At 54.5% G+C, this 57671-nt stretch carries 54 protein-coding genes, 1 tRNA gene, 1 pseudogene and 1 other annotated feature (1 of these 57 cut by a window edge); of the genes and pseudogenes, 27 read left to right on the top strand and 29 right to left on the bottom strand.

All coding sequences use genetic code 11. The features are described 5' to 3' along the window. A protein-coding gene (gene mscK / locus C813_RS40435; protein ID WP_017459995.1) for a mechanosensitive channel MscK crosses the window boundary here: on the top strand, positions 1–2574 show its 3' portion. 783 nt of this gene lie to the left of the window's left edge; the window shows 2574 of its 3357 coding nt (coding positions 784–3357); the start codon falls outside the window, past its left edge; its stop codon occupies positions 2572–2574. Positions 2575–2591: 17 nt separating this feature from the next. Here the strand turns inward: mscK and rsmS are convergent, their stop codons facing one another. Together rsmS and priC are read right to left on the bottom strand one after the other, a co-directional pair. Then, positions 2592–2747, bottom strand: coding sequence for a pleiotropic regulatory protein RsmS (gene rsmS, locus C813_RS40430; protein ID WP_017459996.1), 156 nt, complete (start codon positions 2745–2747; stop codon positions 2592–2594). A gap of 13 nt (positions 2748–2760) precedes the next feature. Continuing rightward, the gene (gene priC / locus C813_RS40425; protein ID WP_017459997.1) at positions 2761–3288 is read right to left on the bottom strand and encodes a primosomal replication protein N''; all 528 of its coding nucleotides are present in this window, start codon (positions 3286–3288) and stop codon (positions 2761–2763) included. Positions 3289–3356: 68 nt separating this feature from the next. Between priC and C813_RS40420 the strand changes: the two genes are divergently transcribed. The 10 genes from C813_RS40420 (at position 3357) to tnpA (ending at position 13524) form a co-directional block, all read left to right on the top strand. Next, positions 3357–3734 carry a DUF454 family protein gene (locus C813_RS40420; RefSeq protein WP_017459998.1) on the top strand — a complete coding sequence of 126 codons (378 nt, stop codon included), beginning with the start codon at positions 3357–3359 and terminating at the stop codon, positions 3732–3734. A 153-nt stretch (positions 3735–3887) separates the two neighbouring features. Further along, positions 3888–4439 (top strand): adenine phosphoribosyltransferase, encoded by a 552-nt coding sequence (gene apt, locus C813_RS40415; RefSeq protein ID WP_017459999.1) that lies wholly within the window; start codon positions 3888–3890, stop codon positions 4437–4439. Between the two features lie 121 nt (positions 4440–4560). Then, the gene (gene dnaX, locus C813_RS40410; protein ID WP_017460000.1) at positions 4561–6498 is read left to right on the top strand and encodes a DNA polymerase III subunit gamma/tau; all 1938 of its coding nucleotides are present in this window, start codon (positions 4561–4563) and stop codon (positions 6496–6498) included. Continuing rightward, positions 5831–5895: a sequence feature (DnaX frameshifting element), on the top strand. (Overlaps the previous gene by 65 nt.) 81 nt (positions 6499–6579) lie before the next feature. After that, positions 6580–6909: a YbaB/EbfC family nucleoid-associated protein gene (locus C813_RS40405; protein WP_017460001.1), complete on the top strand. Its 330-nt coding sequence runs from the start codon at positions 6580–6582 to the stop codon at positions 6907–6909. Next, the gene (gene recR, locus C813_RS40400) at positions 6909–7514 is read left to right on the top strand and encodes a recombination mediator RecR (RefSeq protein WP_017460002.1); all 606 of its coding nucleotides are present in this window, start codon (positions 6909–6911) and stop codon (positions 7512–7514) included. The genes C813_RS40405 and recR overlap by 1 nt, the downstream gene beginning before the upstream one ends. Before the next feature lie 108 nt (positions 7515–7622). Further along, positions 7623–9497, top strand: coding sequence for a molecular chaperone HtpG (gene htpG / locus C813_RS40395; protein WP_017460003.1), 1875 nt, complete (start codon positions 7623–7625; stop codon positions 9495–9497). Positions 9498–9793: 296 nt separating this feature from the next. Continuing rightward, positions 9794–10438, top strand: coding sequence for an adenylate kinase (gene adk / locus C813_RS40390; protein ID WP_017460004.1), 645 nt, complete (start codon positions 9794–9796; stop codon positions 10436–10438). A 124-nt stretch (positions 10439–10562) separates the two neighbouring features. After that, positions 10563–11525 carry a ferrochelatase gene (gene hemH / locus C813_RS40385; protein WP_017460005.1) on the top strand — a complete coding sequence of 321 codons (963 nt, stop codon included), beginning with the start codon at positions 10563–10565 and terminating at the stop codon, positions 11523–11525. A gap of 63 nt (positions 11526–11588) precedes the next feature. Further along, positions 11589–12893 carry an inosine/guanosine kinase gene (locus tag C813_RS40380; RefSeq protein WP_017460006.1) on the top strand — a complete coding sequence of 435 codons (1305 nt, stop codon included), beginning with the start codon at positions 11589–11591 and terminating at the stop codon, positions 12891–12893. A gap of 193 nt (positions 12894–13086) precedes the next feature. After that, complete coding sequence (tnpA, locus tag C813_RS40375; RefSeq protein ID WP_025263572.1) at positions 13087–13524, top strand: IS200/IS605 family transposase; 438 nt, start codon at positions 13087–13089, stop codon at positions 13522–13524. An 80-nt stretch (positions 13525–13604) separates the two neighbouring features. Here the strand turns inward: tnpA and ybaL are convergent, their stop codons facing one another. Beyond that, positions 13605–15281 carry a YbaL family putative K(+) efflux transporter gene (ybaL, locus tag C813_RS40370; protein ID WP_017455685.1) on the bottom strand — a complete coding sequence of 559 codons (1677 nt, stop codon included), beginning with the start codon at positions 15279–15281 and terminating at the stop codon, positions 13605–13607. Between the two features lie 229 nt (positions 15282–15510). Then, positions 15511–16710, bottom strand: a complete 1200-nt coding sequence (locus tag C813_RS40365) for an MFS transporter (protein WP_017455686.1) — start codon at positions 16708–16710, stop codon at positions 15511–15513. 215 nt (positions 16711–16925) lie between these two features. Between C813_RS40365 and ushA the strand changes: the two genes are divergently transcribed. Continuing rightward, entirely contained in the window at positions 16926–18533 is a 1608-nt protein-coding gene (gene ushA, locus C813_RS40360; RefSeq protein ID WP_407656255.1) for a bifunctional UDP-sugar hydrolase/5'-nucleotidase UshA, read from the top strand. A gap of 15 nt (positions 18534–18548) precedes the next feature. Here the strand turns inward: ushA and ybaK are convergent, their stop codons facing one another. The 4 genes from ybaK to C813_RS40340 form a co-directional block, all read right to left on the bottom strand. Next, on the bottom strand, positions 18549–19028 hold the full coding sequence (gene ybaK, locus C813_RS40355) for a Cys-tRNA(Pro)/Cys-tRNA(Cys) deacylase YbaK (RefSeq protein WP_017455688.1): 480 nt from the start codon (positions 19026–19028) through the stop codon (positions 18549–18551). A 79-nt stretch (positions 19029–19107) separates the two neighbouring features. Next, the gene (locus tag C813_RS40350) at positions 19108–19917 is read right to left on the bottom strand and encodes a TraB/GumN family protein (protein ID WP_017455689.1); all 810 of its coding nucleotides are present in this window, start codon (positions 19915–19917) and stop codon (positions 19108–19110) included. 85 nt (positions 19918–20002) lie between these two features. Further along, positions 20003–22501, bottom strand: coding sequence for a copper-exporting P-type ATPase CopA (gene copA / locus C813_RS40345; RefSeq protein WP_017455690.1), 2499 nt, complete (start codon positions 22499–22501; stop codon positions 20003–20005). A 163-nt stretch (positions 22502–22664) separates the two neighbouring features. Continuing rightward, positions 22665–22961 (bottom strand): TM2 domain-containing protein, encoded by a 297-nt coding sequence (locus C813_RS40340; RefSeq protein WP_017455691.1) that lies wholly within the window; start codon positions 22959–22961, stop codon positions 22665–22667. Positions 22962–23132: 171 nt separating this feature from the next. On the opposite strand from C813_RS40340, the gene cueR reads away from it, so the two are divergent. Next, positions 23133–23540: a Cu(I)-responsive transcriptional regulator gene (cueR, locus tag C813_RS40335; RefSeq protein WP_017455692.1), complete on the top strand. Its 408-nt coding sequence runs from the start codon at positions 23133–23135 to the stop codon at positions 23538–23540. On the opposite strand, the gene C813_RS40330 is transcribed toward cueR, so the two are convergent. The 7 genes from C813_RS40330 to tesA all read right to left on the bottom strand — a co-directional run bounded on the left by C813_RS40330 (position 23497) and on the right by tesA (position 30215). Beyond that, positions 23497–24234 (bottom strand): DUF3142 domain-containing protein, encoded by a 738-nt coding sequence (locus tag C813_RS40330; RefSeq protein WP_025263709.1) that lies wholly within the window; start codon positions 24232–24234, stop codon positions 23497–23499. The genes cueR and C813_RS40330 overlap by 44 nt on opposite strands. Further along, positions 24204–26396, bottom strand: coding sequence for a hypothetical protein (locus tag C813_RS40325; protein WP_017455694.1), 2193 nt, complete (start codon positions 26394–26396; stop codon positions 24204–24206). The genes C813_RS40330 and C813_RS40325 overlap by 31 nt, the downstream gene beginning before the upstream one ends. A 22-nt stretch (positions 26397–26418) precedes the next feature. Beyond that, on the bottom strand, positions 26419–26880 hold the full coding sequence (locus C813_RS40320; RefSeq protein ID WP_017455695.1) for an NfeD family protein: 462 nt from the start codon (positions 26878–26880) through the stop codon (positions 26419–26421). Next, a complete protein-coding gene (locus tag C813_RS40315; RefSeq protein ID WP_017455696.1) occupies positions 26877–27791 on the bottom strand; it encodes an SPFH domain-containing protein in 915 nt (304 codons plus the stop codon). Before C813_RS40315 ends, C813_RS40320 begins: the two co-directional genes overlap by 4 nt. Before the next feature lie 84 nt (positions 27792–27875). After that, positions 27876–28730, bottom strand: a complete 855-nt coding sequence (locus C813_RS40310; RefSeq protein ID WP_017455697.1) for a co-chaperone YbbN — start codon at positions 28728–28730, stop codon at positions 27876–27878. A gap of 61 nt (positions 28731–28791) precedes the next feature. Further along, positions 28792–29562: an SDR family oxidoreductase gene (locus C813_RS40305; RefSeq protein ID WP_017455698.1), complete on the bottom strand. Its 771-nt coding sequence runs from the start codon at positions 29560–29562 to the stop codon at positions 28792–28794. Between the two features lie 29 nt (positions 29563–29591). Then, positions 29592–30215: a multifunctional acyl-CoA thioesterase I/protease I/lysophospholipase L1 gene (gene tesA, locus C813_RS40300; RefSeq protein ID WP_017455699.1), complete on the bottom strand. Its 624-nt coding sequence runs from the start codon at positions 30213–30215 to the stop codon at positions 29592–29594. On the opposite strand from tesA, the gene ybbA reads away from it, so the two are divergent. The 6 genes from ybbA (at position 30186) to C813_RS40270 (ending at position 37497) form a co-directional block, all read left to right on the top strand. Then, entirely contained in the window at positions 30186–30872 is a 687-nt protein-coding gene (ybbA, locus tag C813_RS40295; RefSeq protein ID WP_017455700.1) for a putative ABC transporter ATP-binding protein YbbA, read from the top strand. The genes tesA and ybbA overlap by 30 nt on opposite strands. Then, positions 30869–33283: a putative ABC transporter permease subunit YbbP gene (gene ybbP, locus C813_RS40290; protein ID WP_017455701.1), complete on the top strand. Its 2415-nt coding sequence runs from the start codon at positions 30869–30871 to the stop codon at positions 33281–33283. The genes ybbA and ybbP overlap by 4 nt, the downstream gene beginning before the upstream one ends. A gap of 198 nt (positions 33284–33481) precedes the next feature. After that, a complete protein-coding gene (locus C813_RS40285) occupies positions 33482–34627 on the top strand; it encodes a porin (RefSeq protein WP_017455702.1) in 1146 nt (381 codons plus the stop codon). 301 nt (positions 34628–34928) lie between these two features. Continuing rightward, on the top strand, positions 34929–35765 hold the full coding sequence (locus C813_RS40280; protein WP_017455703.1) for a MetQ/NlpA family ABC transporter substrate-binding protein: 837 nt from the start codon (positions 34929–34931) through the stop codon (positions 35763–35765). Between the two features lie 57 nt (positions 35766–35822). Continuing rightward, complete coding sequence (sfbB, locus tag C813_RS40275) at positions 35823–36845, top strand: virulence-associated ABC transporter ATP-binding protein SfbB (protein WP_017455704.1); 1023 nt, start codon at positions 35823–35825, stop codon at positions 36843–36845. Beyond that, a complete protein-coding gene (locus C813_RS40270) occupies positions 36838–37497 on the top strand; it encodes a methionine ABC transporter permease (protein WP_017455705.1) in 660 nt (219 codons plus the stop codon). Before sfbB ends, C813_RS40270 begins: the two co-directional genes overlap by 8 nt. On the opposite strand, the gene mnmH is transcribed toward C813_RS40270, so the two are convergent. The 5 genes from mnmH to ppiB all read right to left on the bottom strand — a co-directional run bounded on the left by mnmH (position 37494) and on the right by ppiB (position 41586). Next, complete coding sequence (gene mnmH / locus C813_RS40265; RefSeq protein WP_017455706.1) at positions 37494–38573, bottom strand: tRNA 2-selenouridine(34) synthase MnmH; 1080 nt, start codon at positions 38571–38573, stop codon at positions 37494–37496. The genes C813_RS40270 and mnmH overlap by 4 nt on opposite strands. 90 nt (positions 38574–38663) lie before the next feature. Continuing rightward, positions 38664–39731, bottom strand: a complete 1068-nt coding sequence (gene purK, locus C813_RS40260) for a 5-(carboxyamino)imidazole ribonucleotide synthase (protein ID WP_017455707.1) — start codon at positions 39729–39731, stop codon at positions 38664–38666. Further along, positions 39728–40237, bottom strand: coding sequence for a 5-(carboxyamino)imidazole ribonucleotide mutase (purE, locus tag C813_RS40255; protein WP_017455708.1), 510 nt, complete (start codon positions 40235–40237; stop codon positions 39728–39730). The genes purK and purE overlap by 4 nt, the downstream gene beginning before the upstream one ends. A 128-nt stretch (positions 40238–40365) precedes the next feature. Next, positions 40366–41088, bottom strand: coding sequence for a UDP-2,3-diacylglucosamine diphosphatase (lpxH, locus tag C813_RS40250; protein WP_025263707.1), 723 nt, complete (start codon positions 41086–41088; stop codon positions 40366–40368). Positions 41089–41091: 3 nt separating this feature from the next. Next, a complete protein-coding gene (ppiB, locus tag C813_RS40245; RefSeq protein ID WP_017455710.1) occupies positions 41092–41586 on the bottom strand; it encodes a peptidylprolyl isomerase B in 495 nt (164 codons plus the stop codon). A 173-nt stretch (positions 41587–41759) separates the two neighbouring features. Here ppiB and cysS point away from each other — a divergent pair, with 173 nt between their 5' ends. Further along, positions 41760–43160 (top strand): cysteine--tRNA ligase, encoded by a 1401-nt coding sequence (cysS, locus tag C813_RS40240; RefSeq protein ID WP_017455711.1) that lies wholly within the window; start codon positions 41760–41762, stop codon positions 43158–43160. A 69-nt stretch (positions 43161–43229) separates the two neighbouring features. Here the strand turns inward: cysS and C813_RS40235 are convergent, their stop codons facing one another. From C813_RS40235 to folD, 5 genes are all read right to left on the bottom strand, one after another. Further along, complete coding sequence (locus C813_RS40235; RefSeq protein WP_025263706.1) at positions 43230–43754, bottom strand: metal-dependent hydrolase; 525 nt, start codon at positions 43752–43754, stop codon at positions 43230–43232. A gap of 162 nt (positions 43755–43916) precedes the next feature. After that, positions 43917–44933 carry a Mal regulon transcriptional regulator MalI gene (malI, locus tag C813_RS40230; protein ID WP_017455713.1) on the bottom strand — a complete coding sequence of 339 codons (1017 nt, stop codon included), beginning with the start codon at positions 44931–44933 and terminating at the stop codon, positions 43917–43919. Positions 44934–45003: 70 nt separating this feature from the next. Next, complete coding sequence (locus tag C813_RS40225; protein WP_017455714.1) at positions 45004–46503, bottom strand: PTS transporter subunit EIIC; 1500 nt, start codon at positions 46501–46503, stop codon at positions 45004–45006. 237 nt (positions 46504–46740) lie between these two features. After that, the gene (ybcJ, locus tag C813_RS40220) at positions 46741–46953 is read right to left on the bottom strand and encodes a ribosome-associated protein YbcJ (RefSeq protein ID WP_017455715.1); all 213 of its coding nucleotides are present in this window, start codon (positions 46951–46953) and stop codon (positions 46741–46743) included. A 1-nt stretch (position 46954) separates the two neighbouring features. Beyond that, complete coding sequence (gene folD / locus C813_RS40215) at positions 46955–47821, bottom strand: bifunctional methylenetetrahydrofolate dehydrogenase/methenyltetrahydrofolate cyclohydrolase FolD (RefSeq protein WP_017455716.1); 867 nt, start codon at positions 47819–47821, stop codon at positions 46955–46957. Between the two features lie 536 nt (positions 47822–48357). On the opposite strand from folD, the gene fimA reads away from it, so the two are divergent. The 6 genes from fimA (at position 48358) to sfmF (ending at position 54395) form a co-directional block, all read left to right on the top strand. Continuing rightward, positions 48358–48903, top strand: coding sequence for a type 1 fimbrial major subunit FimA (fimA, locus tag C813_RS40210; protein ID WP_017455717.1), 546 nt, complete (start codon positions 48358–48360; stop codon positions 48901–48903). A 69-nt stretch (positions 48904–48972) separates the two neighbouring features. After that, positions 48973–49509, top strand: coding sequence for a type 1 fimbrial protein subunit FimI (fimI, locus tag C813_RS40205; protein WP_025263705.1), 537 nt, complete (start codon positions 48973–48975; stop codon positions 49507–49509). 46 nt (positions 49510–49555) lie between these two features. Beyond that, entirely contained in the window at positions 49556–50248 is a 693-nt protein-coding gene (gene fimC, locus C813_RS40200; protein ID WP_017455719.1) for a type 1 fimbria chaperone FimC, read from the top strand. Between the two features lie 24 nt (positions 50249–50272). Further along, complete coding sequence (locus tag C813_RS40195; protein WP_017455720.1) at positions 50273–52858, top strand: fimbrial biogenesis usher protein; 2586 nt, start codon at positions 50273–50275, stop codon at positions 52856–52858. Positions 52859–52862: 4 nt separating this feature from the next. Continuing rightward, positions 52863–53867 (top strand): type 1 fimbria D-mannose specific adhesin FimH, encoded by a 1005-nt coding sequence (fimH, locus tag C813_RS40190; RefSeq protein ID WP_017455721.1) that lies wholly within the window; start codon positions 52863–52865, stop codon positions 53865–53867. Positions 53868–53876: 9 nt separating this feature from the next. Further along, positions 53877–54395, top strand: a complete 519-nt coding sequence (sfmF, locus tag C813_RS40185) for a fimbria assembly protein (RefSeq protein ID WP_017455722.1) — start codon at positions 53877–53879, stop codon at positions 54393–54395. A gap of 45 nt (positions 54396–54440) precedes the next feature. Here the strand turns inward: sfmF and fimZ are convergent, their stop codons facing one another. From fimZ to C813_RS40170, 3 genes are all read right to left on the bottom strand, one after another. Then, entirely contained in the window at positions 54441–55073 is a 633-nt protein-coding gene (gene fimZ, locus C813_RS40180; RefSeq protein WP_017455723.1) for a fimbria biosynthesis transcriptional regulator FimZ, read from the bottom strand. Positions 55074–55677: 604 nt separating this feature from the next. Beyond that, on the bottom strand, positions 55678–56463 hold the full coding sequence (gene fimY / locus C813_RS40175) for a fimbria biosynthesis regulator FimY (protein WP_238593064.1): 786 nt from the start codon (positions 56461–56463) through the stop codon (positions 55678–55680). 96 nt (positions 56464–56559) lie between these two features. Then, on the bottom strand, positions 56560–57033 hold the full coding sequence (locus C813_RS40170) for a hypothetical protein (protein WP_025263703.1): 474 nt from the start codon (positions 57031–57033) through the stop codon (positions 56560–56562). Positions 57034–57308: 275 nt separating this feature from the next. Between C813_RS40170 and C813_RS40165 the strand changes: the two genes are divergently transcribed. Then, positions 57309–57385 (top strand) — tRNA-Arg (locus C813_RS40165). Positions 57386–57400: 15 nt separating this feature from the next. On the opposite strand, the pseudogene C813_RS47570 reads toward C813_RS40165, so the two are convergent. Continuing rightward, positions 57401–57640: pseudogene (locus C813_RS47570) on the bottom strand (integrase); the annotation flags it as partial. Between the last annotated feature and the right edge of the window lie 31 nt (positions 57641–57671).

The following is a 57671-nucleotide window of genomic DNA, read 5'->3' as shown; positions in this document are numbered from 1 at the left end:
ACTGAGAAAACCGCGCAAGAAGCGGTCACGCCGGACGAAACGGCGCGCATCCAGGCGAACCCGCTGGTAAAACAAGAGCTGGATATTAACCATCAGCTGAGTCAGAAATTGATTGCCGCGACAGAGAGCGGTAACGCGCTGGTGCAGCAGAATATCAAGGTGAAAAACTGGCTCGATCGTGCGTTGCAGTCTGAGCGCAATATAAAAGAACAGATTTCCGTATTGAAAGGCAGCTTGCTGTTGTCGCGTATTCTCTACCAGCAACAGCAGACCTTACCGTCGGCGGATGAACTGGAAGATATGACCAACCGCATTGCGGATCTGCGTCTTGAGCAGTTCGACATCAATCAGCAGCGCGATGCCCTGTTCCAGAGCGATAACTTTGTCGCCAAGCTGGAAGAGGGGCACCAGGCCGACGTTAACGACGAAGTCCATGACGCGCTGTTGCAAGTGGTGGATATGCGCCGCGAACTGCTTGATCAACTGAACAAGCAGCTTGGCAACCAGCTGATGATGGCTATCAACTTGCAGGTGAATCAGCAGCAATTGATGAGCGTGTCGAAAAGCTTGCAGGAGATCCTGACCCAGCAAATCTTCTGGGTGAACAGCAATAAGCCGATGGACTGGGAGTGGTTCAAAGCTTTCCCGAAAGCGCTGCGCGACCAGATTAAAAGCACCAAAATCACCGTTAACTGGGAAAAAGCCTGGCCAGCGGTGGCCATTGCTTTTCTGGCCGGTTTGCCATTATTGCTGATTGCCGGGGTGATTCGCTGGCGTTTGCGCTGGCTGAAAAGCTACCAGGCGAAACTCGCCGCCCAGGTTGGGCAATTGCGCAGTGATAGCCAGTTGCATACGCCGAAAGCGATTTTTATCGATCTGGTTCGTGCCTTGCCGGTCTGTTTGCTGATCCTGGCGGTCGGCCTGATCCTGCTAACCATGCAGCTAAACATTAGCGAGCTGTTGTGGGCATTCAGTAAAAAACTGGCGCTGTTCTGGCTGGTATTTGGCCTGTGCTGGAAAGTGCTGGAAAAAGACGGCGTGGCGGTCAGTCACTTCAATATGCCTGCCCAGCTCACCAGTCACTGGCGTCGGCAGATTGTTCGCATCAGTCTGGCATTACTGCCTTTGCATTTCTGGTCGGTGGTATCAGAACTCTCCCCGCTGCATCTAATGGATGATGTGATCGGGCAGTTTGTCATTCTGATCAACCTGTTGGTGATCACCGCGCTGGTGTGGCCGATGTTCCGCGAAAGCTGGCATGATAAAGAGTCGCACAGCATACGTCTGGTGACGGTCACCGTGCTGGCGATTGTGCCGATTGCCTTAATGGTGCTGACGGCGACGGGTTATTTCTACACCACGCTGCGCCTCTCCGGGCGCTGGATTGAAACGGTTTACCTGGTCATTATCTGGAACTTGCTTTACCAGACGGTACTTCGTGGCTTAAGCGTCGCGGCACGTCGTATTGCCTACCGACGCGCGCTGGCGCGTCGGCAGAACATGGTGAAAGAGGGCGCGGAAGGGGCTGAACCGCAAGAAGAGCCGACCATTGCGCTGGAGCAGGTTAACCAACAAACCCTGCGTATCACCATGTTAGTAATGGTGGCGCTGTTTGGCGTGGTGTTCTGGGCGATTTGGTCAGATTTGATCACCGTTTTCGCTTACCTCGACAGTATCACCTTGTGGCATTACAACGGCACTGAAGCTGGCGCGGCGGTGACGAAAAGTGTGACGCTTGGCAGCTTGCTGTTTGCGGTGATTGTCTTTGTGGTGGCATGGGCGCTGATCCGCAACTTACCGGGCTTACTGGAGGTGCTGATCCTCTCGCGGCTAAATATGCGACAGGGTTCGTCCTATGCCGTCACCACTATCCTTAATTACGTCATTATTGCCGTTGGCGCGTTAACGGTGTTTGGCTCGCTTGGCGTCTCGTGGGACAAACTCCAATGGCTCGCCGCCGCGTTGTCGGTTGGCCTGGGGTTCGGCTTACAGGAAATTTTCGGTAACTTTGTTTCCGGCCTGATTATTCTGTTTGAACGCCCGGTGCGCATAGGCGATACGGTAACCATTGGCACTTTCTCCGGTACGGTCAGTAAAATCCGTATCCGTGCCACCACCATTACCGATTTTGACCGCAAAGAGGTCATCATCCCGAACAAAGCGTTCGTCACTGAACGTCTGATTAACTGGTCATTGTCCGATACCATTACCCGCGTGGTGATCCGCATTGGCGTGGCCTATGGTTCTGACCTCGACAAGGTGAAAAAAGTGTTGCTGAAAGCGGCGATGGAGCATCCAAAAGTGATGCACGATCCGGAACCGTCCGTCTTCTTCACTACTTTTGGCGCCAGCACGCTGGATCACGAGTTGCGTCTGTATGTGCGTGAACTGCGCGATCGCAGCTATACGGTGGATGAACTCAACCGCACTATCGATAAACTGTGTCGCGAGAATAATATTGATATCGCCTTCAATCAGCTGGAAGTTCATCTGCGTAATGACAAAGGGGATGAGCTGACCGAAGTGAAGCGTGAGCTAAAAGGTGACGATCCGACACCGTCAGTTGCACAGTAAAAAGCATGGCCCCTCTCTTACGGGAGAGGGGCAGCCAGTTTTTTGTTTTCAAAGTCTTTTTTTACAATCTCTAGCGCCTTCAGCACCAGCTCAGGCGCGATATCATGCTGCTCCAGCAACATAATCAAATCCACCGCCAGCTTGACCTCATCCGGGGCATTTTCCAGTGACATTCTCTCTCCTTGGTTAACGGGTTAAGCGCGTCAGGACGCCTTCGATCTTCTCCAGCGCATGGCGGCAACGGGCGAGCCTGCCGGCAAACACTTCAACTTCCTTCTGCAACTGTTGCTGTTCAACAAGCGTAGTGACCGAACGCAAACGCTGTTCGCGTTCTTGTTTCATCGTCAGCAGTCGACGCTCATACTCCTGATGTTTCAGGCGTCTGCGCTGCCAGCGTGCGATGCCCGGCGAGGCGTGATCCCACTCGCGTAACGACCAGACGGCACTTTCACGCGTCAACGCCGCGATTTGCGCGGTCAAATGTTCCGCCAGCCAGACCACTTGTTCCACCCGCCCATGCTCAACCGCGTGGCGTAACGCCGCCATATTCGCTGTACTTTCATCAAGATAAGATTGCATCCGCGTACTGCGGGTTTGAAAAAGATGCCTGTCAAAACGGGCGCTAACCGTGGCGTGTTGCGCCAGCGGTGCGATCTGCTGGCATAGCGTCGCGAGTTGTTGTTCCAGCCTCTGTAAAAGCACGGTGCTTTTCACGCGTCTTCCCCCTGTAAATCACCCTGACTGTGCTACATTAGCCGCTCATCCTGATAACGATTCGCATTATGCAACGCACTATTTTAATCATCATAGGCTGGTTGGCGGTAGCCCTTGGTACGCTCGGCGTGGTGTTGCCGCTGCTCCCGACCACCCCTTTTATATTGCTGGCGGCATGGTGCTTCGCCCGCTCTTCGCCGCGTTTTCATCAGTGGTTGCTCTACCGTTCCTGGTTTGGCGGCTATCTGCGCCACTGGCAGCAGTACCGCGCGATGCCACCGGGCGCGAAGCCGCGCGCGATTGCGGTCATCCTGGTTACGTTCGCCATTTCATTATATTTCGTGAACATGCTATGGGTTCGAATTCTGTTACTGGTCATTCTGGCCTGTCTGCTTTTCTTTATGTGGCGCATCCCGGTGATTGACGCAAAGCAACAAAAACCATAAAGCGCAGCGAAGGCAGTTGCAATTGTGGCGGACTGCCAGTAAATTCGAGCGTTTTCGAGCACGGGTGCGGCTGATTAAATGTTAATCAGTGGTTACATCAAACCTTCAACGCGCGTACCGTGAGTAATACCGTTTCTATCAGGCAAAAAATCCATGACAGCGACTGCGCAGCAGCTTGAATTTCTTAAAAACAGCATCAAAAGCATTCAGGATTACCCGAAACCGGGCATCCTGTTCCGTGATGTCACCAGTTTGCTGGAAGACCCGAAAGCGTACGCTCTCAGCATTGAACTGCTGGTTGAGCGTTATAAAAACGCCGGGATCACCAAAGTTGTCGGTACCGAAGCGCGCGGCTTCCTGTTTGGCGCGCCGGTCGCACTGGGTCTGGGCGTCGGTTTTGTACCGGTGCGTAAACCGCGTAAACTGCCGCGCGAAACCATCGCCGAAAGCTATGAGCTGGAGTACGGCACCGATCAGTTAGAGATCCACGTTGATGCGATCCAGCCCGGCGATAAAGTGCTGGTGGTGGACGATCTGCTGGCAACTGGCGGCACCATTGAGGCGACGGTAAAACTGATTCGCCGTCTGGGTGGAGAAGTGACCGACGCCGCATTCATCATTAATTTGTTCGACCTCGGCGGCGAGCAGCGCCTGCAAAAACAGGGCATTACCAGCTACAGCCTGGTGCCGTTCCCGGGCCATTAATCGCGCTGTTTACACCAATTACCTCCATTCCTCACGCCTGAGGGATGGAGTGTATTCACAGCATGGCTGTGTTAGCATTATCCCTTCGTAAATCCACCTTCCAGCGTTTCAGAGCCTGCCAATGAGTTATCAGGTCTTAGCCCGAAAATGGCGACCACAAACTTTTGCTGACGTCGTCGGCCAGGAGCATGTGCTGACCGCACTGGCGAACGGCTTATCTTCAGGACGCATCCATCATGCGTATCTGTTTTCTGGCACCCGTGGCGTCGGAAAAACCTCTATTGCCCGCTTGTTGGCGAAGGGGCTTAACTGCGAAACCGGCATCACCGCCACGCCGTGCGGCGTCTGTGATAACTGCCGCGAAATCGAGCAGGGCCGCTTTGTTGATTTAATAGAGATTGACGCCGCCTCGCGCACCAAAGTGGAAGACACGCGCGATCTGCTGGACAACGTACAGTACGCACCGGCGCGCGGACGTTTCAAAGTTTATCTTATTGATGAAGTGCATATGCTCTCGCGTCACAGCTTTAACGCGCTGTTAAAGACGCTGGAAGAGCCGCCCGAGCATGTCAAATTCCTGCTGGCGACCACCGACCCGCAAAAACTGCCGGTGACCATCCTCTCCCGTTGCTTGCAGTTTCATCTTAAAGCGCTGGATGTCGACCAGATCCGTAATCAGCTCGAACATATTCTCGATGACGAGAAGATTGAGCACGAGCCCCGCGCGCTGCAACTGCTGGCGCGCGCCGCTGACGGCAGCCTGCGTGATGCGTTGAGTCTGACCGACCAGGCGATAGCCAGCGGCAATGGTCAGCTTTCTGCCGAAGTGGTCAGTTCAATGCTCGGCACGCTGAATGACGATCAGGCGCTTTCGCTGGTTGAAGCGGTCGTCGCCGCCAATGGCGAACGCGCAATGTCGCTGGTGAACGATGCGGCCTCGCGCGGCGTTGAGTGGGATGCGTTGCTACTGGAAATGCAAACGTTATTGCACCGTATCGCGATGGTTCAGCTTACGCCTGCGGCGCTTGGCAGCGATATGGCACCGGTTGAACACCGTCTGCGCGAACTGGCTCGCACGGTGCCGCCAGCCGATGTGCAGCTCTATTACCAAACGCTGCTGATTGGCCGCAAAGAACTGCCGTTTGCGCCGGACAGGCGTATGGGCGTCGAGATGACGCTGCTGCGCGCGCTGGCTTTCCACCCGCGTATGCCGCTGGCCGCGCCGGAAGCTCCACAACAATCTTTTGCTCCCGTGGCACCCACGGCGGTGGTCTCGCCGCAGCAGGTTGTTGCCGCACCGCAAATGCCTTCGCAGATGCCGCCGCCGCAAGATGCGCCGATGCCCGACGCAACCAGCCAGGTGCTGGCAGCGCGCAGACAACTGCAACGTGCCCAGGGAGCAGACAAAGCAAAAAAGAGTGAACCGGCAGCCGCAACCCGCGCGCGGCCGGTGAGTAACGCCGCGCTGGAACGACTGGCTTCGGTGACCGAGCGTGTACAATCGCGTCCGGCTCCGTCGGCGCTCGAACAGGCTCCGGCCAAAAAAGAAGCCTACCGCTGGAAAGCGACAACAGTCGTGGAAACGGTAAAAGAAGTTGTTGCCACACCAAAAGCGTTGAAAAAAGCGCTTGAGCATGAAAAAACGCCAGAGCTGGCGAAAAAACTGGCGGAAGAAGCGATAGAACGCGACGCCTGGGCGAAAGAAGTCAGCCAGCTTAAATTGCCGAAACTGGTCGAGCAGGTTGCGCTGAACGCCTGGAAAGAGCAGGACGGCGAACGAATATGCCTGCATTTGCGTAGCTCCCAGCGCCATCTAAACTCGCAGGGCGCGTTGAAAACGCTGGGCGAGGCGCTGAGTGAATTACACAGCGCGGCGGTTGAACTGACTATCATTGAAGATGATAATCCGGCAGTGCGTACGCCGCTGGAGTGGCGCCAGGCAATCTATGAGGAAAAACTTGCGCAGGCGCGCGAGTCGATCATTGCGGATAACAACATCCAGACGCTGCAACGCTTTTTCGATGCGGATCTGGACGAAGAGAGTATCCGCCCCCTTTGACGGGCAGCTGCGGCTACCCGTTTTCAACCCTGAATGTGACTTATCACTCTGGTCAGTCACCACAGCTAAAGAGAGAAGCCTATGTTTGGAAAAGGCGGTCTGGGTAACCTGATGAAGCAGGCCCAGCAGATGCAAGAAAAAATGCAGAAAGTGCAGGAAGAGATCGCGCAGCTGGAAGTGACCGGCGAATCGGGCGCGGGTCTGGTGAAAGTGACCATCAACGGCGCACATAACTGCCGCCGCGTGGAGATCGATCCGAGCCTGCTGGAAGACGACAAAGAGATGCTGGAAGATCTGGTTGCCGCTGCTTTTAACGATGCTGCTCGCCGCATTGACGAAACGCAGAAAGAGAAAATGGCTTCCGTCTCTTCCGGTATGTCTCTGCCGCCAGGCTTTAAGATGCCGTTCTGATGCAGACCAGCCCGCTGTTAACGCAGCTTATGGAAGCACTGCGCTGCCTGCCGGGCGTTGGCCCGAAGTCGGCGCAGCGTATGGCGTTTACGCTGTTGCAGCGCGATCGCAGCGGCGGCATGCGGCTGGCACAGGCGCTCACTCGGGCGATGTCGGAAATCGGCCACTGCGCCGATTGCCGCACGTTCACAGAGCAGGAAGTCTGCAATATTTGCAGCAACCCGCGACGCCAGGAAAACGGTCAAATCTGTGTGGTGGAAAGCCCGGCAGATATCTACGCCATTGAGCAGACCGGGCAGTTTTCCGGTCGTTACTTTGTGCTGATGGGGCATCTGTCACCGCTCGACGGCATCGGCCCGGACGACATTGGCCTTGACCGGCTGGAACAGCGTCTGGCGTCCGAGAAAATCCAGGAACTGATCCTCGCCACCAATCCGACGGTGGAAGGCGAAGCGACCGCTAACTATATTGCTGAGCTTTGCGCGCAGTATGGTGTGGAAGCCAGCCGTATCGCCCACGGCGTGCCGGTGGGCGGCGAACTGGAAATGGTTGACGGGACGACGCTGTCGCACTCGCTGGCTGGCCGCCACAAGATTCGTTTTTAACCAAACGGAGGCAGAAATTTTTGCCTCCGCTTGAAATTTCCCGCCAATATCCCCACTTCTCCCTCAACGCATTTTTACCTTGTAAATGGCATTGTTGAGGTTTTCCCAATGAAAGGACAAGAAACTCGCGGTTTTCAGTCTGAAGTGAAACAGCTTCTGCACTTGATGATCCATTCTCTTTATTCGAACAAAGAAATCTTCCTGCGTGAGCTTATCTCCAACGCCTCGGATGCGGCGGACAAACTGCGTTTTCGCGCGCTGTCCAAACCGGAACTGTACGAAGGCGATGGCGATTTGCACGTGCGCGTCTCCTTTGATAAAGAGAACCGTACGCTGACCATTGCCGATAACGGCATTGGTATGACGCGTGATGAAGTGATCGACCACCTGGGGACGATTGCAAAATCGGGCACCAAGGCGTTTCTGGAATCAATGGGTTCCGATCAGGCAAAAGACAGCCAACTGATTGGCCAGTTCGGCGTCGGTTTCTATTCGGCATTTATCGTTGCCGATAAAGTGACCGTGCGCACCCGCGCGGCGGGTGAAAGCGCTGAAAACGGCGTGTTCTGGGAATCCGAAGGCGCGGGTGAATACACCGTTGCCGATATCACCAAAGCCGATCGCGGCACCGAAATCACGCTGCACTTGCGTGAAGGGGAAGACGATTTCCTCAACGACTGGCGCGTTCGCTCAATCATCAGCAAGTATTCCGACCATATCGCCCTGCCGGTAGAGATCGAAAAACAGGAAGAGAAAGACGGCGAAACCGTGGTTTCCTGGGAGAAAATCAACAAAGCGCAGGCGCTGTGGACGCGTAACAAAGCAGAAATCAAAGACGACGAATACAACGAGTTCTACAAACATATCTCCCACGACTTTACCGATCCGCTGATCTGGAGCCACAACCGTGTGGAAGGTAAACAGGAGTACACCAGCCTGCTTTACATTCCGTCGCAGGCCCCGTGGGATATGTGGAACCGCGATCATAAACACGGCCTGAAACTCTACGTTCAACGCGTGTTTATCATGGATGAAGCCGAACAGTTCATGCCGAACTATCTGCGCTTTGTGCGCGGCCTGGTGGATTCTAACGACCTGCCGCTCAACGTTTCGCGTGAAATCCTGCAGGACAGCAGCGTCACGCGCAGCCTGCGTACCGCGCTGACCAAACGCGTGCTGCAAATGCTGGAAAAACTGGCGAAAGATGACGCGGAAAAATACCAGACCTTCTGGCAACAGTTTGGCCTGGTGCTGAAAGAGGGCGCGGGCGAAGATCACGCGAACCTGGAAACCATCGCCAAATTGCTGCGCTTTGCCTCCACGCACAACGACTCTTCCGCACAAACTGTGTCGCTGGAAGAGTATGTGTCGCGCATGAAAGAAGGGCAGGAAAAAATCTATTTCATCACTGCCGACAGCTACGCCGCGGCGAAGAGCAGCCCGCATCTGGAGCTGCTGCGTAAGAAAGGCATTGAAGTGCTGCTGCTTTCCGATCGCATCGACGAGTGGATGATGAGCTACCTGACCGAGTTCGACGGCAAGCCGTTCCAGTCAGTTGCCAAAGCCGACGCTTCGCTGGATAAACTGGCAGACGAAGTGGATGAAAGCACAAAAGAAGCTGAAAAAGCGCTGGAGCCGTTCGTTGAGCGCGTTAAAACACTGCTCGGTGAGCGCGTGAAAGAAGTCCGTCTGACCCATCGTCTGACCGATACGCCAGCCGTTGTCGTGACCGATGCTGACGAAATGAGCACCCAGATGGCGAAACTGTTTGCTGCTGCGGGTCAGAATGCGCCAGAAGTGAAATACATTTTCGAGCTCAACCCGGATCACGCCCTGGTGAAACGCGCGGCTGATACACAAGACGAAACCCAGTTTAACGAATGGGTCGAGTTACTGCTGGATCAGGCGCTGTTCGCCGAACGCGGTACGCTGGAAGATCCAAACCAGTTTATTCGCCGGATGAACCAGTTGCTGGTGTCATAAGCAGACATCATCGATCAATTAGGGAGGCCTCAGGCCTCCCTTTTTTGTCCATAGAAAACCCCAGCTAGGCTGAGGGGCTGGAAAGTTTTCAGCTTTAAGCCAGTTTTTATCTCTGTATCCCCGCATTCCCGGCTTGGCAATGTTACCGGGCACTTTCCTCTCTGACTCTCACACACCTTAAGAAAACGTATCATTAACCGTTTCAGCCGATCCCGCTTCCTTGAGCGCCGGTCGTTCTGGTGTTATCTTTTAGCGCTTTTTGAAAAATTGAACCAACATTTGAGGGGATTTTCGCAATGCGTATTATTCTGCTTGGCGCTCCGGGCGCGGGTAAAGGAACTCAGGCTCAGTTCATCATGGAGAAATACGGTATTCCGCAAATCTCTACCGGTGACATGCTGCGCGCCGCTGTTAAATCTGGCAGCGAACTGGGCAAACAGGCAAAAGACATCATGGACGCGGGCAAGCTGGTCACTGACGAGCTGGTAATTGCGCTGGTGAAAGAGCGTATTGCCCAGGAAGATTGCCGCAACGGTTTCCTGCTGGACGGTTTTCCGCGCACTATTCCGCAAGCGGACGCGATGAAAGAAGCCGGTATCAAGGTTGATTTCGTACTTGAGTTCGACGTGCCGGATGAGCTGATCGTCGATCGCATTATCGGCCGCCGCGTTCACACTGCTTCCGGTCGCGTTTACCACATCAAATTCAATCCGCCGAAAGTGGAAGGCAAAGACGACGTGACCGGCGAAGAGCTGACCACGCGTAAAGACGATCAGGAAGAGACCGTGCGTAAACGCCTGGTGGAATACCATCAGATGACCGCGCCGCTGATCGGCTACTACCAGAAAGAAGCGCAGGTGGGTAACACCCAATACGCGAAAGTTGACGGCACCAAAGCCGTTGCTGATGTACGCGCAGAGCTGGAAAACATCCTCGGCTAATCGCGCCCGCTCACCCGGACTCTCCGGGTGAGAATTTTTCTCATCTTACCTATCGCAGCAATGGGTTTCGTTTAACCGCTTTTACGCTACAATTACTAACCATTCAAAAGGTTAAGAGGCGTGAATGAGTCAGGCGAAAACCGGCATCCTGCTTGCCAATCTGGGCACTCCCGATGCCCCGACCCCCGAAGCGGTGAAACGCTATCTGCGGCAATTCTTGAGTGACAGACGCGTGGTCGATACGCCGCGTTTATTGTGGTGGCCGCTACTTCGCGGTGTGATCCTGCCCATTCGTTCTCCCCGCGTCGCCAAACTCTATCAATCTGTGTGGATGGAAGAGGGCTCGCCGTTAATGGTTTACAGCCGCAGGCAGCAGCGAGCGCTGGCGGCGCGTTTGCCGGACGTGCCGGTGGTGCTTGGCATGAGTTACGGCTCGCCGTCGCTGGAAAGCGCGGTCGATGAACTGCTGGCACAAGAGGTCGAGCATATTGTGGTGCTGTCGCTCTACCCGCAATACTCCTGTTCCACCGTTGCGGCAGTGTGGGACGAGCTGGCGCGCATCCTGGCGAAAAAACGCCATATTCCGGGCGTCTCTTTTATTCGCGACTACGCCGACAACGCGGATTACATCGCAGCGCTCGCCAACAGCGTGCGTGCCTCGTTTGCGCAGCATGGCGAGCCGGATTTGCTGCTGCTTTCTTACCACGGCATTCCGCAGCGTTATGCTGCAGAAGGGGATGATTACCCGCAGCGCTGCCGCGATACGACGCGCGAGCTGGTGTCCGCGCTCGACTTACCGCCGGAAAAAGTGATGATGACGTTCCAGTCACGCTTTGGCCGCGAGCCGTGGTTGACGCCATACACCGATGAAACGCTGAAGATGCTCGGCGAGAAAGGTGTGAAGCATATTCAGGTGATGTCACCGGGCTTTGCAGCCGACTGCCTGGAAACGCTGGAAGAGATAGCCGTGCAAAACCGCGAATTCTTCCTTGAGGCCGGTGGCGAAAAATATGAGTACATTCCGGCGCTTAATGATTCTCCTGAACATATCGAGATGATGGTCAATCTGACCGCTAAATATCGCTGATCGCAGGGCGGGCTGAGAGTGTGTTAACATTCCCAGCCCGAATGTATAGCGCTTATTACAATCATGAAATTTCCCGGTAAACGTAAATCCAAACACTATTTCCCCGTTAATGCCCGCGACCCGCTGTTACAGCAAATTCAGCCCGAGAGCGAATCTGGTACATGTTGGGTGGTCGGTATCGACCAGACGCTGGTGGATATCGAGGCGAAAGTGGACGATGCGTTTATTACCCGTTACGGCCTCAGTGCGGGTCATTCGCTGGTGATCGCCGATGATGTCGCGGAAGCGCTCTACCAGGAACTGGTCAGTAACGACCTGATCACACACCAGTTTGCGGGTGGCACCATTGGCAACACTATGCATAACTACTCGGTGCTGGCGGATGACCGCTCGGTGCTGCTTGGCGTCATGTGCGACAACGTGAAAATCGGTAGCTATGCCTACCGCTATCTGTGTAATACCTCCAGCCGCACCGATCTCAACTACCTGCAAGGGGTGGATGGCGCGATTGGCCGCTGTTTCACGCTGATTAGCGACAGCGGCGAGCGCACCTTTGCTATCAGCCCTGGCCATATGAACCAGTTGCGCCCGGAGAGCATCCCGGAAGCGGTGATCGCCGGGGCGTCCGCGCTGGTGCTCTCCTCTTATCTGGTACGCTGTAATCCCGGCGAACCGATGCCGGAAGCCACCATGCAGGCGGTGACCTACGCCAAAAAACACAACGTGCCGGTGGTGCTGACGCTGGGCACCAAATATGTGATTGCCGATAACCCGCAGTGGTGGCGCGATTTCCTCAAAGAGAACGTCTCGATTCTGGCGATGAATGAAGAGGAAGGCTACGCGCTGACCGGCGAAAGCGATCCGCTGCTGGCGGCCGATAAAGCGCTGGATTGGGTTGATCTCGTACTGTGTACCGCAGGCCCAATTGGTTTGTATATGGCCGGTTTCACCGAAGAGGAAGCGAAGCGCAAAACGCAGCATCCGTTGCTGCCGGGGGCGATTGCCGAATTCAACCAGTACGAGTTCAGTCGTGCGCTGCGCCACAAAGATTGTGAACATCCGCTGCGTATTTACTCGCATATTGCGCCGTACATGGGCGGGCCGGAAAAAATTATGAATACCAACGGCGCGGGTGATGGCGCGCTGGCGGCGTTGCTGCATGACATCACCGCCAACAACTATCACCGCACCAACGTGCCGAACTCCAGCAAGCATAAATTCAACTGGCTGACGTACTCTTCGCTGGCGCAGGTGTGCAAATATGCCAACCGTGTCAGTTACCAGGTGCTGAACCAGCACTCGCCGCGTTTAACGCGCGGTCTGCCGGAACGCGAAGACAGCCTCGAAGAGGCGTACTGGGAACGTTAAGATGATTGCCCGACGAAGCCGGGCAGACAAGAAGATGAAACAAGGCCGGAGCCGCGTAAGCACTCCGGCCTTATTTATCCTTGCATGAACACCACCTCCTATGGAGGTGGTCAGCAACAAGTTGGCTCTGCCAATAATGCTACTCATGGGAAAATCCGAATCCGTTATCCCCATAACTGATAAGGATTTAACCATGAGTAGATTCCAGAGAGCATCTCATGTGCTCTGGTGTTGTCAATATCATATCGTTTGGACACCCAAGTACCGATTTCGCATCCTGAGGAACAATGTTGGCAAAGAGGTCTATAAACAGATAAGGATCTCAAGTGAACAGCTCGGGATAGAAGTGGTGGAGCTGAATGTCCAGATAGATCATGTTCATTTGCTGGTAAAAGTGCCACCACGGCTTTCAATTTCCCATGTAATAGGTCACTTAAAGGGTAAAACAGCCCTTCGATTGTTCAGTAAATTTCCTTATCTACGGAAGAATAAGTTGTGGGGCAATCACTTCTGGGCACGGGGTTACTGCGTGGATACCGTAGGTATAAACGAAGAAATGATAAGAAAGTACGTGAAGTACCAGGAAAAGCATGAAGTTGAAGAGAGCCAACTTCCACTAAAAGAGGTGTGAAGGGAAGGCTCTCAGAGTCTGGACTTAGTACGCCCCTATGGGGCGCTATCAATGCCACCTGCTATGCAGGTGGTTTTTTACTAACCTGTTACGGCTTCTTCGACCGGCGGTTTTTCCAGCAATGTCAGCATAGTGTTGGCGATTTCACGCTCGCCCATAACCACCTGGTTCGCGCCACGTTCGGTGATGTAATCCACTTCATCGTCGTAGTGCGCGCGGGCGATAATTTCAATATTCGGGCACTTTTCACGCGCGGTGGCGACAATCTCCCCGGCTTCGTAACCGTTCGGAATAGTGAGTAACAACCAGCGGGCGCAATCGAGATGTGCCAGGTTCATGATCTCTTCGTTCGCCGCATTGCCCAGCACCACACGTATACCGCGCTCACGCAGTTCATCCACGCGAGTACGTGACGTTTCAATCACCACCAGCGGAATGCCCTGCGCCATCAGTTTTTCACCCAGCAGGCTGCCAACGCGGCCAAAACCTACCAGCAGCGCGTGGTTACAGATATCCACCGGGATCTGTTTCTCTTCTTCGATGGCCTCTTCCAGTGTTTGCTCTTCCAGCGTCTCGGTTTTATCGAGGTATTTTTCCAGCAGGGTAAACAGCACCGGGTTGAGCATAATCGACAGAATCGCGCCCGCCAGCACCAGATTTTGCCCGGCCTGCGGCAGCAGGTTCAGCGACATACCGAGGCCCGCAAGAATAAAGGCGAACTCACCGATCTGCGCAAGGCTTGCGGCAATGGTCAGCGCGGTGCGCGGCGAGTGGCCAAACATGCGCACCAGCAGGAATGCGGCAACGGATTTACCAAAGATGATGATCGCCAGCGTAGCGAGCACCGCCAGCGGTTGCTCGATGAGCACCAGCGGATCAAACAGCATACCGACGGAGACAAAGAACAGTACCGCAAACGCGTCGCGTAGCGGCAGCGTATCGTGCGCTGCACGGTGGCTCAGTTCGGATTCGTTCAGCACCATCCCGGCAAAGAACGCGCCCAGCGCGAACGAAACATCAAACAGCTCGACTGCACCGAAGGCGATACCGAGCGCCAGCGCCAGCACGGAGAGCGTAAACAGCTCGCGTGAGCCGGTCGCCGCGCTGCGCGCCATGATCCACGGCACCAGACGGCGGCCAACCAGCATCATGATGGCGATAAAGGCCACCACTTTACCGATGGTGATGCCCATATCCACCGCCAGCGATGCCAGCCCGACATTGCCTTTTTCCACCATTCCGGCGACGGCAGGCAGCAACACCAGCGTTAACACCATCACCAGATCTTCCACAATCAGCCAGCCGATGGCGATTTGCCCACGCTGGCTGTCGATAAGCTGCCGCTCCTCAAGCGCGCGCAGCAGCACCACGGTACTGGCGGTGGAGAGGCAAAGCCCAAAGACGATGCCGGTCATCAGTGACCAATCCAGCATTGCGGAAAGCGCCATACCCAGTAGCGTCGCAACAGCAATCTGCGCGATCGCACCGGGAATGGCGATGGACTTTACCGCCATCAGATCCTTCAAAGAGAAATGCAGCCCAACACCGAACATCAGCAAAATCACGCCCAGCTCCGCAAGCTCAGGTGCGAGTTGGGTATCGGCGACAAAACCCGGTGTAAACGGCCCGGACAATACACCCGCTAACAGGTAGCCCACCAGTGGCGAAATACGCAGTTTATTGGCAAGCATGCCGAGGATAAAAGCGAGCACAAGGCCGCCGACAATGGTGGTGATAAGCGGTGTGGCGTGATGCATTCCGTCTCCTTTCGTTGATGCGTGGATCCCGCGGTTAAAAACCGACAACTGCGTTACAGTTTATGACAATTTTCGCCAGTATGTTTATGAATAATTGTTGAATTATGAAGAAAACAGCAATTTAACTGAAAAAAGATAGTCAGCGGGGTATCCGTAACAGAAATCATGCGCCAGGCGCAGGCAGACAAGAGAAAGCAGCGGCCAAAGTATGACTTTGGCCGTGAGGAAATCAGTGTTGCGGGCGGTTATCAGGCAAGAATATGGTCAGAATCCCGAGTAATGGCAGGAAAGCACATATTTTATAGACCAATTCGATGCTGGTATGATCGGCAACCAGCCCTAACACTGCTGCGCCAAGGCCGCCCATCCCGAAGGCAAAGCCAAAAAACAGCCCGGAAACCATGCCGATACGACCGGGTAACAGCTCCTGCGCATAGACCAGAATGGCTGAAAAGGCGGAGGCGAGTACGAAACCAATAATCACCGTCAAAATCCCGGTCCAGAAGAGCGTGGCGTAGGGCAAAAGCAGGGTAAACGGCGCGACGCCGAGGATAGAGCCCCAAATCACATATTTTCTGCCAATCTTATCGCCCAGTGGCCCGCCAATGACCGTACCTGCAGCGACCGCGAACAGGAAGATAAACAGATGCATCTGGGCGTTTTGCACCGATAAATCAAACTTTTGCATTAAATAAAAGGTGAAATAGCTGCTAATGCTCGCCATATAGAAGTATTTCGAGAAAATCAGGATCAGTAGCACGCAAACCGCCAGTACCACTTTGTTGCGTGGCAGCGGATTGATCACTGAAACGGGTTTTTTACCTTTATTGACGCGATGCTGAGCGGCGTACCAGCGGCTTACCTGCATCAGCACAATAATTGCCAGCAGGGCAGCCAGCACAAACCAGGCAACATTGCCTTTGCCGTAAGGCGCAATGATCACCGCCGCCAGCAATGGCCCAAGCGAGGCACCAAAGTTGCCGCCGACCTGAAAGATGGATTGCGCCAGTCCGTGACGTCCGCCGGACGCCATACGCGCCACGCGCGACGATTCCGGGTGGAAAACCGATGACCCCGTTCCTACCAGCGCGGCAGCAATCAGCACGGTGGTAAAACTCCCCGCCAGTGCCAGCAGCACCAGACCGCTTAAGGTGAAACACATACCGATGGGCAGGGACCACGGCATCGGGTGTTTATCGGTTAAATAACCAACCACCGGCTGGAGCAGCGAGGAGGCGACCTGGAAGGTCAGCGTGATAAAGCCAATCTGCACAAACGACAGGGAAAAATCGGCCTGCAGTAGCGGGTAAATCGCCAGCAGCAGGGACTGAATCATATCGTTAAGCAGATGCGAGAGGCTGATAGCGCCAAGGATACCGAACGAGGTGTGCGCAGCAGGTGATGTCTGCGACGTTTCACTGATTGCCATAAATACCACGTATGTTGTCAGAAGCGGTTAAGGATAAAGCACGGTAATGATTCTCTGATTACCATACCTTTGCTGAAAGTTTGAAGGAAGTTGCGATTCTGAATACATATTTGTCTATTATTTGCAGGCGCTGTAATTTCTCAGTTTATCAATGGGTCAGGGAGGGAAGCATGAGATTGTTAAAGAAGAGCATTACGCTGGGGCTGCTGGCGGCGATGGGCGTTGCCAGCTGGCAGGTACAGGCTTACGAGCAGGATAAGACCTATAACATAACCATCCTGCATACCAACGATCACCACGGTCATTTCTGGCGCAGTGATTACGGCGAGTATGGTTTATCGGCGCAGAAAACGCTGGTTGATGGCATTCGCAAAGAGGTAGCGGCCGAAGGCGGCAGTGTGCTGCTGCTTTCCGGCGGCGATATCAACACCGGGGTACCGGAATCGGATTTACAGGACGCTGAACCCGATTTTCGTGGCATGAACCTGATTGGCTACGATGCGATGGCCGTGGGCAACCATGAGTTCGACAACCCGCTTAGCGTACTGCGCCAGCAGGAAAAATGGGCCAAGTTCCCGTTCCTTTCCGCCAACATTTACCAGAAAAGTACCGGCGAGCGCCTGTTTAAGCCGTGGATGATGTTTAATCGTCAAGGGCTGAAAATTGCCGTTATTGGGTTAACCACCGACGACACGGCGAAAATCGGCAACCCGGAATTTTTCACCGATATCGAATTCCGCAAACCGGCCGACGAAGCGAAGCTGGTGATTTCTGAGCTGAATCAAAACGAAAAACCGGATGTTATTCTGGCGACAACGCACATGGGCCATTACGACAACGGCGAGCACGGCTCGAATGCGCCGGGCGATGTCGAGATGGCGCGCAGCCTGCCAAAAGGCGCGCTGGCAATGATTGTGGGTGGTCACTCACAAGATCCGGTCTGCATGGCATCTGAAAATAAAAAACAGGTCGATTACGTTCCTGGAACTCCGTGTGCGCCGGATCAGCAAAACGGCATCTGGATTGTGCAGGCGCATGAGTGGGGCAAATATGTCGGCCGCGCGGATTTCCAGTTCCGTAATGGCGAGATGAAACTGGTACGTTACCAGTTGATTCCGGTCAACCTGAAGAAGAAAGTCACCTATGACAACGGCAAAAGTGAGCGCGTACTTTACACGCCGGAAATTGCCGAAAACCCGCAGATGCTCTCCCTGTTAACGCCGTTCCAGAACAAAGGCAAAGCGCAGTTAGAGGTGAAAATCGGTAACGCGAATGGTCATCTGGAAGGCGATCGCAGCAAAGTACGCTTTGTGCAGACCAACCTCGCACATGTGATCCTCGCCGCGCAAATGGCGCGTACCGGCGCGGATCTGGCGGTGATGAGTGGCGGCGGTGTGCGTGACTCTATCGAGGCGGGTGACATCACTTACAAAGACGTGCTGAAAGTGCAACCGTTCGGCAATACGGTGGTGTATGTGAATCTGACCGGTAAAGAGCTAACGGATTACCTCACCGCGGTGGCGCAGATGAAGCCGGATTCCGGCGCGTATCCGCAGTTTGCCAACGTCAGTTTTGTGGCAAAAGGCGGCAAGCTAAATGATCTGAAAATCAAAGGGGAACCGGTCGATCCGGCGAAAAGCTACCGTCTGGCAACGCTCAGTTTTAACGCCACCGGCGGGGATGGCTATCCGCGTCTGGATGATAAAGCAGGCTATGTGAATACCGGTTTTATTGACGCTGAAGTGCTGAAAGAGTACATCCAGAAAAACTCACCGCTGGATGTGAATGCTTACGAACCTAAAGGGGAGGTGAGCTGGCAGTAACCAGCTCCTCATCCGTCAATCGCGGCGGGCGATATCGGCAAATTTCGCATCCAGCATTTTTGCCAGATCGCTCGCCGCCAGTTCAATATCCAGCCCGCGTTTACCGCCGGAAACATAAATGGAAGCGAAGCCTTGCGCGGGGGCATCAATTAGCGTCGGCAGACGTTTTTTCTGCCCCAACGGGCTGATGCCGCCCACCAGATAGCCTGTAGTGCGCTGGGCGACCAGCGGATCGGCCATATCGACTTTTTTCGCGCCAAGCGCTTTGGCGACTTTTTTCAGATCTAACTGCCCGGCAACCGGCGTTACCGCAACGGCAAGATGTTTCATATCGCCGTTGATCGCCACCAGCAGCGTTTTATAGACCTGGTCGGCGTTCAGCCCCAGCTTGCGCACCACTTCATCACCAAAGTTGGTTTCATTGGGATCGTGATCGTAAGTGTGCACCTGAAAGGGAACCTTGTTTTTTTCGAGCAACTTCACGGCGGGTGTCATAATAATCCTTCTTACCACGGTCATCTCACGGCGCTTAGCATACGCCTGGTCGCGTGCGCGAAAATAGTACCATCTTGCGCTATTGTGCCGCTCTTTCGCGCAGCAGCGCCGGTAAATTCCCTTCGCCATACAGATGCAAGGCGCCTGCTGCCACTACATAATTCCCTGGCGGCAGCGCAAATAAACGCTCGCACCACGCCTGGTTGCGCTGGTGCATCAACACATCATGCAGCGGCTGGCTGAAGGTGGACGGCAGCGTCAGTTCATCTTCTGCGGGCGGATTTTCCAGCCACCAGCTCATCATCACCTGTAATAAACGTGCATTTTCATGCCAGTGGGTCAGGGTATCCTGCAACAGTTCATTTCCTTCGTCCGGCAACTTGCGCAGGATATCCAGCTGGCTGCTGGTACCTTCCAGTTCCATCACTTTCACCTGATATTGCTGCGCCGCCTGCAACAACTGGTAGTCGATGCCGTATTCCGGGCGTAGCCCCAGCCGCTGTGCCTGCGTGGCCTGCAACACCAGCGCGATATGCCAGGCGGGCCGCGGGTCGAATTCATCTCTGTGAAGCGACAGGGTTTGCAGCTTGTTATCGAGCTGGGCAAGAAGTTCCGGGGGAAGGCGCTGTTCAAGCGGTTCGGCCGCTGGCAGATTGTCGAAGGGTGAATCCGACCCGGCGATATCCGCTTCCACGATAAGCGCGTCGGCATCGCGCAGTTTTTGCAGCAGTTGTGCCGGGAGCGGCGACATGCCGTAGGTGCCCATGTGAATACTGCCCACCAGATGCAGATGGCGACCGCCGGGCAAATCCACATCCAGTGCTGGCCACCGGTAATGCGGCACACGAAGCGCAAGAAAAAAGGTTTTTAATCGTTGAAACAGGCTCATACGCGCTTCCTGAGTGAAAAATCTCATGCTAGCGCGCACGACCAGAAGGTGCAAACCCCGCCGGAGAAGCAGCGGGGTTTGGCATTTACTTGTGAGGCTTAAAGCGCAGTAATCGGTTGGCGTTGCTGACCACGGTAATGGACGAGAGCGCCATTGCCGCTCCTGCGACCACTGGGTTGAGCAATGTACCGGTCAGCGGCCAGAGAATGCCTGCGGCAATCGGAATACCCAGCGAATTGTAGACAAACGCGCCGAGCAGGTTCTGTTTCATGTTACGCAGTGTCGCTTTCGAAATCGCCAGTGCATCGGCCACACCCAGCAGACTGTGGCGCATCAGCGTGATAGCCGCGGTTTCAATTGCCACATCGCTGCCACCGCCCATCGCGATACCCACATCCGCCTGCGCCAGCGCGGGGGCGTCGTTAATCCCGTCCCCGACCATCGCCACCTGGCGGCCTTGCTGTTGCAGATTTTTGATCGCCTCGGCTTTGCCGTCTGGCAGTACGCCGGCGATCACCTCATCAATACCGGCCTCTCTGGCGATGGCGTTGGCGGTGGTGGGGTTATCACCGGTCAGCATCACCAGGCGGTAGCCTTCGCGGTGCAGACGTTGCAGCGCATCGATGCTGTCTTCACGTAGCGGATCGCGGATTGCCAGCAGCGCCACAGCTTGCCCGTCGACCGCCAGCAGTACCGGCGTGGCGCCCAGACTAGCCTGAGCGTTAAGCTCTTCGTCAAGCGCGCGGGTATCCACGTTTTGTTCAGCCAGCAGCGCCTGGTTGCCAAGCAGCACACTGTGCCCGTCAACCTCACCGCTCACGCCCAGCCCGCGCAGTGTGCGGAACTGACTGACCACCGGCAGCGTTTCCGCGCCTGCTTTTTCAATAATCGCTCGCGCCAGCGGATGGCTGGAACCTTGCTCCAGTGCCGCCGCCAGACGCAGTGCCGTCGCCTCGTCGAAATCCAGCGTTTTCACACTCACCACTTCAGGTTTACCGCGCGTCAGGGTGCCGGTTTTATCAAACACGATGGTATCGAGCGTGCTGGCGCGTTGCAGCGCATCGGCATCGCGAACCAGCACGCCAAACTCCGCCGCGCGACCGACGCCGGAGATAATCGACATCGGCGTTGCCAGCCCCAGAGCACAAGGGCAGGCGATGATCAGCACCGTGGTGGCGATAACCAGCGTATAGACAATTTGCGGCGCAGGGCCGAAGACGTACCAGATAGCGCCGCTGAACAAGGCGATAGCGACCACCACCGGCACAAACACGGCAGAAATACGATCGGCAAGCTGGCCGATCTCCGGCTTACTGCTTTGTGCCTGACGCACCATGCGAATAATGCGTGACAGCGTGGTGTGGCTGCCGACGGCGCTGGCGGTAAACAGCACGCTGCCGTCCTGTACTACTGTCCCGGCATGAATGCTCTCACCGGTGCTTTTTTCCTGTGGCACCGGTTCGCCGGTAAGCATGGCTTCATCAAACCAGGCTTCGCCCTGGCTGATTTCACCGTCAACCGGCACGCGATCGCCGGTTGTCAGGCGCAGCGTCATACCTGGCTGAACGTCCGCCAGCTGTACATTTTTCTCGCCGTCAGCGGTGACCACGCGTGCGGTGGGCGGGGTTAAATCTAATAACCGCTCAAGCGCTTTAGACGAGCGCTGGCGCGCGCGGGCTTCCAGCATGTGGCCGAGGTTAATCAAACCGATGATCATCGCGCTGGCTTCGTAATAAAGATGCCGGGCTTCCATCGGGAACCACTGTGGCCAGATATTGACGCTCATGGAGTAGAGCCAGGCCGCGCCTGTCCCCAGCGCCACCAGCGTATCCATGGTCGCCGTACCGTTACGCAGACTTTTCCAGGCGCTGGTATAAAAATGGCCACCCGCTACGATCATGACCGCTAGCGTGACAACACCGAGCACGAGCCACAGCGTGCGGTTGGCGTCGGTGACCATCATGTTATCGCCGAGCATGCCCCACACCATGATCGGCACGCCAACCAGCAGCGCGACAATCGCCTGCCAGCGGAAGCGTTTCATGGTGGCGAGCGCGGTTTCCTGCTGGCGCTCGCGGCGTTTGATGTCATCTTCAATGGCTTCAGCGCCGTAGCCTGCGTTCTCTACGGCGCTGACTAATTCAGCGGCGGGGGCACTGCCCATAACCAGCGCGGTGCGCTCCGCCAGATTGACCCGTGCCTGCGTAACGCCCGGTACGGCCTGTAAGGCCTTTTGCACCCGGGAGACACAACTGGCGCAGCTCATGCCGTTGATCAACAGTTGTTGGCTGTCATCAAGCTCGCTGGCTGCCGGAAGCTCAGGTATGGCCGCTGTCAGTGCTTCCGACGGGAGTGATGACTCTGCCAGCGGTTTAGCCTTTGGGTGGCTTAAGCTTGCACCGTATCCGGCTTCTTTGATGGTTTCGATCAACGCGTCAGCGCTGGCGCTGCCGGTGACTTCCGCGCGTTCAATGGTGACTTCAGCCTGTTCAACATCCGGGCGTTTTTCCAGGCTCTCTTTGACGCGTTTTACGCAATGGCCGCAGGAGAGGCCATCCAGGTCTAGCGCTATGGTATGAGACATACTTAATCTCCTTGGTTGTGGTGCTTTAATAGTGACTGTGTAGAAGCTTAAACCTTCCATCAAGGGGAAGGTCAAGGTTTATCATCACAAAGAAGCGACAGTGATTCCATAAACAACAAACCCCGCACGGGGCGGGGTTTGCTTATTACCGGCGGGGTAAAACTCAACCGTATTTACGGGCAAATTCCTGATCGGAGTTGCACAGATAAATAATAAATTCGATGAAAGAGATGATCGCCGGAATAAAGGTCCAGCAAAACAGAAGATAAAGGATCCCCTGCCATGGTTTCCCTAAATAAAATTTATGCGCGCCAAATCCACCTAAAAAGAAGGCGAACAGCGCAGCAGAAATTCGGCTTTTCTTCCCGGCGGTGTTTTGAGGCGCGCCGCACTGCGGGCAAGCCACCGCTTCTTTATGTATTTGCTTTCCGCAACCACGGCAAAACGCCATATCACTCATAACCACTCCTGTGTGTAAATCATTTATCATTCTTAGAAACATCCGGCCACATGTTATAGCGAAGCGGCAAGGTGGGTAAATAAAAAACCATTAACAATATGGATATATTTGTTTTATTACATAGCAGCCATTTATAGTGATTAACTCAGGTTCTGGCAGTAAGGGGTAAACGTGAATATCAGCGATGTGGCAAAAAGAACCGGTTTAACCAGCAAAGCGATTCGTTTCTATGAAGAGAAAGGGCTGGTGACACCGCCGCTGCGCAGCGAAAACGGCTACCGCAGCTACAACCAACAACACCTCAATGAGCTGACGTTGCTGCGCCAGGCGCGGCAGGTGGGGTTTAATCTTGAAGAGTGCGGCGAGCTGGTGAATCTATTTAATAACCCGGCCCGGCATAGCGCAGATGTCAAAGCGCGCACGTTGCAGAAAGTGGCCGAGATCGAGCGGCATATCGGCGAACTGCAACAGATGCGTGTGCAACTGCTGGCTCTGGCGGATTCCTGCCCCGGCGACGACAGCGCCGATTGCCCGATTATTGATAACCTTTCGGGCTGCTGCCACCACGCGAAGGGTTGAGCATAAATGTTACCGTGCCGCGATACCACGGGGAGGCGGCGAGTTGCTGCTCTTCGCTAATATCACGCACGCCGTTCTGCACCAGCCCCAGTTTAAACGGGATGCGCAACGCTAGAAGTGCGGGCAGGTAGGCGGTGTAATTCGCTACGGTGCTGCGTCCCTGATAGCTCTGCACCACCAGTTCATCCACCGGCAGCGCGTTAAGGGTTTGCACACTGCCGGTTTTCGCCCAGTCCAGCAATCCGGTGACGCCCAGCGCGTAGTCTGCTGGCAGCGTCTGGCGTAGACGGTGCAAAAACAGCGCGTAATCGCCAAGGCGGTGGGTGGCGGCATCGAAATCCACCTGCAACCCGACAACATGGTTTCCCGCCGCTTGCCAGCGAGCTAACAGCCGGGTGAGACGTAACAACAGCGCATCCGACACGTCCAGCGTGGTAAAACGTACCGTGAGCCAGATGCGCGGAAACATAAGCTGGTTGACCGGTAACCCTTTACGCTCAAACACAGTTTGACCGGCAATGGTGACGACATCGCCCTGATGCAGGTAGACAATATCGGCATCACGCAGCGTTTGCGTGGGTCGCACGCCAGACCATAACCAGTACGCTGCCTTCTCCTGAGCGGATAACGCCGCAGGGAAAAGCAGCGCACCTGCCAACGCCATTACCAGTAATATTTGAGCTCTTTGGCCCATACGCTTCCCGGATAACGGCTTTTCAGTTGCTGGAACCATGCTTTACGCACGGATTTATCGACGTCTTCGCCGCCGCAATCGTTATAGCCGGAGGGGGCATAACACATTACGGCGCGATACAGCGCGTAACTCTTATCTTCCGGCTCGGCTTTCGCGTCGTTAATAACCTGCTGATACCAGGCCAGACGGTGCGCGACGCCGGGCGCAGCATTAAGTTTTGTTGCGTCGTCCAGCGCGTCGTTACCCCACTGGTCGGTTTCCCGGTTAACGCGGGTTTGGGTGATGCGGAAAAACTCGCCCAGGCAGTTCAGCGCATGGCCATCCTGCGCTTTCTGGCTCAGAGTGGTGACCGTTTTTTCCAGCGCAGCGCAGAAATAAACGCTCTCTTTGTCGGTGCCTTTCCAGCCAAATGCGCTCAGGTTGACGTCATCAAACGCTTCGCCCGTGACCGGCGGTGCGATCGCGGCGATCAGTTTTTTGTCTTGTAACCAGTCGGCGTAATGCCCTTCGGTTAAATCGCGCGTCAGCAGCGTGTGCACTGCAATGGTGCGCTCTTCATTATTCGGACCGTTGCTGGCCTGCTGGCGCAGTAACTCGCGTGGCGCTTTGGTTTTCAGCACTAAGGAACGGTAACGCAGATTCGTGACCTTGCTGTCAGGCGTAAAAATCTGCGCCAGCGCGTCGCTTTCCACCAGCGTTGCCGCCAGTTTGGCCTGCAGCAACTGCTGCTGTTCGACATCTTTACTCAGATCCAAAAGATGTAGCCAGTGCGCTTTGGCCTCCGGAAACTGCTTTTGCGCCATCAGCGCTTCGCCGTACAGCACTTGCTCGCTAAAGGCGAGGATATTGCGCGGCGGCAGCGTTTGCGCCGGGATGATAGCGCTGCGCACGGTGGCGTAATCCTGTTTGCTGAAAGCCAGCTTCAGACGCAGGTAATTCCACAGTTCACTGTGTTTATTTTTGTCGAAATCGGCTTTGATACTGTCGAGCCAGGCTTGATCGATACAGGGATGCTTTTCATCGCATTGGTTATCGCGCAGGCGGCGCAGTGTCAGGATAAAGGTCATCAGCGAGGCATCCGGCGTGCTGATAAAATCATCACCGCCCCATTCGAGAAGTTTGTTGTCGCTTTCATTCACCAGCGCAATTAACGCATCACCACTGGCCGTCTGTGACAACGCCTGCTCAAAGAGCGTCGCCAGCGCGTTCCAGTCCTGCAAATACCAGTTGATGCGGCGCAACATCCCCTGCGCCGATTCTGCGTAGCGACCCTGCGGCCAGCTTTTCAGGTAATGAAGCGCTGCATCCCGCGCTTTCTGCGCCTGGGCTTTGTCCACTTTTGTAACGTCAAAATCGCCATATTCACCGTTGGCATTAGCGCTACTGGCGTTGAGCGCGGTGCGCATCAACATATAGCTGGCTGTTTCGGCAAGCCACGGCTGCGGGTTGCTGGCGAGCGAAGTAAAATCCTGCGCTGCAGCCTCATAATCACCGGCATAGAAAGCGTTAGCGCCGTGTAAATAGGTACGGAAACCAAGAGCAACTGAACCTTCCGGGAAGCTAAGCGAATCAATGATGACTTCACCGCGACCGTCCGCCGCCGTCCGCGCTTTCGCCAGCGCCAGGCGCTGTTCCGGCGTCAACGCCGTTTCGTCCAGCAGGGCCGCGAAAAAGCCAGAAAGTGTCTCGTTATTGCGCGATACAAAACGGTTTTCCATCTCATCGGATTCAAACCCTTCGCCAGTTGCTGTCTGCGTCGCGTCACCTTCGGCTATCAGGCGCAACAGCGCCGGAGGAATTTGATCATCAGGTTTGATGCCCAGCGCTTTCATTTGCTGACGCAGGGTGTCATCACTAGATACGGGTTCCGCCGTTGCCGCCGGGGCGGTAGTGTCATCGTGATGAATACCGAAATAGAAGCTTCGGCTGCGCGTGAAATCTTGCGGTACGGGCTGGCGCAGCGGCAAAAATCCTTTTTGCTCATCTACCAGGCGCAGCAGGTTATCGCGGGTATCGGTATCAATGCCCAGTACCGGCGGGCTGGCGATGAAACATCCCGTGCTCCCCCATGTGCAGCTATCGATATCAGACGACGCCAGCGCGGGTGCGCTGGCGGTAAAGGAGAGACACAAGCCAAGCGCGAGGCGACGGCGTTTTATCATTCCCTGAATCCTTGCGTTATTGTTATGCGTTTACGGCTTTGATGCGTAAGGTGATGCCTTCAACGGCCGTTACCTCAACGCGCGTTCCGGCAGCGAGATCGTCGTCGGCACTGACCGGCCATGAACTGTCGCCCACGCGCATATGGCCCCGACCATTCACCAGTGCGTTATCAAGCTGGAAGCGGCGGCCGATGAGCTGTTGCCCACGCAGGTTCAGCGACGCATCGGCGGGTTTTTGCTGTTTGACCCGCCGCGAAAGCCATTGCCACCACAGCCAGGCGGCCAGCATGGTCAGCACGGCGAACAGCACACCTTGCCACTCCCAGCCGAAAGGAATAACCCACGCCAGCAGCCCGGTGACCACCGCCGCGACGCCGCTCCACAACAGATAGCCGTTACCGCCCAGCATTTCCGCAGCCAGCAACAGACCGCCGAGCACCAGCCAGGCGAGGTGTGTATGTTCGAGCAGCAGTGCGGCAATCATTTTTTACGCTCGCCGGCGCTGTCTTTCACCAGTTCAGCGATCCCGGCGATCGAGCCCATCAGGCTGCTGGCATCCAGCGGCATCATGACTACTTTGCTGTTGTTCGCCGAACCAATTTGTTGCAGCGCATCGGTATATTTCTGCGCGACGAAGTAATTCACCGCCTGAATATCCCCGGCGGCAATCGCTTCAGACACCATTTGTGTGGCGCGGGCTTCGGCTTCTGCCGAACGTTCACGAGCTTCCGCCTGCAGGAACGCCGACTGGCGATCGCCTTCCGCTTTCAGGATCTGCGACTGTTTTTCCCCTTCGGCTTTGAGGATCTCCGCCTGGCGGATCCCTTCGGCTTCAAGGATGTAAGCGCGTTTGGTACGTTCCGCTTTCATCTGCGCATTCATTGAGGCGATCAATTCCGCCGGTGGGCGCACATCGCGAATTTCAATACGGGTGACTTTCACGCCCCACGGATTGGTGGCTTCATCCACAATATGCAACAGACGGGTGTTGATGCTGTCACGTTGTGAGAGCATTTCGTCCAGCTCCATTGAGCCGAGCACGGTACGGATATTGGTCATGGTCAGGTTGATTATCGCCAGTTCCAGATTGCTTACCTCATAGGCGGCACGTGGCGCGTCGATGACCTGAATAAAGCACACGGCGTCAATGGTGACATTGGCGTTGTCTTTGGAAATAACTTCCTGGGAGGGGATATCGAGAACCTGTTCCATCATATTGATCTTACGACCAATACGATCCATAAATGGCACCACCAGGCTTAAACCCGGTTGCAGCGTGCGGGTGAAACGACCAAAGCGTTCCACGGTCCACTGGAAGCCTTGCGGGACGATTTTCACACCGGAGATAACCACCACCAGCGCGACGAAGATAAGAACCAGAATGACGATTGGCATCAAAAAAACCTCCTGTTTAATTTGATGCCATCTTAGCCCGAATTAGCGATGAAAACAGCGCGATCGCCAAATTTAGCAGGGAAATTAATAGAGCAGGGAGTAAAGCTGGCGGCGGTATTTCGATGCCAGCGCGTCGCCGGTGCCGAGCGCGGCGAGGATCTCTTGCAGCATTTTGCGTGCTTCACCGTTTGCCGCCGCCAGATCTTTGCGCAGATGGCTAAACAGCAGTTCCAGCGCTTCTTCATTGCGGCCCACCTGGTGCAGTTGCAGCGCCAGTTGTGTAGCCAGCAGCGCATCCTGCGGGTTATCTGCAACTTGCTGTTGCAACTGCTGGATCTCCGGCGTATCTGCGGCTTTTTTCAGCAGTTCGATCTGCGCGATAAGCCCCTGATAACGGGTATCTTGATCCTGTAACGGAACCGCTTTCAGTGCCGCTTCGGCTTCATCCGCGCGGTTCAACACAATCAGCGTTTCCGCCAGCAGCAGAGTGATTTCGCTGTTTTGCGGCGCCAGTTGGCTGGCCTCTTTTAGCAGCGGCAGGGCGTCGATGTGCTTGCCTTCCTGCATTAGTTGCATGGCCTGCTGCGCTTTCAGTTCCTCTTCGCGCGGCAGCACTTTATCCAGCAGCGCGCGAATCGCTTCTTCCGGCTGTGGTCCCTGGAAACCGTCAACCGGCTGGCCATTCTGGAACAGGTAAACAGTAGGAATGGCGCGTAAGCCAAACTGCGATGCCACCATCTGCTCTGCGTCGCAATCGACTTTCGCCAGGATAAATTGCCCGTTGTACTGGGTGGCGAGGTTCTCCAGCACTGGCGTCAGTTGCTGACAGTGCTGGCTGCGTTCGGACCAGAAATAGAACAGCACCGGCGTGGCAACGGATTGCTCAAGCACCTGTTGCAGGTTCATTTCGGTAATATTGACAATATTCTGTGCAGACATACTAAGTTCTCTTTATTTCACTGTTTCGTCATACATGGGGGACAGGCTTCGCGCCTTCAACTCACCCGTGCAAAATTTTATCCATCATACGCGTCGGCAGCAGGCGTTTTAAAAAGGTCACCGCCCATGTCACCAGCGTTACCGGGTAGCGCAATTTCGGGTTGCTGCTCTCAAAAGCATGGCGCACTTTGGCGACGACCGCTTCCGGCCCCAGCGTAAAACGTGCGGCGATGCCGGGGTTTTCCACCGGTTTATCGCTTTGTGTTTGATTCACGTTGTCGGTAAAGCGCGTGCGGATCGGGCCGGGTTCAATCAGGCTCACTTTGATCCCCGTATGGCGTAGCTCCATTCGCAAAGCGTCCGACCAGGCTTCCAGCGCATACTTGCTGGCGGCATAAGCACCGCGCCCTGGCGTTGAGATCAGCCCCATCACCGAGGAGGTCATGACAATGCGCCCCTCGTCGTGCGGCAACATCGCTGGCAGCAGCAGCATGGTGAGCTGGTGGGTGCCAAAAAAGTTACTGGAAAACTGCTGTTCCAGCTGTTCGCGGCTGATGGTATCGAGCGGGCCATAAACACCGTATCCGGCGTTATTGAAGATCCCGTACAGGCGATTGTCGGTCAGTGCTATCACTTCGGCGGCGGCGCGTATCACGCTTTGCGCGTCGTCAAGATCGAGCAAAATGCCGGTAAAGCCTTCGCTTGCCATCCGGGCGACATCGTCCGGTTTACGGCAGGCCGCCAGCACGCGAAAACCCTGACGCTTCAGTTCGCGTGCGCTTTCCAGCCCGATACCGCTGGAACATCCTGTTATTAAGACTGCTTTTTGCATAACTTTACCTGGGGGGCGTGCCTGAACAATCAGGAGTCGTGGTTAACTAAAGGCGCCAGTCGCATTGCCATCCACTCTGCAATAAACGGCTGCGCATCGCGGTTGGGATGGATGCCATCATCCTGCATCCATTGTGGTTTCAGATAGACCTCTTCCATAAAAAATGGCAGCAGAGGAACATCCAACTCCTTGGCAAGCTTAGGATAAATGGCGCTAAAGGCTTCATTATAGCGGCGACCGTAGTTGGCAGGGAGCCGAATTTGCATTAACAACGGTTGCGCGTTGGCGGCTTTCACCGCCTGCACCACCTGGCGCAGTGTTTGCTCTGTTTGCTGCGGCGCGAAACCGCGCAGACCATCGTTACCGCCCAGCTCCACCAGAACCCAGCGCGGTTGATGCTCTTTGAGCAGTGCAGGCAGGCGCGCTAGCCCTTGCTGCGAGGTGTCGCCGCTGATGCTGGCATTGATGACCGTCGGTTTTTGCTGCCATTTGTCATTGAGCAGCGCAGGCCACGCGGCATTCGCCGCCATGCGATACCCGGCGCTCAGACTGTCGCCAAGAATCAGTAACGTGTCCGCCGCCGCGGCGCGAAAGGTTAACAAAAGCAAAAACAGGAAGGGCAAATGCCAGCGGAAAACATTGTTGAAGTTCATCATCTTAAGAAGTCCGTCGGTCAGGGGGAGCATGAGCTTTCCATCCTTACCGGAGTTGAGCTGGTTGTCAAACCAGCCGAGACCATTGCCCTGATTGGCGAATCCGGCTCCGGCAAGTCTACTTTATTAGCGATCCTCGCCGGGCTGGATGACGGAAGCAGCGGCGAGGTTAACCTGCTCGGCAAAACTCTGCATACGATGGATGAAGAGGCGCGCGCGCAACTGCGCGCGCAAAATGTCGGCTTTGTTTTTCAATCTTTTATGCTCATTCCCACGCTAAATGCGCTGGAAAATGTCGAACTCCCGGCCTTGCTGCGCGGCGAAAACAGCAGTGAAAGCCGCCGTAGCGCAAAAACGTTACTGGAAGAACTGGGGCTGGGGAAACGTCTGGATCATCTGCCTGCGCAGCTCTCCGGCGGTGAACAGCAGCGGGTGGCGCTGGCTCGCGCATTTAATGGCCGACCGGCGGTGCTGTTCGCCGATGAACCCACCGGCAATCTCGACAGGCAAACCGGCGACAAGATCGCTGATTTGCTTTTTTCCATGAATCAACAATATGGCACCACGCTGCTGTTAGTGACGCACGATCCGCAACTTGCCGCGCGTTGCGATCGGCGGCTGCGGCTGGTCAATGGTGAACTGCGGGAGGAAGCATGATAGCCCGTTGGTTCTGGCGCGAATGGCGCTCGCCGTCGCTGCTGATTGTCTGGATGGCGCTAAGTCTGGCGGTGGCTTGCGTGCTGGCGCTCGGCAACATCAGCGATCGTATGGAAAAAGGGCTCAGCCAGCAGAGCCGGGAATTTATGGCGGGCGACAGAGCGCTGCGCAGCTCTCGTGAAATACCGCAGGCGTGGCTGGATGAAGCGCGAAAATCAGGGCTGCGGGTCAGCGAGCAAATCAGTTTTGCCACCATGACCTTTGCCGGCGACACGCCGCAACTAGCCGATGTGAAAGCCGTTGATGACATTTATCCCCTTTATGGTGAGCTGCAAACCAGCCCGGCGGGGTTAAAACCGCAAGCGGGAACGGTGTTACTGGCACCACGCTTGATGGCGCTGCTCAATTTAAAAACTGGGGATTCTATTGATGTGGGTGATGCCACATTACGTATCGCCGGGGAAGTCGTACAGGAGCCGGATTCAGGCTTTAACCCTTTTCAGATGGCACCACGTCTGTTGATGAATATTGCCGATGTGGCGAAAACCGGCGCAGTGCAACCGGGTAGCCGCGTCAGCTGGCGGGTGAAATTTGGCGGTACGCCCGCGCAGTTAGATGCATACGAAAAATGGTTGCTACCGCAGTTGAAACCGGAACACCGCTGGTACGGGCTGGAACAGGATGAAGGTGCGCTGGGCAAATCCTTGCAGCGTTCGCAGCAGTTCCTGTTGTTATCCGCGCTTTTAACGCTGCTGCTGGCGATAGCCGCCGTCGCGGTAGCGATGGGGCACTATTGCCGCAGCCGCTATGATTTGGTTGCGGTGCTGAAAACCCTGGGCGCGGGCCGTGCGCAATTACGCAAACTGATTGTCGGTCAGTGGTTAATGGTACTGGCGCTGTCAGTGGTGACCGGGGGCGCTATCGGGCTGGTATTCGAAAGCGTATTAATGGTGCTGCTCAAGCCAGTGCTGCCCGCCGCGCTGCCACCCGCCAGTTTGTGGCCGTGGCTGTGGGCGGTCGGGGCGATGGTGGTGATTTCGCTGCTGGTGGGGCTGCGGCCCTATCGCTTGCTGCTGGCGACGCAGCCGCTGCGTGTGCTGCGACGTGATGCGGTGGCCAATGTCTGGCCTTTGAAATTCTACGTACCGGTGATCTGCGCGGTAGCCGTGCTGCTACTCGCCTGGCTGATGGGCGGCAGTATGCTGTTATGGGCCGTGCTGGCGGGCGCTGTGGTGCTGGCATTGCTGTGCGGTGTGGTGGGCTGGCTGCTGCTTAATGTGCTCAAACGCCTGACATTTAAAGCGCTGCCGCTGCGTCTTGCGGTGAACCGGCTGCTGCGTCAGCCGTGGTCAACGCTGAGCCAGCTTTCGGCGTTTTCGCTCTCCTTTATGTTGCTGGCGATGTTGCTGGTGCTGCGCGGCGATCTGCTGGACCGGTGGCAACAGCAGTTACCACCGGAAAGCCCGAACTACTTTTTAATCAATATCGCACCGGAGCAAGTGACACCGCTGAAAGCGTTTCTTTCGCAGCATCGTGTTGCTCCAGAGGCGTTCTACCCGATCGTTCGCGCAAGGATGACGCAAATTAACGGCCAGTCAACGGAGGGTAACCAGGATGAGGCGCTGAACCGCGAACTCAATCTCACCTGGCTTCAGCAGCGCCCGGATCATAACCCGGTCACCGCCGGAAGCTGGCCGCCAAAAAACGGGGAAGTCTCTGTTGAGGAGGGGCTGGCGCAGCGGTTAGGCCTGAAGCTGGGCGATTCCGTGACGTTTATGGGTGATACGCAAGAATTCAGCGCTACCATCAGCAGCCTGCGCAAAGTGGACTGGGAAAGCCTGCGGCCAAACTTCTTCTTTATCTTCCCCTCGGGTGCGCTGGACGGTCAGCCGCAGAGTTGGCTCACCAGTTTCCGCTGGCAGAACGGCAACGGCATGTTAACGCAATTGAACCGGGAGTTCCCGACCATCAGCCTGCTGGATATCGGCGCGATTTTAAAACAGGTCAGTCAGGTGCTTGAGCAGGTAAGCCGGGCGCTGGAAGTAATGGTCGTGCTGGTTACCGCCTGTGGTGTGTTGCTGCTACTCGCGCAAGTACAAGTCGGTATGCGTCAGCGTCACCAGGAGCTGGTGGTTTACCGCACGCTCGGTGCGGGCAAGCGGCTGCTGCGAACCACGTTGTGGTGTGAATTCGCGCTACTGGGGCTAGTCTCCGGGCTGGTCGCGGCGATGGGCGCGGAAACCGCGCTGGCGGTGCTGCAAACCCGCGTCTTTGACTTTCCGTGGGAGCCGGACTGGCGTTTGTGGACAACGTTACCGTTGTGCGGCGCGCTGTTGCTTTCGCTGTGCGGCGGCTGGCTTGGCGCGCGTTTGCTTAAAGGAAAAGCGCTGTTTCGTCAATTCAGTAATTAATCCCTTCGTCAATATTTGCTCAACGAAACGCATGCCGATAATTCTATCGGTGTTCTTCTGTTTCAAAGTGTAAAAGTTCCCTTTGCAATTGTTTACCAGCACAAAACAACAAAAAAACCCCACCAAATAGAAGCTTTTAGACGTTAATATTTCGCCGCTAGTAACTTACTAGTGGTGTCTATCCATCAAGGAAAAACCATGAAAATAAAAACAACCGCTCTGGCGACAGCCATCGGCGCAGCAGTGGCATTGACGTCTTTCGCAACTCAGGCGGAAATTACTGTACTTAAGCAAGATCCGCAGGCTGGTAATCCGTTAAGCCGCCTGAACTTCACCGTTGGTGGTTCTATTCGTCCGCAATTCGATAACATGATGGGCGACGGTGATAAAGGCTCCTTCAAACGCAATGGCTACGACGGTGGCACTCGTTTCCGTTTCGCGACCGATTACTACCTGTTCGATGATATTAGCTGGGTTAACTATTACGAACTGGGCGTGAACATTCCGGCACTGTTCGACTGGGATAACCACTATGCAGACGGCGCGCATAACACCACTCGCCGTATGCTCTACACCGGTCTGAAAAGTAAGACCTGGGGTACTATGACCTTCGGTCAGCAGAACAGCGTGTACTACGACGTAGTTGGCGCGAAAACCGATATCTGGGATTACGACATGAAAGCCCAGGCTTCCGGTAACGGTATTAACGGCGATTACGACGGTTCCTACCGTTCACGTAAGATGCTGAAATATAAGAACACTTTCGGTGACGCTGATATCTATGCATCCTACCTGTTCTCTGATAACGATCTGCTGCGTGGCAATGGCCTGCGTTACAAACGTAAAGGCGGCGGTTCTCTGGGCGTGGATTACCACATTGCCAAAGACCTGACATGGGGTACGGCGTGGAACTACACCCAGGCTGATATGCGTAACGTCAACACTGGCGGCACCGAGACTTACAGCCAGAATATCTATGGCACCGCGCTGAGCTGGACGCCGGATAACTGGACCTTCTCCTTCGGCGGTGGCTGGTACGAAAACTATCTGACCACTGGCAAAAAAGATATTCATAACTACTTCGCGGGCGACGCGTGGGGTATTGAATACTTTGCCGGTTATAAAATCCCGGTTGGCCAGTATGCGCTTAAATACGTACAGCCGTACGTAATGGGTGACCGTCTGCAATACACCACCGGTCGTGATTACCAGCGTATTGATAACGGCGTGGGTGTAACCTTCCAACTGGATTACGGTTTCCGTGTCGATTACGAACACGTATTCACCAGCAGCACCGACGACCTGGGCGACATGAACATCGTTCGTCTGCGTTACGACTTCTAAGAAATGTGCATCCGCCGGGTTTTACGCTTCGTTTAAATCCGGCAATGCTTAGCAATAAAAAGCATAACGAGAGGCCAGAAAACCCATTAAGGGCAGGGCTTTTCGTTATGCTTCATCGCCTTACCCCGCAAAGATCTCCCCGCCATTCAGTGACATAGTTCACAGCATGTTGAATATATTTCAATTACCGCTGCGCTGTGTTTATGCCATCTTATTCAGCAGCCTTATCAATCAGGTGAAAATGGAACGCGCCGCACTGTACGTCGCGTCACACAGCAGCTCAACTCGTTAGGGAGAATTTATGGGACGTCGTCTCAGCTTGCGCGCGACCTTTGGCGCATTACTTCTGGCCTGCGGCTTACCGTTTGCTCACGCCAGCAGCGATCCGCACACCATCGTTTTCGGTGTTGCACCCGGACCATATGGCGATATGGTGAAGCAGGCGATTGCGCCGTCGCTAAAAGAGAAAGGTTATAAAGTAGTGGTGCGTGAATTTAGCGATTACGTACAGCCAAATATGGCGCTGGCGAACGGCAGTATTGATGCCAACCTGTTCCAGCACAGCCTCTATTTTGACAAATTCACGGCCGATAAGGGCCTGAAATTAACCAAGCTGATTACGGTGCCGACGGCGGGCATGGGCTTTTATTCACGCAAAATCAAAAGCCTGGATGAGTTGAAAAAAGGCGACATTATCACGCTCTCCAATGACCCGACCAATCTGGCGCGCGGGCTGCGTTTCCTGCAATCGCTCGACCTCATCACTATCAAAGCGAATATCGACCCGACCAAAGCCTCCGAGCGTGATATCGCCAGCAACCCGAAAGGGCTGGTGTTTAAGCCGCTGGAAGCGGCGCAACTGCCGCGCACGCTGGACGGCGTGACTGCGTCGCTGGTGAATGGCAATTTTGCCATTGCCGCCGGGCTGAAACTCTCCTCTGCGCTCAAACAAGAGCACCTCGATGAGAACCTGAAAAACATCATTGCGGTGCGTACGGAAGATGCCGACACACCGTTCGCGAAGGATATTGTCGAGGTGGTGAAATCACCGGCTTATCGCGCGGTGATTGACGATCCGAATAATGTTTACGGTGCGTTCCAGAAACCAGACTGGATGCAGAGCGCGGATAAAAAGTAACACTCCGGCTGATTTGACGGGCAGGCTGCGGCCTGCCTTTTGTCGTTTGAGGTTTGCATGATTGAAATAGAAAAAGTATGCGTAGATTTCCCCGCAGCGCGCGGCAGTACGAGCACGACCCGGGCGGTAGACGATGTCTCGCTGCGTATTGCGCCGGGTGAGATCTTCGGCATTGTGGGCACCAGCGGCGCGGGTAAAAGTACGCTGCTGCGCACGCTGAATGCGCTGCAGCGCCCAAGCCAGGGCTGCGTCAAAATCAATGGTGTGGCTATTTCGGCGCTGGAAGGCATCACATTACGCAAAGCGCGTCAGCGCATTGGCATGATATTCCAGCACTTCAACCTGATGCATACCCGTACCGTGGCGCAAAATGTGGCCTTCAGCCTGAAAGCGGCGGGGTGGGAGCGCAGTAAAATCGCCCCGCGCGTGGCGGAGATCCTTCAATTGGTGGGGTTAAGCGATAAAGCCAGCCGTTACCCGGTGCAATTAAGTGGCGGGCAGAAGCAGCGGGTCGGTATTGCGCGCGCCATCGCTAATCACCCGGATGTATTGCTGTGTGATGAGCCGACCTCGGCGCTGGATCTGGAAACCTCCGCCACCATTCTCGCCCTGCTCAAGCAGATCAATGAACAACTGGGGATCACCATTGTGCTGATCACCCACGAGATGAATGTGATCAAATCGATCTGCGATCGTGTGGCGGTGATGTCCGGCGGTAAAGTGGTGGAGGAGGGCGATGTGTTTGATGTTTTTGCCCATCCGCAACATGCCTTCACCCGGCAACTGGTGTCGCACACGCTGAATTTGACCTTACCGGAGCGCTTGCAACAGCATCTGCCGGGGCAGTTATTAAAAATCCTGTTTATTGGCGACTCCGCCGAGCAACCGGTGCTCTCCGACGCGGCGGTGAAGTTTGGCGTCGCGGTGAATATTCTGCACGGCAAAATCGAATACATCGGTGAGCGCGCGCTGGGCATTCTGGTGGTGCAACTGACCTCGGTGGAAAACCCGGCGGCAGTGAGTGACGCCGTGGACTATATTCGCAACCGTACCGCGCAGGTGGAGGTGATCCGTGGATGATTTACTGGCCGATCTGAGCCTCGCCTTTGGCGAAACCTTCCAGATGTTAAGTATCTCGACGGTGCTGGCGATTGTCGGCGGTTTGCCGCTCGGTTTCCTGATTTTCGTGACTGATCGGCATCTGTTCTGGCAAAACCGCGCGGTATATCTGGTGAGCACGGTGCTGGTGAATATAATTCGCTCGGTGCCGTTTGTTATTCTGCTGGTGCTTTTGCTGCCCATTACGCAGTTTTTACTCGGCAATACCATTGGGCCGATTGCCGCGTCGGTGCCGCTTTCTGTCGCGGCGATTGCCTTTTATGCGCGGCTGGTCGATAGCGCCCTGCGCGAGGTGGATAAAGGCATTATTGAAGCGGCGGAAGCCTTTGGTGCCAGCCCGCTGCGCATTATCTGTACGGTACTGCTGCCGGAAGCCAGCGCGGGTCTGCTGCGCGGCCTGACTATTACGCTCGTCAGCCTGATTGGGTATTCCGCTATGGCTGGGATTGTCGGCGGTGGTGGGGTGGGCGATTTGGCGATCCGCTACGGCTATTACCGTTATGAAACCCAGGTGATGATCGTAACGGTTATCGCGCTGATCATCCTGGTACAGATAGTCCAGGTACTGGGCGACTGGCTGGCGAAACGCGCCGATAAACGCGATCGCCATTAAGGATTGTGTGCCGTCAGCCAGGCTGCTACTTCTGTAAACGTGCCGCGAAAGCGAATGGCTTTCGCGCGCTTTTCAAGCTGGTAGCGGTACATCGGATCGTAGTACTCCTCCAGCAGCGGCACGAGCCACGCGAAGTGCCCCTCGGTACTGCCGCTGCGCTGCTGCTGGCCCAGCGCGTTTTCCAGGTGCCGCGTCAATTCCGCATAGCGCTGTAACCCCAGACGGCGGCGAATGGCAAAAAGCCCGTGGCGCAGATATTCCGCATACTGACGCCAGCCTTCTTCCTCTCCGTCGCGGGTGATAAACGCCGCGTGCATCGCGACGAAATAGTCGACGCGCAAACGCTCCAGGCGTTGTGCAAAGGGATCGTCCACCACTACCAGCGGCGATTGCGCCATTCTCGCGCGTACTACCTCTGGCAGGTGGTTCGCCCCAATCGCGGCGCTTTCGTCTTCCAGTAGCCAGAACGCGGGCGTCACTTTCAGTAATGCCGCCGCCAGCTGGTTTTCGAAGCTGGCCTGTGAACGCTGCGGTTGTAACGTCCGGCCAAACGAGGAACCGCGATGTCGGGCGAGGCCTTCAAGATCGATGCCGTTACGCTGCGAACGCACCAGCAACGTTTTGCCACTCCCGGTGCAGCCACCCACCAGCAGCGCCGGGCGTTGCATCTGTTGTTGTGTGGCTTCTATCGCGGACTGGCGCAGCGCTTTATAACCGCCGATCACCAGCGGATAGTGAATCTGGCGTTCACGTAACCATTGCTGAACGATATGTGAACGCTGCCCGCCACGGGCGCAACAAAGGTAACCCTGCGGATATTGCGCGCAGGCTTGCCGCCATGCTTCGATGCGTTGTTCGCGGGTTTCGCCATTGACCAGTTTATGCCCCAGGCGAAGCGCGGCTTCTGCCCCTTCGCGTTTATAGCAGGTGCCCACAGCCGCACGTTCGCGGTCGTTCATTAAGGGCAGATTGATGGCGGCGGGCATGGCACCTTTGGCGAACTCAACCGGTGCGCGAACATCAATAAGCGGCGTTTCATCCCGCAGGAGGGCGAGATAATCCGTGGCGTCGTTCATTGGGCTTCCTTCTGCAAAACGCTGGTGGTAACCCCACCAGCGTGCAGATTTTACGCCCCGAACAGGGGAGATCAATTCCCCGGCGGGAGATTACTGCAGTTTTGACTGCGCCCAGGCAATGCCGCTCGCGTACTCCGGCGGCAACAGCGGCACCAGCGCTTCCAGCGTGGCGCTCAGACGGGCGGTGTCATCATCGTTCAGGTTCAAATGACCCACTTTGCGCCCCGGACGCACCTCTTTGTCATACCAGTGCAGGTGCACCAGCGGCAGCTTTAACCAGTCGTAGTTCAGGTCGCTGCCAATCAGGTTGATCATCACCGACGGGCTGTTAACCACTGGCGGTGGCAACGGCAGATCCACCACCGCACGCAGATGCAGTTCAAACTGGCTGATAGACGCGCCATTCTGCGTCCAGTGGCCGCTGTTATGCACGCGCGGCGCCAGTTCGTTAATCAGTAACCCGCCCGGCGTGACGAAGCACTCCATCGCCATCACGCCGACGTAGTTCAGCTCATGCATGATGGCAGAAAGCATGTTTTCCGCCTGCTGTTGCTGGGCGGCATTAGCCTGCGGGAAAACCACGCTGGTACGCAAAATGCCATCCTGATGCAGATTGTGCGTCAGCGGGTAGAAAACGGTGCTGCCATCACGCGCGCGCGCGCCGACCAGCGACACTTCACCGGAAAAATTGATGCCCTGTTCAACAATGCACTCGCCGTAGCAGTCATCCGGCAACTGATCCGTTTCGTCTGCGCGTAAACGCCACTGCCCGCGACCGTCATAGCCCCCCACGCGGCGCTTAACAATCGCCAGTTCCCCCAGGCGGGAAAACACGGCAGGCCATTCACTTTTATCCGCCAGTAACTGCCACGGCGCGGTAGCCAGTTCGAGTTTGTCGAATAACTGTTTTTGCGTCAGGCGATCGGCAATGATCGGAAACACATCGCGGTTAACAAACGCCGGGTGGCGCGCCAGTTCGCGCGTTAACGCCGTTTCCGGCCAGCGTTCGATTTCGGCGGTGATTACACTTTGCTGAAAGGGAACGGCTTCCGGGGCGTCGTCCAGCCCGACAGGCCAGACCGCAATGCTGAGCGGTTCACCGGCCTGGCGCAACATCCGGCCAAGCTGACCATTGCCTAATACACAAACCTGTTTCATTCCGCGCCTCTCGGATCCGGATTATCCAGCACCTCATCGGTTTGAGATTTGCGCCAGTCCGCCAGACGCTGGTGCAGTTGCGCATCATGCTGCGCCAGGATCTGTGCGGCCAGCAGCGCGGCGTTGGCCGCACCGGCTTTGCCAATCGCCAGCGTCCCCACTGGGATGCCACGCGGCATCTGCACGATAGAATAGAGGCTGTCCACACCGCTTAACGCAGCGCTTTGTACCGGCACACCCAGCACCGGCACCAGTGTTTTCGCCGCGATCATGCCCGGCAGATGCGCCGCGCCACCGGCACCAGCAATAATTACCTGAAAACCGTTTTGTTCCGCGCTTTCGGCGAAGCTAAACAGTTTATCCGGGGTGCGGTGTGCGGAGACGATTTCAACATGGTGCGGAACGTTCAGGGTATCGAGGATTTCTGCGGCGAATTGCATGGTGGCCCAGTCGCTTTTCGAGCCCATAACAATGGCGATGCGCGCCGGTTGGTTGCTTGAAGACATACGTCTCAAAACTCCTGTGGGTGTGCTTCAGACTACATAAGAGGGCACAGAGAATAGCATGTAAAACGGGCAAGGAAAACGGTTGCGTAGCGATGTTTCACGCGTTTGACGCCTGATCGCAAGCGTATTCAGAAAGGGAAATGAATCAGTTCGACATCGCTCTCGCTGACGCGCACCATCGAACCTTCGCTGTGCCATGCACCTAAAACGGCACGGAATGCGGGGGCGTTATTCGCGGTGAGTTCATGCACTGCCGGGCGATGGGTATGACCGTGGATCAACCACTGCACCTGGTGTTTTTCCATGGCTTCCACCACAGCGTGCTGGTTCACATCCATAATCGAAAGCGACTTGCTGCTGTTAGCCGCTTTGCTACCCGCGCGCATTTTCGCGGCAATACGGCGGCGGATAAACAGCGGCAGGGTGAGGAACAGCGTTTGCAGCCAGGGTTGGTGCACTTTGGCGCGAAAGGCCTGGTAACCGGCATCGTCGGTGCAGAGCGTATCGCCATGCATAATCAGCACGTTGCGGCCATACAAATTGAGAACCTGCTCTTGCGGTAAAAGCTGCATTCCACTGGCCTGAGCAAAGCGTTTACCGAGCAGAAAATCGCGGTTGCCGTGAATGAAATAGCACGGGACGCCGCTATCGACGAGAGCTTTAATCGCGTGTGCTATTTGCTGATGTAGCGGGTTGGGATCGTCGTCGCCGATCCACGCTTCAAACAGATCGCCCAAAATGTAGAGCGCATCGGCTTCACGCGCCGTACCGGCCAAAAAACGCAGAAAACCGGCGGTGATCGCCGGTTCTTCTGTTTGCAGATGCAAATCTGCGATAAAGAGTGTCGCCACCAATTACTCGCTGACGTCCACGCTTTCAATCACAACATCTTCTTTCGGCACATCCTGGTGCATGCCGCTGCGGCCGGTAGAAACGCCTTTGATCTTGTCAACAACGTCCATACCTTCAACCACTTCGGCAAATACGCAGTAGCCCCAGCCCTGCACGCTTTCGCCGCTGAAGTTCAGGAAGTCGTTATCCGCCACGTTGATGAAGAACTGTGCGGTAGCGGAGTGCGGCGCCTGAGTACGCGCCATTGCCAGCGTACCACGGGTGTTTTTCAGACCGTTGTTGGCTTCGTTTTTGATCGGGTCTTTGGTGACTTTCTGGTTCATGCCCGGTTCGAAACCGCCGCCCTGAATCATAAAGCCATTGATAACACGGTGGAAAATCGTGTTGTTGTAGAAACCTTCACGGCAGTAGTCCAGGAAGTTTTTAACTGTTTCAGGCGCTTTGTCATCAAAGGTTTTGATTACGATGTCGCCGTGATTAGTGTGGAAAGTAACCATTATTGCATCCTGTTCTGATAGTGTAGTGCGTAGACCCGCCAGTGGGTCAGAGATAGTCGCTTGTTATAGCATAACCGCGAGGCTGGATCACCTTGCAAAGTGTGCTGCTTCGGGTTTGAATTACGGGTAATATATGCGGTTTTCGTTCCACACACGTCCACATGGAATCTTCGATGTTAAAAATCTTTAATACACTGACGCGCCAAAAAGAGGAATTCAAACCTATTCATGCCGGGGAAGTCGGCATGTACGTGTGTGGTATTACCGTTTACGATCTCTGTCATATCGGTCACGGCCGTACGTTTGTCGCCTTTGACGTGGTATCCCGCTATTTGCGATTTCTCGGCTATAAGCTGAAATATGTCCGCAATATCACCGATATTGACGACAAAATCATTAAGCGCGCTAATGAAAACGGTGAAAGTTTTGTCGCGCTGGTCGACCGGATGATCGTCGAGATGCATAAGGATTTTGACGCGCTCAACATCCTGCGCCCGGACAGCGAACCGCGCGCAACGCACCATATCCATGAAATTATTGAAATTACCCAACGCCTGCTGGAACGTGAACATGCTTACGTTGCCGAAAACGGCGATGTGATGTTCTCGGTGCCGACCGATCCGACTTACGGTCAGCTTTCGCGCCAGGATCTGGATCAGTTGCAGGCGGGGGCACGCGTCGAAGTCGCGGAAGTCAAACGCAATCCGATGGACTTCGTGCTGTGGAAAATGTCCAAGCCCGGCGAGCCGAGCTGGTCGTCGCCGTGGGGCGAAGGGCGTCCAGGCTGGCACATTGAGTGTTCGGCGATGAACTGCAAACAACTGGGTTCGCATTTCGATATCCACGGTGGCGGTTCCGATCTGATGTTTCCGCACCACGAAAACGAAATCGCCCAGTCAACCTGTGCGCATGATGGCGAATATGTGAATTACTGGATGCACTCCGGCATGGTGATGGTTGATCGCGAGAAGATGTCAAAATCGCTCGGCAACTTCTTTACCGTGCGCGACGTGCTGAAGTATTACGACGCGGAAACCGTGCGCTACTTCCTGATGTCCGGTCACTATCGCAGTCAGTTGAACTACAGCGAAGAGAACCTGAAACAGGCGCGCTCTGCGCTGGAGCGTCTGTACAACGCGCTGCGTGGTACGGATAGCAACAACGCGGAACACCGTTATTTTGAGAACGGTGAATTGTTCCAGAAACGCTTCTGCGACGCGATGGACGATGACTTCAACACGCCGGAAGCCTATTCCGTGCTTTTTGACCTCGCGCGCGAAGTGAATACGCTGAAGCACGACGGGGATTCGCTGGGCGCGAATGCGGCGGCGAAAAAGCTGCGTGAACTGGCCAGCGTTTTGGGTCTGCTGGAGCAGGATCCGGATCTTTTCCTGCAAAGCGGTGCGCAGGCGGATGACAGCGAAGTGGCTGAGATCGAAAAGCTTATCCAGCAGCGCCTCGATGCGCGTAAAGCAAAAGACTGGGCGGCAGCCGACGCCGCGCGTGACCGTCTGAACGAGATGGGTATCGTGCTGGAAGATGGCCCGCAGGGCACGACATGGCGTCGTAAGTAAGAAAAAAAGCGGCTTCGGCCGCTTTTTTGTTGTTCGTTCAACTCCACCGGTACTGGCGGTGGTCGGTATTTATCCCCGCCGCATTTTCCACAACAGCAGCATCAGAATCACGCCCGGCAGCCACACCCACAGCAGCTCCGACATGATCACCTGGTGACCATACGGTGTGGTGTAGCGCGACAGCGCAAACGGTGCGACTTTGATCACCTGCCACGGCGCAAAGAAGCGTTCATCCGACCACGGCCACAGCCAGCCGACGCCTTTACCACCGGTGGTAATGGAATCCAGCAAGCTGTGCGACAGCAGCGACACGGTGAGAAACGCCCAGCAGCGTGCCAGACTCGCTTTGAAATGTTTTCGCCCAAGCCAGGTCACCAATAGCGGCACCACAAAAGCGAACAGCAACGAGTGGGTAAACCCGCGATGACCGAAAACATTGCCATAAGCGACACCGAATTTAAACGCCAGCACGTCGGCATCGGGCAACATAGCAAGCCCTATCCCTGCCAGCAGTAAGCCACGAGGGATCACTTTACTGCCGAGCCCCAATCCCAGACAAAGCGGGACAGCAGCATGTGTAACAATCGTTGGCATAACGCAGGTCTCTGAAGAAAAACGAAATTATAGCCGAAGCGCCAGACAGGTAAACTGCGGGGTTTTCTGAATCTTTTGTCGTCAGAAGAGGGACTGGCGGGTTTTAGGCCGATGCCAGTTTACAGCCCGTGAGTATGTCGCTGTTTCCGTGACGTGTGCAGATTACGCAGACTCGCGAGCAATCAATTGGCCGGAAAGGGTAACGCGCTGCGTTTGCAACTCGGGCTCTTTCAGCTTACGAATGATCAATCCCACTGCCTGGCGCCCGGTCTCTTCGCTGGCGGACGACACATAGGTAAAGGAAGGCGAGGTGAGATTGACGTGCAGCATGTCTTCAAAGCCGACGAGCGCCACTTGTTGAGAGAGGAACACATCTTTTCCCACCGTATGTCCGGTTTGGTGGATCCCGGCGATGGAGCCAATCATGGCGTCCGGCGAGTGGCAGAGCAGGGCGGTGATAGTGCTGCTTTTTTCCAGTAACTGACGCACTGCGTAACTCGCCGCGCGGGTATCGTCGCTGCAGGCCGGAGTGGCTTCTTCGCGTACTACCAGCCCGTTCTGCGTCATTGTGGTGCGAAACCCCAGCAGACGCTGCTGGCGGATTAAATCGCCTTCAATACCGCCAATGTAGGCAATGTTGCGGTGCCCGCGTTCGATGAGATACCGCGTCGCCAGGCTGGCGGCCTGACGGTTATCGCGCATGACCAGGTTGCACTCTTCATTGAGCAACGACTGCGACACCACGACCAGCGGCAGCGGGCAGTCGCGGATTTGTACGGGAAGCGTTGAGCTGCGCGTGTCAGAGGCGAGATAAATCACCCCGGCAACACCTTGTTGTTTGAATGACAGCAGACAGCGTTCCAGGTGATCGCCATCGTTGAGCGGTTGACCCAAAAAAACCATGTAACCCTGTTTTTCCAGCTCCTGCACGATGCTGGCCATCACTTTTATTGAGAAGCTGTCGCTGAAATCGCGCAGGATAAGCCCAATCAGATTGGAGGTATTGGCGCGCAGATTCGCGGCAGCAACATTGTGAACATAGCCGAGCGCATCGATAGCGGCATGGACTTTAGCGATCGTCGCCTGTGAAATTTTCCCTTTCTGGCGCAGCACCAGCGAGACGGTGGAAACGGAAACGCCCGCCTGTTTAGCGACATCAATGATGCTGACTTTCTTCAAACTCGCTCCCTGATTTTCCCGGTTTTCCACCTGATATGGCGCGTACGGGACGCGCCAACCCGGTATCTTATTATTTGCCGATCATTGTGGACATGGTCTGGGCGATAAATTGCGCCCTCGCGCCGAAAATAACTTGAATACCGCTATCGCCGACAAACACCACGCCGCGTGCACCCAGGCCGTTAAGGCCATCTTTATCCACCATTTCGCTTTTTGCCACTTCCAGGCGCAAACGGGTGATGCAGGAACCGACGGAGTCGATATTCTGCGCGCCGCCCAGCATGGCGATGATCTCGGTTGCCAGTTCGCTGTCGGTTTTATCATCTGCCACGGCGGTAACTTCCGTACGTCCCGGTGTTTTCACATCGAAGCGACGGATCACAAAACGGAAGGTGAAGTAATAAATCAGCGCCATCGGGATGCCAACGATCGCCGCGTTAAGGAAGTTGGTCTGATAACCGTTAAACGACGGCAGGATACCGAACGACAAGTAATCGATAAACCCGGCGGAGAAGGATTTCGCGATGTGCGCGTGCAGCAGGTACATCGTCATATACGCCAGACCGGCCATAATGGCGTTAAAGACGTAGAGAATGGGCGCAACGAAGATAAAGGTGAATTCAACCGGCTCGGTAATGCCCGTCAGGAAGCAAGTCAGTGCGGCAGAGAAGAGAATACCAAACGCGATCTTCTTATTACGGGTATGTGCTTCGTGGTACATCGCAAGGCAGGCCGCAGGCAGCGCAAACAGCATCAGCGGGAACTCACCCTGCATAAACTTACCGGCGTTCTGGTAGGTATCGCTGCTAAAGGATTTCACCCCTTCTTCCAGCATCTTGAACCAGATAGTCTGATCGCCATGGATCACCTGGCCGGCTTGCGTGGTGTAATTGCCAAACGAATACCAGAACGAGGGATACCAGATATGGTGCAGACCAAGCGGGATCAGCGCGCGTTCCACTAAACCGAAAATAAACGTCGACGCGGCCTGATTATCACCGTTGACGATCACGGAAAGCGCATCGATGCCCGCCTGAATATGTTGCCAGACATAGGGCAGCAGCAGGCCAAGCACAAAGGATAAGAACGCGGTAGCGATAGCAACAAAACGCTTACCAGAGAAGAAGCCGAGAAACTCCGGTAACTGCATGGTGTGGAAGCGGTTATAACACCAGGCGGCGAGAATACCGCAGATCAGACCACCAAAAACGCCCATTTGCAGTGTTGGAATACCGACCACCATGGCGTATTTCCCGCCCTGCGAGGCCATCTCCGGCGTGATACCTAACATGGTGCCGATAGTAATATTGGTAATGAATACCGATACTGCCGCAGAAAGTGCCGCAATCCCGGATTCTGAAGCGAGACCAACCGCCGAACCGATGGCGAACAACATTGGCAGGTTATCGAAGATAACGCCACCCGCGTTCATCATCAGCGGTAAGTGGAATTTATCGCCGAAAGCGAGTAACAAGCCTGCGGCTGGTAGCAACGAGATTGGCAACATCAACGCGCGGCCAATCATCGACAATTTAGACAATGATTTAACAAACCCTGATATCAGACCCATGCTGATTTCCCCCGAAGTAGCGCTCTTTTGGCGCTGTTATTGTTAGTAGAACGTTTTAGTAGAACGTTCTACTTATCGTGAGATAAGCCGTAACGGGCTGCAACTAAATTTTCACATTTAGCCAGATGAATTAATGATTCTTTGAGGTTGATCGGTAATTAACCGTGATGACGGCAGGGAGAATGAGAAAAAAGATGCCGGGCTGTGGTGACACGAAACCCGGCTTGCTACGCGTGATTACGCGGTTACGGTAACGCTCTGGCCTTCAAAACTCACCGTTTGACCGGCGACGATTTTGCAGCGTTTGCGCGTTTCAACCGCGCCATCTACTTTGACAAAGCCATCGGCAATGGCGATTTTCGCCTGCGCGCCGCTTTCGCTCCAGCCTTCGAGTTTCAGCAGATCGCACAGCTCAACGTGCGGATGTTTACCGAGAGAAAATGTTGCCATCTTATACGCCTTTTACATCATGGTATTCTTCACACGCTTGCAGCGTGTTCTGGATCAGGGTGGCGACTGTCATCGGGCCAACACCACCCGGTACCGGCGTAATATACGCTGCTCGCGCGGCGGCTTCTTCATAAATCACATCGCCGACGACTTTGCCGTTCTCCAGACGGTTAATACCGACATCAATTACAATCGCGCCTTCTTTGATCCACTCGCCGGGAATAAAGCCCGGTTTACCCACGGCGACAATCAGCAGATCGGCGTTTTCCACGTGCTGGCGCAGGTTTTTCGTGAAGCGATGCGTCACGGTGGTGGTGCACCCGGCCAGCAGCAGCTCCATGCTCATCGGGCGACCAACGATATTAGAGGCCCCAATCACCACGGCGTTGAGGCCGAAGGTATCAATGTTGTAACGCTCCAGCAGCGTGACGATACCGCGCGGCGTACATGGGCGCAGACGCGGCGCGCGCTGGCACAGGCGGCCTACGTTATACGGATGGAAACCATCTACGTCTTTGTCCGGTGCGATGCGTTCCAGCACTTTCACATTGTCGATGCCCGCAGGCAGCGGCAGCTGTACCAGAATACCGTCAATGGCGGTATCGGCGTTCAGCTTGTCGATAAGCGCCAGCAGTTCCGCTTCGCTGGTGGTTTCCGGGAGATCGTAAGAGCGGGAGATGAAACCCACTTCCTCACAGGCTTTGCGCTTGCTGCCGACATAAATTTGTGATGCCGGGTTGCTGCCAACCAGTACGACCGCCAGGCCAGGAGCGCGAAATCCTGCCGCAACGCGCGCCCGAACTTTTTCAGCAACCTCAAAGCGCACCTGCTGCGCAATCGTTTTACCATCAATAATCTTTGCTGCCATCAGAGAGAGGATTCCATCTGTCATATCAACTAAGGGGATGGCGGCTATTTTGTCAGAAGCGCGGCGCGCTGTCAGTTACCGTTTGCGGATTTCGCCACCGCTGCGCCTGAAATCGCGGCAGATCAAGGGCTTCGCCGTCGCGGGTTGTTAACCAAATTTCAACAATTCATCACCCCTAAGAAACGCCGGTATTAAGCCACCGTTACAGGCATTTACGGCTATTTCTTATCCGATTGATAAATAAAAGCCAGGCCTTTTCCTAAGCGCTAATAAGAACAGACCTGGCGTAATGACAGTATTGGCGAATATTTTAATTTTTACGCAATCCCTATTGTTATGTTGTGGCTAGTTGTTCTGTCCACAGAGAAAAATATCGGGTGTTTTCCCAGGGGAGAAATGGGAAGCGAATAAGTTGTTCCCGATGCGTTATATCTTCACAGGAAAAGGTTCTTTCATCTGGTATTTAGCGTAAGCAAGTCTCAAACGGTTTTCGGCAGGATGTCGGAATCGCAACTCTTTATTTCAAGGAAAATAGTATGAATATGAAATTAATGACTAGTTCTGTTGCTGCAGGATTGATGCTGATGGCGGGAGCCGTACACGCAGACACCGTAAGCGGCGGTAATGTGCATTTTGAAGGGGAACTGGTGAATGCAGCTTGCGCTGTCAGCACCGCTTCCGCCGATCAGACCGTGACGCTGGGGCAATATCGCACCGCCTCCTTCACGGGCGTAGGGGCTACCAGCGGATCGGTACCGTTCAACATTGTGCTAAATGATTGCGATCCAAATATCTTCCCGACGGCTTCCGTCGCGTTTTCGGGTCAGGCCGATGCCACCGATAATACGCTGCTGGCGGTCACCTCCGGTGACAACAGCACAACGGCAAGCGGGGTGGGGATCGAAATCCTTGATAACGCCTCTAAAACGCTGAGCCCGGACGGCGCGAGCTTCTCCACCGCACAGGATCTGCTTGCAGGCACCAACACCTTGCATTTCTCCGCACGTTATAAGGCCACCAGCGCGACCGCGACACCAGGGCAGGCAAATGCGGATGCGACGTTCATCATGAATTACCAGTAACCCATTACTTTCAGGGATGACGTGGCCTCAGGGATGAGGCGCTTAATAGTGTAATGCGAGAAATTACCCATGATGAGGACAGGTCTCACGCAGGCATTCATGTTGTGCATGATGCCTTTGCTGGCAAAGGCGGCAGTCGTTGACGGTGGACGCGTTCACCTGCGCGGATCGCTGGTCAATGGCGCATGTGCGGTTGCGCCAGACAGTGAAGATTTACATGTGCAGATGGGGCAACACCGTACTGATGCATTTTCCGGCATCGGCAGTTTCTCTCCCATAAGCACAGGGTTTGCACTGCGTTTAACGGCGTGTGATGCGGATGTATCCCGCTATGTCGGCGTGGTGTTTTCCGGGCAAACGCCGCCGGAAGATCCGCAAGTTTTTGTCGCACACAGTACGGGAGGAGAAGGGGCTGAAGGCATTGGGCTGGCGCTGTTTGATCAACAGCAACGGCAAATTATACCCAACAGTATGCCTCATGCTTATTCCCCGCTGGTTGCCGATGAAATCACGCTGCATTTTTCCGCGCGCTACCGAGCTATTACGGAACGTATTACGCCAGGACACTTGCGTTCAGATGTCTGGTTTACCCTGGTCTACCCCTGATGTATTTCTTGCGACCATCATAATATTCTGAAGAGTTATTTTCGCTATGAACATTTTTTTTAAACCAGGTTGGCTTGTCAGCTTTTTATTATCCATCACGCTGCCGGTAAACGCCGCAGGTGGAATAGCACTTGGCGCAACCCGGGTTATTTATTCTGCCGAGGATAAACAGACCTCGCTTTCTATTTCTAATAGCGATAAGAAAGCCCGTTTTCTGGTGAATTCATGGGTGGAAAATAACCATGGAGAAAAAGAAAAAACGTTTGTCGTAACCCCACCGCTTTTTGTTAGCGAGCCGGAAAGTGAAAACACGCTACGTATTATTTACGCCGGGCAACCGTTACCCGACGACCGTGAATCTCTGTTCTGGTTGAGCGTAAAAGCGATTCCATCGGTGAACAAAGAGAGTGCCACGGACAAAAACGTGCTGCAGTTGGCTGTCCTCTCACGCATTAAGCTGTTTGTTCGGCCGAAAAGTCTATCCGGGCTAACAGACGATGCGCCTGCGAAACTGCAGTTTTCGCGTCTCGATAAACACCTGAACATCACTAACCCCTCCGCGTATTACATCACTTTGGTGAATGTTCATATCGGCAAACAGAGGCTCGACAATGTCATGGTCGCGCCCAAAGGCCGCGCGCAATTACTTATTCCTCCCAATGTTCAGGGCGGAGTGACTTTCCAGACGGTGAATGATTACGGCGCGCTGACGCCGGTGAAAACTATTGGTCTGCCATAACACGGACAAATGACAGGGATGCTTATGAATAAGCGCACGTCTCCTTCAGCTTACTCGCGGCTGGCGTTGTCGGTGCTGGCAGTGTTGCACCCGGCAATGAGCCGTGCAGAGAACTACTTCAACCCGGCGTTTTTATCAGAGGACGCCGCTGCCGTTGCCGATTTGTCGCGCTTTGAAAAAGGTAACCAGCCTCCGGGCGTTTATCGGGTGGATATCTGGCGCGACGGTGAATTTATCGCCACCCAGGATCTGCGTTTCGCTATTGCCCCGCACGGGGCGACGCCCGCTTCCGGCGGTCTGATGCCATGCTTCACTCCCGATTTGCTCAAGCGGTTGGGCGTAAATATCCGCGCTTTTCCGGCGCTGCTCACCGACAAGGGCGAAACCTGTATCGATATCACAACCGCCATACCTGGTGCTGAAGCTGATTTTGATTTCTCAGCAATGCGGCTGAATATTGGCTTACCCCAGGCTTCAATGCTGAACAGCGCACGCGGTTATATTCCCGCAGAGGAGTGGGACGATGGCATTACCGCTGCGTTGCTTAACTATAGCTTTACGGGTAGCCACAGCCCCGGCAGCAATAACGGTTTTCTGAGCTTACAAAGCGGGCTGAATTATGGTGCATGGCGGTTACGTAATAACAGCGCCTGGCGTTACAGCAGTGACGGGAAGGAGCATATCCGCAGCTGGAGGACCATCGGAAGCTGGTTGCAACGTTCCATTATCCCGCTGAAAAGCGAGCTGGTGATAGGCGACAGTAATACCGGCAGCGACGTTTTTGATAGCCTCGGTTTTCGCGGGGTGCGCCTTTACTCTGCCGACAATATGTTTCCCGATAGCCTGCAAGGTTACGCGCCAACCGTACGCGGTATTGCGCGTACGCCTGCCAAATTAACCATCCGCCAGAACGGGTATGTCATTTATCAGAGTTATGTCTCGGCGGGCGCTTTTGTTATTTCCGATCTGAACCCAACCTCATCCAGTGGCGATCTTGACGTTACCGTGGATGAAAAAGATGGCAGTCAACAACGTTATACGGTGCCGTATTCGACGGTGCCGATCCTGCAACGTGAAGGGCGCTTTAAATATGACCTCGTGGCCGGGAATTTTCGCAGCGGCAACGATCAACAATCTTCCCCATCTTTTGTTCAGGGCAGCGTGATCGGCGGCCTGGCGGGTGGTTACACCGCCTATGGCGGAACTCAACTGGCGAAGCGCTATAACGCATTTGTGATGGGCGCAGGCAAAAACCTTGGTGGCTGGGGGGCGATATCGTTCGATTTTACCCAGGCTCGCAGTGAACTGGCGGATGGCAGCACACATCAGGGGCAATCGTTACGCTTTTTGTATGCCAAATCACTCAACCAGTACGGTACCAACTTTCAACTGCTCGGGTATCGCTATTCGACGCGTGGTTTTTACACGCTGAGTGATGTCGCCTATCGCCGCATGGAGGGTTATGAGTATGAAGACCAGGACGAGGGGGAAGGGGGGCGGCGGCCAAAACCGGTGCTCGTTAGCTACCACAACCTCAACAACAACCGAAAAGGGCGCTTTCAGGTCAATATCTCGCAAAACCTGGGGGATTACGGCTCGTTGTATATTTCCGGCAGCCAGCAAACTTACTGGAACAACGTGAAGCCCAGCAGTTGGTATCAAATCGGTTACGCCAGCGGCTGGCGGGGGATGAGCTATTCGCTTACCTGGTCGTGGAGCCGCTCACCCGGCATCAATAATACGGATCGTATTATTGCGTTGAATCTTTCCGTGCCATTTAGCGCTCTTAGTGGGCAGCGCTACAGCCGGGGAAGCGCGCTGGATCGCACTTATGCCAACCTTAACGCCAGCCGCAACAGCAACGGGCAAAACAGCTGGCAGAGCGGGGTTGGCGGCACACTATTGGAAGGACGCAACCTCAGTTACACCGTAAGCCAGGGGCACAGCAGCACAAATGGTTACAGCGGCAGTGCCAATGCCAACTGGCAGGCTGGCTGGGGCACGCTCGGCCTTGGTTACAACTACGATCCCTACCAGCACGAATATAATTGGCAACTTGGCGGGGGCGTGGTCGCGCACGCAGACGGGGTGACCTTTAGCCAGCCGCTTGGCGATACCAACGTACTTATCAAAGCGCCGGGCGCGCAGGGCGTGCGGGTCGAAAATCAGACCGGGGTGCAAACCGACTGGCGAGGCTACGCCATCGTCCCTTATGCCTCGGTTTATCGTTACAACCGCATTGCGCTTGATACCAACACGATGGATAACCACACCGATGTGCAAAACAGCGTCAGTAGTGTCGTGCCGACGCAGGGTGCACTGGTCCGCGCCAGCTTTGACACCCGAATTGGCGTCCGCGCACTGATTACGCTGATGCGCGGCGATCGCCCGGTGCCGTTTGGTTCGGTGGTGCGTGAAACCGGAAGCGGCGTGACCGGCATGGTGGGCGAGGACGGACAGGCTTATTTAAGCGGCTTGCCATTGCTGGGGGAACTACTGGTGCAGTGGGGAGACGGCACGCAGTCACGCTGCCTGGCACGCTACGCCTTACCGCAAGCCAGCCTGCAACAGGCCGTGGTGGTGACTAGCGCCCGTTGTGAACAAGGATGATTTTATGAACAGATTTGATGCACTGCTTTGTGGTTTGTTGTTACTGGCAGCGATGTCGGCGCAGGCCACGATTTGTGTGAACGCGAAAGGCATACCGACAGATATCTATTATGACCTGTCGAACCTGTTTACCAGCGGGAATAACCATGTTGGAGAGGTGGTGACGTTACCGGAAAAAGCTGGCTGGGTTGGCGTCCAGGCTATCTGTCCTGCTGGTACCAAAGTGAATTATACCTACCGAAGCTATATCTCTGATATGCCGATAAATACCACTGACGGTGGTTACAAGTACCTGAAGTTAAATGATTATCTGGAAGGGGCGATGAGCATCACAGATGATTACGCCGGCATCTTTTTCCCGCCGAGGAATTTCATTCGCATGGGAACACATCCTAACGTACCCAATCAGAAGCCTTTTGGCGTAATGGACTCGAAACTTATTTTTAAACTTAGAGTGCTGCGGCCGTTTATCAATATGGTGCCGATCCCGCGCCAAACCATGTTTAGGGTGTATGTCACCAGTACGGACACCGATGCGCTCGCGGTCCCGGTCTATACCATTAGCTACAGCGGCAAAGTGGAAGTGCCGCAAAGCTGCAAACTCAATGCAGGCCAGGTCGTTGAATTTGAGTTTGATAAAATTGGCGCCGCGCTCTTTAGTCAGGCCGGGCCAGGAAATCGCCCGAACGGTGTTGATCCGCAAATAAAAACCGTAGCAATAGAGTGCACGAATGTTGACGCTCAGGCCTATCTTTCGATGCGTCTGGAAGCGGAAAAAGTCAGTGGGCAGGTGATGGTTTCTGATAATCCCGACGTGGGGTTTGTCGTCGCTGACCGTGAGGGGAACCCGCTTACACCCAACATGTTGGGTAGCAAAATTCCTTTCCAGCTTGATGACAACGCTTCTGCGCGTGTTGATATCAGTGCGTGGCCGGTGAGTGCCACAGGCTTTAAACCCGCCGAGGGTGATTTTGTGGCGCGGGGCTATTTGCGCGTTGATTATGATTAAGGAGCCATGATGTTTATCAAACCGCGCCATGTCATGCTCGTTGGGTGCTGGCTGAGCCCGTTTGCGACCGCCGATACGCCGCTTGGGGAAATTAACATTCAGCTACGCGCGACGGTGGTGGACTTTACGTGTTATGTCGAGACGGCTGACAGCGACAAAATGGTGCAATTAGGCCGTTGGCCCACTAAGCAGTTGCAAAATGCCGGTAACACCACGCCCCCGGTGCGTTTTAGCTTACGATTAGCCGGGTGCCCACCGGGTAGCGCGTCGCTCACATTTTCGGGCAGAGCCGCCAGCAACCCGGCACTCCTGGCGTTAAAAGATAGCGTGATGGCGCAGAAAGTGGCTGTTGAGCTGCGCGACAGAGATCGCACGCCGTTAGCGCTGGAGACAGCCAGCCAGGAGATAGCCGTGGACAGCAATGGCAATGCAACGCTGCAGTTCTACGCAAATTACATTGCGCTGGCAGATGATCCTGCGCCCGGCATAGCAAATGCCGACGCGACTTTCGCGATTAATTACTATTAACTTATTTCAAAAAATATGCCCGGGAATTTTTTCGGGCATATATCGCTAGAGCAGTTCGTGTGATTTGGCATAATCAATCAACTCGACGATGGTATGCACACCGAGTTTCGAAAAAATATTCGATTTATGAGCGCTGATCGTCTTGTTGCTTAATAAAAGTTGTTCCGCAATCTCTTTGTTTGATAATCCATTGGCCAGATAGCGCAATACAGTGACTTCTCTATTAGAAAGCGGCATATCCCGCTGCTCCCCTTTCTTTTTGCCCGGTTGGTTTATATAACTCAGTGTCTCTGATGGGAAGAAGGAGTACCCGGCAAGAATCATCTTTACGGCGTTATAAATATCGTTGAGTTCTTTCCTCTTACTGACAAAACCATTCGCGCCAGCGCGAATGGCGCGTGCTGCATAGAATGATTCAGATTTTGATGATAAAAAAAGCACGTTGACATCCTCTCGTAATGCTTTGATTCTTCTCAGTAAAGTAAAGCCATCTGTTTTAGGAAGTTCAATATCCAGAATAACCAGATCAACGGGCAGTGTACGGATATAATCAAGCGCTGCGCGGCTATCATCCGTTTTTAGTACCACTTTTACATTCTGGTTTTTCTCTAAAAGCACCTCTATCGACATCCTGACAATAGGATATTCGTCCATAATGATAACGGAAGCCGGTTTCATTTTTTTGCCTCAGTTTGTTTTTTTATGCCACGCCTATGCGTAAGTGCGAAAGACGTCGAAAGGTCTAATGTAACTTCAAATATTCTATGAGGAAGAATAATCCCCTGGGAAAATCGATAGCATCCTTACTCGCTAAGTTATTTCTACCCGTCACCTACGCATGTGGGGAATATCAATTACGTGCTAATACAGAGAGATATCGTAATTATTAATAAGTCGCTGTAATTATACCTGGGAAGTTCTGGCAGAAAAGCGTTAAGAGTTCATAAAGGCTATTTCTAAATATGAAGTTCTGGGAGTAATAATTGGTGGTCGAATATTTGGCACGAAAGTTTACTGATTTTGTTAAATGTGGTTTTTTACGCCATTTTTAATGGTTAAAACAATGTAATTATTTGATTGTTTGCTTATTGTTAATAGCTGTTGTCGCAATTTCATTGCTATAAATCCGGATAACAACGTGCGCGTTGGGTGGAATCTGAGTGGATTTTAAAAAAAGGGACAATGCCAGGAATAGTTGTAATTGTTGGTTTTATGTAAAAAACATACCCGGCATCAAAACTTGACTAAGTAATTTCTTAGTCGAGAAGGATAGCAACGCCTGTTATCCCCAATAGTGATTCGCATCAATCGTTAAGCGATGCAGTAAATGAAGCAAACTTTGACGATCGGGCAACCCAAGTTGCCTTAGTCGCGTGTTGAGGCGATAAACAATGCGATGGTAAGGGAGATTGAGTAGGTGAGCGATATGTTTCATCGTTTTTCCTTGCGCCAGCGCGGTGAACATCTGCCACTCTACCGGCGGGAATTTGCGTGAAACATCCACGGGCGAGGCTGGAGTCAGCAGTGCCTGCCTGAATGGCGTGACGGGGAGCTCCCGTTTTAATACGCGAAAGGGGCCCGCAGCGCGCAGGAAATTGAACAGTGGCGTGTCGCTTTTTGTCGCTAACAGATAGATATGAAGTTTGCGATTATGCAAAGCAAGCTGTCGCAGGGTTTCCAGGGCGCTAAAACGGGATGTGAGCAAGCTTTCCATATCCACGATCAGATGTGAGAGATGCGGCTCTGCGAACCGATGATGTGCTAAATCGAGCGATGAAAATACGGCGTTGCGTTTGCCGGAGAAGAGGCCCCTGTTCCACGCATAACTGAGAAAGCAATCGGTTGAAATCAATATCTGGTTGATGATGCATTCAGGCAGGGCGAAACTGAGCTGCTGAGTAAGATATTCCAGCCTGTCAAACACTGGTGGCGGATATTCCCGATAAGGTAAAACCCGGTGATCGGGTCTGTGACGGCGATTTTTTTCCCGGCGGATGAAAGTTCGCATTTTCCCTCGCAAACGTATTTCACTTTTCCTGACAGAAAAGTGTTGGCCAAAAAAAACCATGCGCAAACTGTGCGCCCGGATGTTGTGTTGTAACGGGTTGTGGGGCTGTTTCGCGCCATTGAATGGATGACATGCGGGCAAATTGACGGTCCTGATTCATGCCTGGTTTGAGAATATCGAACGTATAAAGGCGCTGCCAGGTTGTCGTTTTATCAACCAGTAAACCGGATGTAGGGCAGTCTGTATTAACAAAAGCTTCTGGCGCCTCCCGGGGGGATCATCTGGATAAAACGCGGCGGCAGACGTGAAAAATAACTGCCAGTTCAGCGGGCTAACCGCTAAATCAGGGCGATATAACATTGGGATGTCCATAAACGAGATGGTGTAAGGCTGAGAATTAAGCGGCAGATTAGGCAAGCATTGGTCCGTTGATTCCGGCAATGTTACATTTCGCGTCTGGTCGTGTAATAACCGCAGCGCAAACGACCAGGAATCATGTTTAACGCTGTTTCCGGTCGCGAGAATGGTCGGCTGACGGTTAAGCACACCATCATTATTATCGCGCTGTTTAATCGGTTCTGATTTACATTGATAACCCCAGGCTTTTTTTTGTTTCGCTCTATTTGTCACGTATAGGCTCCATTACATTAGTTAATGGAAACATTTTGACCTTCATAAGTCAGTGGATATAGGCGCGAATACTTAAAGAAACATGGGACTTTTCCCAGGAAGCGATCAGGATAAGTATAAAAACCAGGTCTTTTCGGGCATAAATGGGATAGGTGTTGCGAAAACGTGCTGCGTCGTTCACTAAGCAAGCAACCAGCGGAAAATACATTGACTCACCAGTCGCTGACCGTATAATTCCAGGCGTTTCCACCTCAACGGTGGAGTATCCACGTAATGCGCCCTTAGCTCAGCTGGATAGAGCAACGGCCTTCTAAGCCGTAGGTCACAGGTTCGAACCCTGTAGGGCGTACCATTACGAATCAAATATTTACGCCAGTTTTAGTTCAGCCTGATTTCCTCCTTGTGTCGTATTTGTGTCGTTAGCACCCACAATGCTATCAATCTTCCGTGCGTATTCCGTTAGGTAATTCGGTGCCTGGGGAGTCTATCAACGCACCATTTCTGTACTTTCCCATCCTTTCGTTTTTCGAAGAATAGATAACGGCCCCCCGGACTGTATTAACCCGTTCGTCCATATGTCTAAGGTATCGAACTGGAAATGCTTGATGGCGTTCAGACTTCTATGCGCGACTATCGCG

It is taken from the genome of Kosakonia sacchari SP1 (genome assembly GCF_000300455.3).
Lineage (GTDB): Bacteria > Pseudomonadota > Gammaproteobacteria > Enterobacterales > Enterobacteriaceae > Kosakonia > Kosakonia sacchari.
Note: the sequence above shows the minus strand (reverse complement) of the source record. Positions and strands in the feature narration are given on the sequence as shown.

Excerpts from the sequence above, each read along its gene's own strand:
- rsmS (WP_017459996.1), bottom strand. The coding sequence starts at position 2,747 with ATGTCACTGGAAAATGCCCCGGATGAGGTCAAGCTGGCGGTGGATTTG.
- C813_RS40420 (WP_017459998.1), top strand. The coding sequence starts at position 3,357 with ATGCAACGCACTATTTTAATCATCATAGGCTGGTTGGCGGTAGCCCTT.
- apt (WP_017459999.1), top strand. The coding sequence starts at position 3,888 with ATGACAGCGACTGCGCAGCAGCTTGAATTTCTTAAAAACAGCATCAAA.
- dnaX (WP_017460000.1), top strand. The coding sequence starts at position 4,561 with ATGAGTTATCAGGTCTTAGCCCGAAAATGGCGACCACAAACTTTTGCT.
- C813_RS40405 (WP_017460001.1), top strand. The coding sequence starts at position 6,580 with ATGTTTGGAAAAGGCGGTCTGGGTAACCTGATGAAGCAGGCCCAGCAG.
- recR (WP_017460002.1), top strand. The coding sequence starts at position 6,909 with ATGCAGACCAGCCCGCTGTTAACGCAGCTTATGGAAGCACTGCGCTGC.
- htpG (WP_017460003.1), top strand. The coding sequence starts at position 7,623 with ATGAAAGGACAAGAAACTCGCGGTTTTCAGTCTGAAGTGAAACAGCTT.
- adk (WP_017460004.1), top strand. The coding sequence starts at position 9,794 with ATGCGTATTATTCTGCTTGGCGCTCCGGGCGCGGGTAAAGGAACTCAG.
- hemH (WP_017460005.1), top strand. The coding sequence starts at position 10,563 with ATGAGTCAGGCGAAAACCGGCATCCTGCTTGCCAATCTGGGCACTCCC.
- C813_RS40380 (WP_017460006.1), top strand. The coding sequence starts at position 11,589 with ATGAAATTTCCCGGTAAACGTAAATCCAAACACTATTTCCCCGTTAAT.
- tnpA (WP_025263572.1), top strand. The coding sequence starts at position 13,087 with ATGAGTAGATTCCAGAGAGCATCTCATGTGCTCTGGTGTTGTCAATAT.
- ybaL (WP_017455685.1), bottom strand. The coding sequence starts at position 15,281 with ATGCATCACGCCACACCGCTTATCACCACCATTGTCGGCGGCCTTGTG.
- C813_RS40365 (WP_017455686.1), bottom strand. The coding sequence starts at position 16,710 with ATGGCAATCAGTGAAACGTCGCAGACATCACCTGCTGCGCACACCTCG.
- ushA (WP_407656255.1), top strand. The coding sequence starts at position 16,926 with ATGGGCGTTGCCAGCTGGCAGGTACAGGCTTACGAGCAGGATAAGACC.
- ybaK (WP_017455688.1), bottom strand. The coding sequence starts at position 19,028 with ATGACACCCGCCGTGAAGTTGCTCGAAAAAAACAAGGTTCCCTTTCAG.
- C813_RS40350 (WP_017455689.1), bottom strand. The coding sequence starts at position 19,917 with ATGAGCCTGTTTCAACGATTAAAAACCTTTTTTCTTGCGCTTCGTGTG.
- copA (WP_017455690.1), bottom strand. The coding sequence starts at position 22,501 with ATGTCTCATACCATAGCGCTAGACCTGGATGGCCTCTCCTGCGGCCAT.
- C813_RS40340 (WP_017455691.1), bottom strand. The coding sequence starts at position 22,961 with ATGAGTGATATGGCGTTTTGCCGTGGTTGCGGAAAGCAAATACATAAA.
- C813_RS40330 (WP_025263709.1), bottom strand. The coding sequence starts at position 24,234 with ATGGGCCAAAGAGCTCAAATATTACTGGTAATGGCGTTGGCAGGTGCG.
- C813_RS40325 (WP_017455694.1), bottom strand. The coding sequence starts at position 26,396 with ATGATAAAACGCCGTCGCCTCGCGCTTGGCTTGTGTCTCTCCTTTACC.
- C813_RS40320 (WP_017455695.1), bottom strand. The coding sequence starts at position 26,880 with ATGATTGCCGCACTGCTGCTCGAACATACACACCTCGCCTGGCTGGTG.
- C813_RS40315 (WP_017455696.1), bottom strand. The coding sequence starts at position 27,791 with ATGCCAATCGTCATTCTGGTTCTTATCTTCGTCGCGCTGGTGGTGGTT.
- C813_RS40310 (WP_017455697.1), bottom strand. The coding sequence starts at position 28,730 with ATGTCTGCACAGAATATTGTCAATATTACCGAAATGAACCTGCAACAG.
- C813_RS40305 (WP_017455698.1), bottom strand. The coding sequence starts at position 29,562 with ATGCAAAAAGCAGTCTTAATAACAGGATGTTCCAGCGGTATCGGGCTG.
- ybbA (WP_017455700.1), top strand. The coding sequence starts at position 30,186 with ATGCCAGCGGAAAACATTGTTGAAGTTCATCATCTTAAGAAGTCCGTC.
- tesA (WP_017455699.1), bottom strand. The coding sequence starts at position 30,215 with ATGAACTTCAACAATGTTTTCCGCTGGCATTTGCCCTTCCTGTTTTTG.
- ybbP (WP_017455701.1), top strand. The coding sequence starts at position 30,869 with ATGATAGCCCGTTGGTTCTGGCGCGAATGGCGCTCGCCGTCGCTGCTG.
- C813_RS40285 (WP_017455702.1), top strand. The coding sequence starts at position 33,482 with ATGAAAATAAAAACAACCGCTCTGGCGACAGCCATCGGCGCAGCAGTG.
- C813_RS40280 (WP_017455703.1), top strand. The coding sequence starts at position 34,929 with ATGGGACGTCGTCTCAGCTTGCGCGCGACCTTTGGCGCATTACTTCTG.
- sfbB (WP_017455704.1), top strand. The coding sequence starts at position 35,823 with ATGATTGAAATAGAAAAAGTATGCGTAGATTTCCCCGCAGCGCGCGGC.
- mnmH (WP_017455706.1), bottom strand. The coding sequence starts at position 38,573 with ATGAACGACGCCACGGATTATCTCGCCCTCCTGCGGGATGAAACGCCG.
- purK (WP_017455707.1), bottom strand. The coding sequence starts at position 39,731 with ATGAAACAGGTTTGTGTATTAGGCAATGGTCAGCTTGGCCGGATGTTG.
- purE (WP_017455708.1), bottom strand. The coding sequence starts at position 40,237 with ATGTCTTCAAGCAACCAACCGGCGCGCATCGCCATTGTTATGGGCTCG.
- ppiB (WP_017455710.1), bottom strand. The coding sequence starts at position 41,586 with ATGGTTACTTTCCACACTAATCACGGCGACATCGTAATCAAAACCTTT.
- cysS (WP_017455711.1), top strand. The coding sequence starts at position 41,760 with ATGTTAAAAATCTTTAATACACTGACGCGCCAAAAAGAGGAATTCAAA.
- C813_RS40235 (WP_025263706.1), bottom strand. The coding sequence starts at position 43,754 with ATGCCAACGATTGTTACACATGCTGCTGTCCCGCTTTGTCTGGGATTG.
- C813_RS40225 (WP_017455714.1), bottom strand. The coding sequence starts at position 46,503 with ATGGGTCTGATATCAGGGTTTGTTAAATCATTGTCTAAATTGTCGATG.
- ybcJ (WP_017455715.1), bottom strand. The coding sequence starts at position 46,953 with ATGGCAACATTTTCTCTCGGTAAACATCCGCACGTTGAGCTGTGCGAT.
- folD (WP_017455716.1), bottom strand. The coding sequence starts at position 47,821 with ATGGCAGCAAAGATTATTGATGGTAAAACGATTGCGCAGCAGGTGCGC.
- fimA (WP_017455717.1), top strand. The coding sequence starts at position 48,358 with ATGAATATGAAATTAATGACTAGTTCTGTTGCTGCAGGATTGATGCTG.
- fimI (WP_025263705.1), top strand. The coding sequence starts at position 48,973 with ATGATGAGGACAGGTCTCACGCAGGCATTCATGTTGTGCATGATGCCT.
- fimC (WP_017455719.1), top strand. The coding sequence starts at position 49,556 with ATGAACATTTTTTTTAAACCAGGTTGGCTTGTCAGCTTTTTATTATCC.
- C813_RS40195 (WP_017455720.1), top strand. The coding sequence starts at position 50,273 with ATGAATAAGCGCACGTCTCCTTCAGCTTACTCGCGGCTGGCGTTGTCG.
- fimH (WP_017455721.1), top strand. The coding sequence starts at position 52,863 with ATGAACAGATTTGATGCACTGCTTTGTGGTTTGTTGTTACTGGCAGCG.
- sfmF (WP_017455722.1), top strand. The coding sequence starts at position 53,877 with ATGTTTATCAAACCGCGCCATGTCATGCTCGTTGGGTGCTGGCTGAGC.
- fimZ (WP_017455723.1), bottom strand. The coding sequence starts at position 55,073 with ATGAAACCGGCTTCCGTTATCATTATGGACGAATATCCTATTGTCAGG.
- fimY (WP_238593064.1), bottom strand. The coding sequence starts at position 56,463 with ATGGTTTTTTTTGGCCAACACTTTTCTGTCAGGAAAAGTGAAATACGT.